Below are 57,421 nucleotides of genomic sequence, written 5' to 3'. Positions count from 1 at the left end.
GTGTTCGCGATCCGCGGCGGCGAGGTGTCGGGTCGGCCGGGCCAACCAGACCAGTCGGACCGGCCGGCTGAGCAGCGCGCCGAGCCAGGCGTCGGCCGCCGGGCCGGCGGGCAGCGCGGGCACCGGAAGCTTCCGGTTGCGGAAGGTGCGCACGTCCACCGGGTCACCGTCGGCCGGCTCGGGCACGTCGAGGTCGGGCTGACCGTCGGCGCGCAGCGTGAGACCCCCGGGGCGCACGGTGGCGCGCAGGCCGACCAGCCGGGTGGTCTCCCGCTGGGTGACGCCGACGCCGTCGGCGTCCACCACCATCCAGCGCCGGTCGCCGGCCAGGCCCCACGGCCGCACGAGGGCGTCGTCGTGGTCGAGCCGGTGGCAGCCCTTGACGGGGTACGTGTGGATCGAGGTCAGCCGCACGGGGCTACCATGCCACGCCGATGCCGTCGCCGGGGTACCAGTGGTTGGCGGGGCTCTCCCGGTAGGCGAGGAACCGCCGGCCGGTGCGCTCGGCGTGTTCGGCGAGCACATTGGTGCTGGTGACGTTGTCGGTGAGCAGGATCGCGCCGGGGGCGAGCTTCGGCTCCACCGCGTCGAACTCGCGCTTCTCGTGTGCCCGGCTGTGGTCGCTGTCGTGCAGGAAGAGGTCGACGGGGCGGTCCAGAGCGCCGATCGAGGCGATCGAGTCGCCGATCACCAGGTCGACCACCTTCGACCAGGGGGCGGTGCGGGCCAGGTAGCCGGCCTCGGGATTGATGTCCAGTGAGGTGACCCGGCCCGGGTGGCCCTCCTGCGCGTTGCGCAGCAGCGCCGCGGCCAGGACGCAGCTGCCCAGCCCTTTGTCGACGCCGGTCTCCACCACGTGTGCGGGGCGGGTGGCCCGGACCATCGCGTACCAGCCGATCCGGCGGGCGTAGCGGACCTGCCGGTCGGCCAGCCCCCGCCGGGCGGAGCCCGCCGTGGCCTGCTCGATGTGCTGTCGCAGGGGTTGGTCGGACTCGACCTCGTCGAACCAGCCGCGGACCTGCTCGACCGGGCGGTCGCAGATCACGCTGACGAACCAGGCCAGGTGGTGGCGGCTGAGTTTGGTCAGGTCGTAGGTGTAGTTGTGGTGTTCCCGCGAGGTGACCAGCCATCGGGCCGAGGTGCGCAGCACCTTGGCGTCGTGCCGGGCGACACGGGCCAGCCGTTTCGGGAAGGCGGCGACGGGCGCGAGCGGGGTGCGGGCGATGGCCCGTCGGAGCTTCGTTGCGTCCACCGGAGCTTCTTATCAGGCCGGCGGGCCTTGCGGCAGGGGTTGTTGCCATTGAGTTCGGTCGACAGTTCAACCCGTCGGCGGGCGGTGCCGGCCGGACGAGGGTACTCGGGCCGAAAGCCGAGTCAGTAGCATCGCGCCATGCCACGTCACAATGAGACCGCGCAGCCCGGCGCGTACTACTCGACCGGGACCGCCGGCCAGCCACTGCGAGTGGACGACGGCGAGCCGGTTGGCCCGCAGCCACCCCAACGACGCCGCTGGCGGCGGATTCTCCTGATCAGCCTGCTGGTGGTGACGCTGGTGGGGGGCGGAGGGGTGATCGCCGGCGGCCTTTACCTGCGTTCGGTCGAGGGTGACATCGATCGCGTGGACGCGTTCCAGGGTGTGCCGGAGGAGGGTCGCCCGCAGGCGGCGGTCGAGGGCGCGATGAACATCATGATCCTGGGCAGCGACTCTCGTGACCCGGAGAAGACCTCCGGCTCGCGGACCGACACGATCATCCTCGCCCACCTGCCGAAGGACCGGTCCAGCGCCCAGCTGATCTCGATTCCCCGGGACACCTGGGTGTCGGTGCCGCGATCCGCGGACGGCAACAACGGCGGCCGGGACGCCAAGATCAATGCCGCGTACGCCTGGGGCGGCGTGCCGCTCATGGTGCAGACCGTGGAGTCGTTCACCAAGGTACGGGTGGACCACGTGGCTCTGATCGACTTCGCCGGGTTCAAGGAAATCATCGACGCGCTGGGCGGCATCGAGGTCAACTCGGAGAAGCGGTTCACCTCGATCCACGCGCCGTTCCGCACGTTCGAGAAGGGAATGCAGCGGATGGACGGCGAGGCGGCGCTCGACTACGCACGCCAGCGCAAGCAGTTCGCGGACGGTGACTTCGCCCGGATCCGGCACCAGCAGCAGGTCATCAAGGCGATCATCGACAAGGCCTCCTCCGGTGGCCTCCTGACCAACCCCGGCAAGCTGAACTCGTTCCTCAAGGCCACCTCGAACTCGGTGTCGGTGGACAAGGAGCTGTCCCTGCTGGAGACGGCCAACCAGATGCGCGGCGTCCGCGGCAGCAACCTGACCTTCGTCACCAGCCCCACCAAGGGCACCGGCCGGATCGGTTCGGAGAGCGTCGTCCTGGCCGACACGAACCGGGTCAAGTCGTTCTACGACGCGGTGCGCCGGGACGCGGTCCCGGACATCCTCGCCGGCGCGAAGAAGCCGTAGGTCCCTCCGCCCGCCGGCGCTTTGCTGGTGGCGGGCGGCGGCACGAACACTGACGGGCGGTGGCCGGAAGGCCACCGCCCGTCGACGTCTCCGGAACTCCGGATCAGTACGCGCCCCGCCGGGCCAGCACCACGCTGACCGTCTTCCACAGGATGGCGAGGTCGTACACCAGCGACCAGTTGTCCACGTAGTGCAGGTCCAGCCGGACCGCGTCGTCCCAGGTCAGGTCGGAGCGGCCGGAGATCTGCCAGAGGCCGGTGATGCCCGGCCGCACCAGCAGCCGCCTGCGGACGTCACCGCGGTAGTCGTCGTCCTCGGTGGGCAGCGGGCGCGGGCCCACCAGTGACATCTGCCCCCGCAGCACGTTGATCAGCTGGGGCAGCTCGTCCAGCGAGAGCGCCCGCAGGTGCCGGCCGATGGGGGTGACCCGAGGGTCGTCCTTCATCTTGAACAGCAGGCCGTCGCTCTCGTTGCGATGCTGCAGGGCGGCCAGCCGCTGCTCGGCGTCGGTGTACATGGTCCGGAACTTCCAGACCTTGAAAGCGCGGCCCTCGTGACCGATCCGGGTCTGCCGGAACATCACCGGCCCCGGGTCACTGAACTTGATGGCCAGGGCGATGGCGAGCAGCACCGGGCTCAGCAGCACCAGCCCGAGCAGTGCGGTGACCCGGTCGAGCACGGTCTTGGCCAGCAGCGACAGGCCGGAGATGGTGGGCTCGTCCACATTGAGCAGGGGGAGGCCCTCGATCGGCCGGACGTGGATGCGCGGGCCGGTGACGTCGGTGACCTGGGGAACCACCACCAGGTTCAGGCCGGTGCCCTCCAACTGCCAGGCGAGCTTGCGCAGCTCGTACGACTCCAGGCTGGCGGGGCCGCAGACCGCGATGGTGTCCGCGCCGAGCTGCTGGACCAGCGGCACCAGGTCCCAGCCCACGTATACCGGCACCGGGGCGTTCACCCGCTCGCCCGGTCGGGGGTGATGTGGCAGGTGGATGGCGATCGGGTGGAGCCCGGCACCGTAGTTGCGGGTCACCACCTCGTGCAGCGCGAGCGCGTCGGAGAGCCGGCCGACCAGCAGCACCTTCTGCGACGCCCGCCCGGTGCGCCGGATCCGGCGCAGCACCACCCGAGCGGCGAAGCGAGCCACCAGGGTGTAGAGCAGCAGGCAGATGATGATGGCGGCGACCGTCGCCCGGGACAGGTCCTTCTTGAAGCCGAGGGCGAGGAACGAGACCGTGGCGGCCATCGCGAGGTTGGCCCGGGCCACCCGCTTGAGCTCCTCGGTGCCCAGCCCGAGCGCACGCTGGTCGTACGCCCCGGCGGCGACGAGCAGGAGCAACCAACCGAGGGGGACGCCGATGTTCGCCACGAGGGTGAAGGAGCTGACGTTCCCGAGCACCCGCTGATCCCAGAAGCCGGCGTCGGCCTCGGCCAGCAGGGCGACGACCGTCCGGCTGGCGGCCAGGGCCGCGAGCGCGTCGAGCAGGACCAGCCAGGCCACGTAGCGCCGTCGCCAGTTGGCCCGTGGTGCGACCGGGCGTGCGAACACGGACCGTGCCATGCCGTTGGAGGGAGGCGTGATCACCCCCAGATCCGGGTCGAACCTCGGTGTCTGCTGTGGCGTGACAGCCGTGAGGAACTGAGTGTGCGCGGACACGACCTTCCTTTCCCACATCGCCCCCGTCGGGAGATCGCGACGTGCACCCTATGCGGCAGAAAGGCGTCCTGCCTAGTGGCGGTTCGGGCGCTCCTGCTGTGATCCGATCAGTCCTTCGAGGTGTCGCGCCACGCCGACAGCTCCGGGATGTCAGAGCGTCATGAGTCGGCTTCTCGCGGTGCCGCTCGACCGGCGTGGAGCCATCGACGGCGGAGCCGATCCATGCGGTCGACGACGCCGTCCCGTGCGGGGGCGGATCACCGCCCGAGGGCCGTGACCAACCATTTGCCGATCTCACTCACCGCGCGCACCGTCACGACGGCCAGGGCGAGCCCCGGAACACGCGGACGGCTGTACATCTTGATCATCTTGCGCCAAGCGACGAGGCCGGCGATGCGCCGCCGGCTGATGCTGCCGCTGTGCCGATGGAATCGAACGATCGGCTCGTCGAGTCGCCGCAGGTGGACCCCGTTGCTGAGGGCGCGCAGGACCAGTTCGACATCCACCTTGATGGACATCTGCTCGTCGTACCCGCCGAGCTGTAGCAGCAGCTCACGGTCGATGGTCATGCCGGAGTGCTTGAAGGGCAGCCGGGGCCGGGTCAGCACGGACCGGAGCATGCGACGGGCATCCGGATAGGAGGGGAGCCTGATCACCTTCGCCGAACCGCCGACGATCTCCTCGTAGTCCGTGTAGACCCAGCGCGCACCCGTCCGGGCGATGAATTCCTGCATCCGGGCCAGACCGTCGGGGGCCAACTCGTCGTCCGAGTCGAGCACGGTGATGAACCTGCCGCGCGCGACGCGCAGGGCAGCGTTGCGCGCGGCGCTGATCCCCGTGGGCTGTTGCCGGACGAGGCGGATCCGCCGGTCGGCGAGCAGGCCCGCCTCGGCCAACCCGTCCTGAGCGGGTACGGCCGAACCGTCGTCGACCACGATGAGCTCGAAATCGTCGAAACTGCCGGCGAGCACGCTCTGGATGGACTTCACCAGGAGCTCGGGCCGGTCCCGGACGGCGATGCAGACCGAGATCGCCGGGGTCACCTGGTCCGCCACACGGGTGAGCGGGAGGGTCGAGGCGCCGACGGCCGGCATCGACGGCACCGTGGGCCCATCGATCATCGGCAGCGGAGGCCGGTCGCCGGAGGGGAGTGTGCTGCCAGCGGCGTCACGCAAGGAGGGGGGCGAGTATGCGGGGTGGTTCGTCACGGACGGACGCCGTTTCGCAGCCCGCCCGGACTGCCTTGACCGCTCAGCCGGCCAGCCCCGCCAGTCCACAAGACACGACGATCCGACACGCTCACCTTCGCCACCCCCATGAAAGCCACCATTCGCAGCGATTTTCAGCGACGCGTTCGCAGGACCGTTCCCTCGATCGACGACAATGAAGATCCATCGCGCAACAAGACGGAGTATAGCGATCGCCGCATCGGCACACCATCACCTGCCGGGCGTCGTGATGTCGAGCGGAAATCGCTTGCCCACCAAGGGATTTCGCTGGTCACCGCTCGGATCAGCCCACGTGCAGACCCTGGCAAGGGCCGGCCGGCCACGGCACACCGTCCGGTGGATTCGAGTTCACCCGAACATCTGACTTTTTGGGCGGCACGGTTTTTTCACTGCGGGAATGACCAATGAGAGTGATCGCCGAGACGGGACCATCAACGCTTATATTCCGATGTGTCCGATCCGGCGAAATTGTCCGGTCGTCGGTCGCTCAGTGGTGGCGACGACGGACGAGCATCACGACCAGGACGACAAGGGCGATGAGCAGCAGGGCCGCGGAGCCGACCAGCACGAGGACGAGGGTGTCCGACTGCGCCCGCGACGCGCTCTCCAACCGCTGACGCTCGGCGGCGTTCTGCCGGTAGGCCTGCGCGAGCAGGTTGGCGGGCGACGCGGCGGCAGCGCCCTCAAGCTGGGTGATGGCGCTCGACGAGTCGCCGCCGAAGTACGCGTCCAGGCCGCCGCGGTAGAGCTTGTCGGAGTCGCCGAGCGCGTTTCCGACCCCGGCCTCGGCCAGCAGCGCGGCGATCGTCGACGCCGGCAGCACCGCTCGGTTCGCGCGGTCCGGACTCGCCTGATCCTGGTAGATCAGGCCGGCCACCCGACCGGCGGGATCGAGGGCGATGCCCCCGTGTGACACCGTGCCGAGATCCTCGTTGATGAGGTAGAACGAGACAGGTCCGCGCTCGCTCGTACCGGTGATCGTCACCAGCTTGGACTGGGGACGGTAGGTGGCGTTGCGGAAGACGACGTCGGTGGTCGTGAAGGCGAGGATGCGCACCGAGGCGTCCGCCGCCAGGCTGGCGGACGGGTTGAGTTCCACCGCGGGCAGACCGCCCTGGGCGAGCTTGATCAGTGCGGTGTTGCCGCTGTCCTCGGGCAGGCTCCGGACGATCTCGGCCGGGATGGCCGGCGCCTCCGTCACGTTGCCCTTCGCGGTGTTGAGCTGGCCGTACACCGCGCTGGTCGGCTCGGTGGTCGGCTCCACGCCGGTGAACCGCACCTTGGCGAGGTTGGTCGCGATGTAGGTGGAGATCTGCGCGGCGGAAAGCTTCTTCTCCTGCACGAGCACCCTGGCCAGCGCGTCGACGGCGAGCCAGCGGGCGTGCCCCTCCGTCGGCTTGACGCAGGACCCGTTGGTGACGGCGTGGCCGTCCGGACTCACCACGAAGCCACTGCACCGACGGATGAAGGAGACGGGCCGCGGGTACACCAGGGCGTTCGTCCTGGTGTCGCGGACGTATCCGGTGAAGACCGCCTCGATGAAGACCAGCGACGGCGCGGCGACCGCGAGGGCGTGCTCCTCCGGGCTGTACAGGGTGGCCTGCGCCCACGGCTTCAGGGCCGGCTCGGCCGCGGCGTCACCGGAGGACGCCGTGGCGATCGCGGTCGGCGGAGTGTAGGGATCGGGCTGGTCCTTGCCGGCGATCGACCAGATGGCCACTCCACTGCCCACGGCCGCCACCAGCACCAGCGCGGCGAGCCCCGCCCAGAGCCCGGTACGGCGCGGCGGCGGCTCCGACGGCTTGATGCGCCGGGCCGAGGCGTTGAACGGGTCGTAGGGAGGCGGATCCGCCGGAGCGGCGGACACCGGCGCGGGTGACTGGGGCGCGTCGGTGGCGGGCGACGGGGTCGGTGCGGGCGGCACGGTCGGCAGCCCGCCGGCGTGCAGCGCCCACGGCGCGAACGGTGCTCCGGACGTCGGCAGCGGGGCGCCGGACACCGGCTGCGGTGGCGCGGAGACCTGTTGCGGAGGGCCGGACACCGACTGCGGCGGTCCGGAGACCTGCCGCGGCACCCCGGTGACCGGCTCCGTCGAGCCGCCGTCCTCGGGTGAGCCGCTGTTCTCCGTCGGCGCCGGGTGGTATTCCTGCCCCAGCGCGCGGAACAACTTCTCGGCGCCCTGGCCGGCCTCGGCCGGATAGGCAGCCCACGGCTCGGCGGCGAAGAAGTCGGCGTACGCGAAAGCCTGGCCGCCCGGCCTCTGCGACATGGCGTTGGCTGTCCCGGCGAAGGCTTCACGCCACCCCGGCGTGCTCGCGGCCACGGCGTCCAGCACCGCCACGGTGACGAAACGGCCCTGCTCGTCGATGGCAGCCCAGGCCTTGCCCACAGGGCAGGTGCCCAACATGTGGGTGAACCGGTACGGGCCAACCGACTGCATGCGCACTCCTCTGCTCGACCGCCGTGCGGATCCTACAGAGGGGACGCTCGCCCGGTCGCCCACCGGTCGGCCCACCGACCGGTCAGTGGAACGTGTGGCGAAGGAACGGTTGCCCTCTGAAAGTTTTCATGCATAGAGTCATGCCGTGAATGAAGGAGCTGTCGCCGCGCCCACCGAGCGGGTGCTCGACCTGTTCCACGGCGTGCGGCTCACCCCGACCCAGCGTCGGATCGCCCACTGCCTGGTGCAGCACGCCTCCGCCGTGGCGTACCTGTCCGCGGCCGAGGTGGCCGAGCTGGCCGGGGTCAGCCAGCCGTCGGTCACCCGGTTCGCCGTCGCGCTCGGCCACGACGGTTACCCGGCGCTGCGCCGCCGGCTGCGCGACCTCACCACCGCCACCCCCGGCGGCCCGGCGGACGCCGGCAACGAACTCCAGCAGGCGGTCCGCGCCGAGATGGGCAACCTGGACCGACTCGCCGGTCAGCTCGCCGACCGGGACCGGATCGCCGAGACCGGCCGGCTGCTCGCCGCCAGCCGCCCGCTACCGGTGCTCGGCCTGCGCGCCGCCGCGCCGCTGGCCGCGTACTTCGCCTACTTCGCCGCCAAGGTGCACCCGGACGTCCGGGTGCTCGACGACGGTGGCAGCCTGCTCGCCGACCGCTTGGAGCAGGCCGCCGAGGCCGGCGCCTCGGCGGTCCTGGCCTTCGTGCTGCCCCGCTATCCCCGGGAGACCCTGGACGCGCTGCGCGACGCGCGGGCCGCCGGGCTGACCGTGGTGGCGATCACCGACTCGCCGGTCAGCCCGGCCACCGAACACTCCGACGTGGTGCTCCCCGCAGCCGTCGGCGCCCAGCTCGTCTTCGACCTGCACACCGCCCCGATGACCCTGGCCATGGTGCTGTTGCAGGCGATCTGCGACGCCGCGCCGGCCGACACCCAGCGCCGCCTGGAGGCGTTCGAAGCCTCCGCGGCCCGCCGTCAGTTGTTCCTCGGTTGACCCGGAGGAGATCAGAGATGACCCAGCACGTCCGTGCCGCACGAGGCAGCCAGCTCACCGCCCGCGGGTGGCAGCAGGAGGCCGCCCTGCGGATGTTGATGAACAACCTCGACCCCGAGGTGGCCGAACGCCCCGAGGACCTGGTGGTCTACGGCGGCACCGGCAAGGCCGCGCGGGACTGGCCGTCGTACCACGCGCTGGTCCGCACGCTGACCGACCTGCGCGAGGACGAGACGATGCTGGTGCAGTCCGGCCGCCCGGTCGGTGTGCTGCGCACCCACGAGTGGGCGCCCCGGGTGCTCCTGGCCAACTCCAACCTGGTCGGCGACTGGGCGACCTGGCCGGAGTTCCGCCGCCTCGAACAGCTCGGCCTGACGATGTACGGGCAGATGACCGCCGGCTCGTGGATCTACATCGGCACCCAGGGCATCCTCCAGGGCACCTACGAGACGTTCGCGGCCGTCGCCGCCAAGCGGTTCCAGAGCACCCTCGCCGGCACGTTGACGCTGACCGCCGGCTGCGGCGGGATGGGCGGCGCGCAGCCGCTCGCCGTCACCATGAACGGCGGCGCCTGCCTGATCGTGGACGTCGACCGGACCCGCCTCGACCGCCGGGTGCACGATCGCTACCTGGACGAGGTGGCGGACTCGCTGGACGACGCGGTGCGGCGGGTGCTGGCCGCGAAGCGGGACCGGCGGGCGCTCTCCGTCGGCGTGGTCGGCAACGCCGCCGAGGTGTTCCCCGAGCTGCTCAGCCGGGGCGTCGCGATCGACATCGTGACCGACCAGACCAGCGCGCACGACCCGCTGTCGTACCTGCCGGTGGGGGTGGACCTGGCCGACGCCCGGGAGTACGCGGCGGCGAAGCCGGCCGAGTTCACCGACCGGGCCCGGGCGTCCATGGCCCGGCACGTGGAGGCGATGGTCGGCTTCCTCGACGCCGGCGCGGAGGTCTTCGACTACGGCAACTCGATCCGGGGCGAGGCGCAGCTCGCCGGCTACCAGCGGGCCTTCGACTTCCCCGGCTTCGTGCCGGCGTACATCCGGCCGCTGTTCTCCGAGGGCAAGGGCCCGTTCCGGTGGGCGGCGCTCTCCGGTGACCCGGCCGACATCGCCGCCACCGACCGGGCCATCCTGGAGTTGTTCCCCGAGAACGAGTCGCTGGCCCGGTGGATCCGGCTGGCCGGCGAGCGGGTCGCCTTCCAGGGCCTGCCGGCCCGGATCTGCTGGCTCGGTTACGGCGAACGGGACAGGGCGGGCGTGCGGTTCAACGAGATGGTCGCCTCCGGAGAACTCTCCGCGCCGGTCGTCATCGGCCGGGACCACCTGGACGCGGGCAGCGTGGCCAGCCCGTACCGGGAGACCGAGGCGATGGCCGACGGCTCCGACGCGATCGCGGACTGGCCGCTGCTCAACGCGCTGGTCAACACGGCCAGCGGCGCCTCCTGGGTGTCCATCCACCATGGCGGCGGGGTGGGCATCGGCCGGTCCATCCACGCCGGGCAGGTCTGCGTGGCCGACGGCACCGCCCTCGCCGGGCAGAAGATCGAGCGGGTGCTCACCAACGACCCGGCGATGGGCGTCATCCGGCACGTCGACGCCGGCTACGACATCGCCCGCGAGGTCGCGACCCGCACCGGCGTCCGTACCCCGATGGCAGAGGGCCCGGCGTGACCGACGACCTTGCCGCCCGGTTCCGGAAGCTGTGGGACGAGATCGCGCCGGTCGGGCGGGACGCCGGCAGCGGTGGCTACCTGCGCTACGCGTTGACCGAGCCCGAGTTCGAGCTGCGGACCTGGTTCCGGTCCCAGGCTGACCAGCGCGGCCTGCCGGTCACCGAGGACGGCAACGGCAACCTGTTCGCCCACTGGGGCGACCCGGAGGCCGGGGACGCGGTGCTGACCGGCAGCCACTTCGACTCGGTGCCGCACGGCGGGGCGTACGACGGGCCGCTCGGCATCGTCAGCGCGTTCCTCGCCGTGGACGAGCTGCGGGCCGCCGGCGTCACGCCGGGCCGACCGCTGGTGCTGGCCGCGTTCGTCGAGGAGGAGGGCGCGCGCTTCGGCGTACCGTGCCTGGGGTCGCGGCTGCTCACCGGGGCGCTGCCGGCCGACCGCGCGGCCGGGCTGCGCGACGCGGCCGGGGTGAGTTTCGCCGAGGCGCTCGGCGACCAGCCCGCGGGCGCCCGCCCGGACCTGCTGGGCCGGTTCGGCGCCTTCGTGGAGCTGCACGTCGAGCAGGGCCGCGCGCTGGTCGAGACCGACGCGCCCGTCGGGGTGGCCAGCGCGATCTGGCCGCACGGGCGGTGGCGCTTCGACGTCGTCGGCGAGGGCAACCACGCGGGTACGACCCGGATGGCCGACCGCCGCGACCCGATGCTCACCTACGCGTTCACCGTGCTGGCGGCCAACAAGGAGGCCCGGCTGCGCGGCGCGCACGCCACGGTGGGTCGGGTCGCCGTCGAGCCGAACGCCACCAACGCCATCCCGTCGAGGGTGACCGGCTGGCTGGACGCCCGCGCCGCCGACCCGGAGACCCTGACCGGGCTGGTCGACGCGGTGCGGGGCAAGCTCGCCGAGCGGGCGCGCCGCGACGGTACGGCGGTGACGGTGACCGAGGAGTCGGTGACGCCGCTGGTCGCCTTCGACGGCGGGCTGGCCGGCCGGCTGGCCACGCTGCTCGGGGCGCCGGTGCTGCCGACGGGCGCGGGGCACGACGCCGGGGTGCTGGCCGCGCACCTGCCCACCGCGATGCTCTTCGTGCGCAACCCGACCGGGGTGTCGCACTCCCCCGCCGAGGCGGCCACCGACGCGGACTGCGCCGCCGGCGTGGTGGCGCTGGCCCGGGTCCTTGAGGAGCTGACATGCCGGTGACCCGCTGGCTGGCCGAGTACGCCTGGCTGCCCGAGTACGCCGAGCCCACGCCGGACGTGCTGATCGAGGTCGAGGACGGCCGGATCACGGCGCGCACGCCACTCGTCGGGGCCGGAAGCCCGGCCGCCGGCGTCGAGGTGCTGCGGGACGCGACCCGACTGCCAGGCCTGACGCTGCCCGGCCTGGCCAATGTGCACTCGCACGCGTTCCACCGGGCGCTGCGCGGGCGTACCCACGGCGGCCGGGGCGACTTCTGGAGCTGGCGGAACCGGATGTACGCCGTCGCGGACCGCCTGGACCCGGACACGTACCTCGCCCTGGCCCGGGCGGTCTACGCCGAGATGGCGTTGGTCGGGATCACCTGCGTCGGGGAGTTCCACTACCTGCACCACCGGCCCGACGGCGGCGCCTACGACGACCCGAACGCGATGGGCGAGGCGCTGGTCGAGGCCGCCGCGCACGCCGGGATCCGGCTCACCCTGCTGGACACCTGCTACCTGACCGCCGGCGTGGACGGCCGGGCCCTGGCCGGGCCGCAGCGACGCTTCGGCGACGGCGACGCGGCCCGCTGGGCCGAACGGGCGACGGCGTTCCAGCCGACGGACGGGCACGCGCGGGTCGGCGCGGCCGTGCACTCGGTGCGGGCGGTCCCCGCCGACCAGCTCGGCGCGGTGGCCGACTGGGCGCGGGACCGGCGGGCGCCGCTGCACGTGCACCTCTCCGAGCAGCCCGCCGAGAACGACGAGTGCCGGGCGGTGCACGGGCGTACGCCCACCGCGCTGCTCGCCGAGCACGGCGTGCTCGGGCCGGACACCACGGCCGTGCACGCCACCCACCCGACCAGCGGTGACCTGGCGCTGCTCGGGGAGAGCCGGACCGGGGTGTGCCTCTGCCCGACCACCGAACGGGACCTCGCGGACGGCATCGGCCCGGCCCGGCTGATGGCCGACGCGGGGATCCGGCTGAGCCTGGGCAGCGACAGCCACGCCGTGATCGACCTCTTCGAGGAGGCCCGCGCGGTGGAGCTGGACGAGCGGCTGCGCACCCGGCGCCGCGGCCACTTCAGCCCGGCCGAGCTGCTGATCGCCGCCACCTCCGCCGGGCACGCCGCGCTGGGCTGGGCCGACGCCGGGCGGATCGCCGTCGGCGCCCGCGCCGACCTGGTCACGGTACGGCTGGACAGCGCCCGCACCGCCGGGGTGCCGCCGGTCGGCGCGTTCTTCGCGGCCGGGGCGGCGGACGTCGTACAGGTCGTGGTGGACGGCCGGGTGGTGGTGGCCAAGGGCCGGCACCTGACGGTGGACGTGCCGGCCGAACTGTCGGCCTCGATCGAGGCGGTGACTCCCTCATGAGCAGCCTGCTGGTGGACAACATCGGGGAGCTGGTCACCAACGGCGCCGGCGAGGGCCCGCTGGGCATCCGCCGGAACGCGGCCGTTCTCATCGAGGAGGGCCGGGTGGCCTGGGTCGGGCCCGCGGCCTACGCGCCCGCCGCCGACCGGCGGGTCGACGCCGGTGGGGCCGCCGTGCTGCCCGGCTTCGTGGACAGCCACGCGCACCTGGTCTTCGCCGGCGACCGGGCCGCCGAGTTCGCCGCCCGGATGGCCGGCGAGCCGTACACCGGGGGCGGCATCCGCACCACGGTCGGCGCGACCAGGGCCGCCTCCGACGACGAGCTGCGCGCCACCGTGCGCCGGCTGCGCGGGGAGGCGCTGCGGCAGGGCACCACCACCATGGAAATCAAGAGCGGGTACGGGCTGACCGTCGCCGACGAGGCCCGCTCGCTGCGGATCGCCGCCGAGGCCAGCGCCGAGACCACCTTCCTCGGCGCGCACGTGGTGCCCGCCGAGTACGCCGACCGTCCCGACGACTACGTGGGGCTGGTGTGCGGGCCGATGCTGGCCGCCGCCGCGCCGCACGCGAAGTGGATCGACGTGTTCTGCGAGCGGGGCGCGTTCGACGTCGACCACGCCCGGGCCATCCTGGCCTGCGGGCAGGCCGCCGGGCTGGGCGTGCGGGTGCACGCCAACCAGCTCGGCCCCGGCCCCGGCGTGCGGCTCGGCGTGGAGCTGGACGCGGCCAGCGTCGACCACTGCACCCACCTCAGCGACGCCGACGTGGCCGCGCTGGCCGGTACCGCCCACCCCGACGGGTCGGGGACCCGCACGGTGGCGACCCTGCTGCCCGGCGCCGAGTTCTCCACCCGCTCGCCGTACCCGGACGCCCGCCGCCTGCTCGACGCGGGTGTCACCGTCGCGCTCGCCACCGACTGCAATCCCGGCTCGTCGTACACCTCGTCGATGCCGTTCTGCGTGGCCCTCGCGGTCCGCGAGATGCGGATGACCCCGGCCGAGGCGGTCCGGGCCGCGACGCTGGGCGGCGCGCGGGCGCTGCGCCGCGACGACATCGGTGTGCTCACCCCCGGCGCCCGGGCCGACCTGGTCGTCCTGGAAGCGCCGTCGTACCTGCACCTGGCCTACCGGCCCGGTGTTCCACTGATCCGCCAGGTCCTGCTCAACGGAGTTCCGCAATGACGACCGTGACCATTCTGCCCACCGGGGTCTCCCCCGCCGACGTGCTCGCGGTGGCCCGCGGCACCGCCAAGGTCGTTCTCGACCCGGCCACCATCGACGCGATGGCGACCAGCCGGGCCATCGTGGACGGCATCGAGTCGTCCGGCCGCCCCGTCTACGGGGTGTCGACCGGGTTCGGGGCGCTCGCCAACACGTTCGTCGCCCCGGAGCGCCGGGCCGAGCTCCAGCACGCGCTGATCCGCTCGCACGCCGCCGGGGTGGGCGCGCCGATGCCGCGCGAGGTGGTCCGCGCGATGATGCTGCTACGGGTCCGCTCGCTCGCGCTCGGCCACTCCGGCGTCCGCCCGCTGGTCGCCGAGGCACTGCTCGACCTGCTCAACCACGACATCACGCCCTGGGTGCCGGAGCACGGTTCGCTGGGTGCCTCCGGCGACCTGGCGCCGCTGGCGCACTGCGCGCTGGTCCTGCTCGGTGAGGGCTGGGTGCTCGGCCCGACCGGCGAGCGTCAGGACGCGGCGGACGTGCTGACCGCCGCCGGGCTCAAGCCGATCGAGCTGGCCGCCAAGGAGGGGCTGGCGCTGATCAACGGCACCGACGGCATGCTCGGCATGCTGCTGATGGCCATCGACGACGCCGCGCACCTGTTCACCATGGCCGACGTCACCGCCGCGCTGGGCATCGAGGCGATGCTCGGCTCCGAGCGGCCCTTCCTGCCCGAGCTGCACGCCATCCGTCCGCACCCCGGACAGGCGGCCTCGGCGGCGAACATCCACCGGCTGCTCCAGGACTCCCGGGTGATGGACTCGCACCGGGACGACCTGGCGCACGCCGTGCAGGACGCGTACTCGATGCGCTGCGCGCCGCAGGTGGCCGGGGCCGCCCGGGACACGCTGGAGTTCGCGCGGACGGTGGCGGACCGGGAGCTGGTCTCGGTGGTGGACAACCCGGTGGTGCTGCCGGACGGCCGGGTCGAGTCGACCGGAAACTTCCACGGTGCTCCGCTCGGCTTCGCCGCCGACTTCCTGGCCATCGCCGCCGCCGAGGTGGGGGCGATCGCCGAGCGGCGGGTCGACCGGCTGCTGGACGTGGCCCGCAACCGGGAGCTGCCGGCGTTCCTCTCCCCCGACGCCGGGGTCAACTCCGGGCTGATGATCGCCCAGTACACGGCGGCCGGGATCGTGGCGGAGAACCGCCGGTTGGCCGCGCCCGCCTCGGTGGACTCCCTGCCCACCAGCGGGATGCAGGAGGACCACGTCTCGATGGGCTGGGCGGCGGCCAAGAAGCTGCGCACCGTGCTGGACAACCTGTCCAGCGTTCTCGCGGTCGAGCTGCTGGCCGCGGTGCGCGGCCTTCAGCTGCGCGCGCCGCTGGTGCCGTCGCCGGCCGGCCGTGCGGCGGTCGAGGCGGTACGGGCGTTCGCCGGCGAGCCGGGCCCGGACATCTTCCTCGCCCCGGCCATGGAGGCGGCCCGCCGTACGGTGTCCGACCGCGACCTGCGTACCGCAATCGAACGCGAGGTCGGTCCGCTGGCCTGACCCTTCGCGGCCCCGACGACCGACGTCGGGGCCGCTGGGTCACCCCGGCTCAGCTCCTGAGGACCGTCCGCCGGATCTCCGCCCAGGGGGGAAGTTCGGCGCCCGCCACGACGTCGCGCTTCGCTCGGGACCAGAACAGCACGAGAACGATCGCCTCGGACAGCACCGTCGCCCAGGCGGCGCCAGCCACCCCGAACAGCGGGATCGCGGTGGCCAGCGCGGCCAGGTAGGCGAGCGAGCCCAGCCCCTGATACAGCACCTTCTGCCGCACCAGGCCGCCGCTCATCAACAGCGACTCGACGCTCGCCGCACCGAAGCGCAGTGGGATCGCCAGCGCGAGGATGGCCATCACCGGTACGGAGGTCCGGTACTCCGCGCCGAAGATCAGCGGAATGGCGTAACGCCCGACCAGCGCGACGACGGCGCCGAGGAGCAACCCGAGACCGATCATCCCGACCGTGCCGGCGCGGTACGCGATGAGGACCGCGTTGCGGTTGGAGCGGGACCACCGGTGCAGCTTCGCCAGGAAGTACTGCTGGTAGACGATGCGCGGCAGCAGGTAGATCGCGGTCAACAGCGTCATGGGCACGGCGAGCACCGCGGCGGACTCCGAGCTCAGGAACTCGGCGGAGACGACGATGCCCAGTTGCATGCCGAGCTGGTAGAAGAGGCTGCCCAGCAGGAACAGCCACGTGGCGGCGACGAGGTGGCGGGCCCGGGGTGGCCGCGTCGGGCGACGGAGCGCCGGCGGGTGGCCCTCCAGCGTCGCCCGCCCGTACCAGAACGGCGCGATCATCAGGACACTCATGGCCACCGTGACGGCGGCCACGAGGGCGTAGCCCAGCGCCACCATGAGTGCCGACAGCCCGAAGGACAGGGTCAGAACGGCCACGACAAGTCGACCGACCTGCGGCGCCAGTTGCAGAGCCGCGAGCCGCCCGTAGGCGCCCTGCAGCTGGAGCGCCGACCCGGACAGCGCCATGGCGACGAGCGACAGGATGATCGGGGCGAGCCCGATCCGCAGGTCGCCGGTGCCGGGATCATGCCGGTCGAGCAGTCCCCAGCCGACGAGCGCGACGACCAGCAGCCCGGACGTGACCGTGACCAGCGCGATGGACGGCCGTACCCAACGGAACGCCCGCGACCCCTCGCGTCCGAACCGTTGCAGCCAGAACTCGGCGACGCCGAAGATGGCCAGTGGCCCGGCCAGCGTGACCAGGGACATGACCGACATGAAGGCACCGAAGTCCGCCTTGGGCAGGCTACGGGCGAGCAGCACCTGGGTGAGGAACGCGAGCACGGTGACGCCGGCCTGGCTGATCCCGAGCAGGCCCAGCTGGCGGAGGCGGCGCGCCATGCCGCTGCCAGACCGGCCGCCTGCCGCCGTGCCGGTCCGCACCTCGACTCCGGTCATCGTCCGACCGTCATGCGGTCACTCTGGCCGGCACGTGCGATCGCAACGTCTCCAGCTCCGCCTCCGTGCGACTCATCCACGCCTCGCGGGCCGCCGCGATCCGCCCGGCCGCGGCCGGATCCTCGGCGATGGCCTCCCGGACACCGGCGACCAGGGCGTCGCTCTGGTTGGCGACGAGCGTGGCGAAGCTCCCGAACAGAGCCTCGGTGGTCCGGGTGCGGGACAGGACCAACGGCCGACCCGCGCTGAGCGCCTCGCACGCGCCGCTGGGCTGCGTGGCGTCCCGGTCGGTCAGCACGACAACCGCGCGCGAGGCGGCGACGGCCGCCTCGTAGTCGGGGAGGTCGAGGAAGCCCAGGGTGGTGAAGTTGGGCAGGCGCTCCGCGCGCTCGCGAAGCGGCGGCGGCAGCCGGTGCAGTGGCGCGGTCGTCGCGAAGGTGACGTCCGGCATCGCCTCGATGGCGTCGATGAGGACGTCCATCGGCTCGTCCGGGGCGACGGTGGCCACGACGAACACCCAGTCCCGTGGTGCGGCCGGCGGGATCTCCCGAAGTGGGTCGTGCACGACGAGCGTGCGCAGGCCCGGGAACTCCGCACGGGCGATGGCGTCGGCCTCTTCGGTGTGGGTCAGGACCAGTTGAGCCCCACGCAGGATCGACGCGGTGCTGGGAACCCGGCGCCACCACGACTGGAACTGCCCGTTGTGGGCGTCGACGATGTACGGAACCCGGCCGAGATAGGGCGCCAGCGCGGACAGGTGGGGCTGTGCCTGCGCGACCACGAACGATGGCCGACGCGTACGGAGCAGTTTGAGGTCGTTCCACGTGTGGGCGACGTAGTCGAAGGGGCGCAGGATCTTCGGCGTCGCCTTGGACGGACGCCACGCCACCTCGGCGCCCAACGCCTCCGCGAGCACATCGGACCGACGCTGATAACGCTTCCACGAAATGAACAGGGGGGAGCTCATCTGTGATCACCACCAGCATCGGTCGGCGCGCCGACCGGCGTGCTCGAAAGAGGGAAGAACCGGACGAGAAGAATGAGGGAGAGGAAGAACAACCACATGAAGTACGAGTACGAGGTCGGCTTCTGCGTGAGAGCGGAGATGACGGTCAGGACGTAGAGGATGGTCAGCATCCACCTCGCCTCGACTGCGATGGCCCGCTTCGTCACCCGCCACAGGTTGACGAAGATAATCGTCATGAGAATGAGCCCGAGCAATCCCCACACCACGAAGACGCGCAACGGATCGGCGTGGGTGTTCCAGGGTTCGTAGCCCAGCCCGATGAGCCAGACGTCCCACGGCGCGTCCTGCCACACTTCCGCTACGCGGAACCAGATCTGCCCTCGACCGTGCAGGAACTCGTCGTTGGTCGGATTGAGTGAGCCGATCTGCGTGACGAGAAAGAGCGCACGATCCAACAGGTGGGCGCCCCAACGGATCGCCGCCAGGACCACGAGGACGACGAGGACGACCGCTCCCCAGACGGCGGTGCGGAACGGCAGGTCGGAGATCTGCCGGAGGAGCTCGGGGAGCCGGCGCAGCTCGAACGCGACGATCACCAACGCCACACAGAGGATGGTGATCCGGTGTGTGCTGACGACCGCGGTGGCGGCCAGGAGCGCGACGGCGGCGTAGCGGACCACCGGACTGAGCCGTAGCCGGTTACCGGCGGCGTAGAGGATGAACACCGCGAAAATCAGGAGTCGCCCGAGGGATGCCGGGTGGAAGTAACCGCCCGAGGCGCGTCCGACCTTGCCGCTCATGAGGTTGAAGAAGTAGGTGTACGGGACGACTCCGGCGACCTGCAGCCAGGCGATCACGGAATGCGCGACGGCGCCGAGGACCACGAGCAGCAGCACCCACCGCAGCCGTTCGGCGGAGAACCAGTCCGGCTTGAGGAACACGACCGCCAACAGCACGATCGGCGCGAACCCGACCGCGAGCTGGGCGCCCTGCGTGATGACCCCGCTCTTCGGCGCGACGTCCGGACCGAAGAGCGCGACCACGTCGGCCGTGGTGAAGATCTGGAGGAAGTCCTCCCGCGCGGATATCGCCAGCAGGCCGATGATGGAGAACAGGCCGAGAACCAGCAGCGCGACCATGGAGGGCGCCAGATCCGTCGGGAAACGCTTCATCGCCACGACGAGGGCGACAAAGGACCCCACCATGAAAACGGCGCCAATCACCGTCGCCACCATGCCGGCGTCCACGGTGTCCGCCGCTACCTTTTCGCCGAAAATGTCGAAGAACGATTTCACGCCGATCATTACCATGGCGAGTACGGCCATGATCTGGGCGGCGGCCCACGGATAACGCCCGAGTCGCCGGCCACTGCCCACGGTCGGGACAGTCGCCGCCTTTCGAGGCATTATGTCCATTTCATGATCCTCTCAGCGCTATCCCTCGGGGCACTATACGCGAGCGTCATAACTGTTTGAGGTGACCGCGGTCGCCGGTGCATTCCACGTGAACCGCCCCTACCGGTCGCGGTTCGCCCCTACAGCGCGAGGCGTGCCGCGACGCGCTCGACGAGGTGGGACCCCAGGGTGCGCGCGTAGGTCGCCGTTATGTGGTGCGCATCGCGGTAGACGATGACGTTGCCGATCACCAGCGGACACCGGGTCGCGGTGCAGAACAGGTCGGTGAGATCAACCATCCGCACCTTGCCGTCGGTCCGCTTCGCGGCCTCCTCCAGGGCGTCCCGGGTGCCGAGCGCGGCCCGCCGGTCGACGGCGCACCCCGTCGGGTCCCCGCCGTTCGCCGCGTCGTCGACCAGGCAGCCGAGGTCGGCCGCGCCGAGCCCCGGATTGTCCACCACCACGACGATCCTGGTTCCCCGCTCCAACACCGGACGCCACGCCTCGACGTACTTGCGGATCTGGCCGCCCGCCGCCCGGGGGTCGGCGCTCGCGTTCCGCCTCCCGCTGACGATGACGAGGTCGTACTTCGGGCCCTCACCAAGTCGCTGGGCCATCGCCTGCCGTCGCGCGTAGCACGCGTCGGACTGGTCTGCGGCCTCCACCTTCGCCCAGATGCACCCACGGGCGACGTAGGTGTCGACCGCCCAGTTCCGGGCGTCGAGCTGACCCTCGATCGCCGGAATGAGCATCGCCGCGTGCGAGTCTCCGACGAGTGCGACCCGGGTCGCGTCGGGCCGCTGCGATCCGATTCGACACGACGTGAGCCTGGAGCCCGGCTCCTGGTCGTAACACCGGTACGCGGAGCCGGTGTCCTTGGTGAGCATCGACATCTCCGGGAACAGCTCCCGGCCGAGAGCGCCGTCCGCGCAGCGCTGCGGCTCGACCCTGGCACCCGCCCCGAGGCACGGCGTGCCCGCCGCCAACAACTGATCGAGACGCGAGGTGTTCGCCTGGCTGCTCTGTTCGAGCAGCCGGTTTCCGGCGACGACGACGGACAGGACCAGTGCCATCGACATCGCCGCGGCCGCGTACTGCGGCCACAGCCGGCGCCCGCGGGTGAACAGACCGAACCGTACCGGGTCCTCGACGAGGCGCTTGGTCAGCGCGGCCAGCACCACCACACCGGCGATGACGACGAGCTTCACCGGCCAGGTCATCCGGTCGCCGGTGGTCAGCTCGAAGATCACGATGGGCGGCCAGTGCCAGAGGTAGACGGAGTACGACCAGTCGCCGAGCCTCTGCACCGGCGCCCAGGCCATCGGCCCGGAAGGAGACCAGCGCGGGCCGGGAGCGCCCGCCCAGATGGCGGCGAGCGTGCCGACCACCGGCAGCGCCGCGGCGTAGCCCGGGAAGGGTGTCCCGGAATGGAGCACGAAGGCGGCCACACCGATCAGGAGCAGACCCAGCCAGGAGACCGCCGCCCGGGTACGCTCCCCGGCCGACCGACCGAGTCCCGGCAGGGTCGCGAGCATCGCGCCGGCCCCGAACTCCCACGCCCGGGTGGGCGTGACGAAGTAGGCGGCGGCGCTGTTCGCGGACGTCTCGTAGACGGAGTAGGCGAAGGAGACCGCGACGATCAGGGCGAGCGTGACCCGGATCGCGCGCATCGGGTCCGTCCGCCGGAGCCGGCCGGCGATCACCACCGCGAGCACGATCAACAGAGGCCAGACCAGGTAGAACTGCTCCTCCACCGAGAGCGACCAGTAGTGCTGCACCGGCGACCGGACGTTCTCCGCAGCGAGGTAGTCCACGGCGTCGTGCGCCAGTTGCCAGTTCTCGACGTAGATGGTCGCCGCCGCGATCTCGCGGAGGATCTGCGGCCAGTAGAGCTGCGGCACCCAGATGAAGACGCCCACCGCCGTCGCGACGAGGACGAGCAGAGAGGCCGGCAGCAGACGCCGGATCCGGCGGGCCCAGAAGGCCCGGAGGCGGACCGAGCCGGACTGCTCCGCCTCCCGCACCAGGTGCGCGGTGATGAGGAAGCCGCTGATCACGAAGAAGGCGTCGACACCGACGTATCCGCCGGGGATCCGGTGCGGCCAGAAATGGAACAGCAGCACCAGGAGGACCGCGAGCGCCCGCAGTGCTTGGATCTCCGGCCGTAGCAGCCCACGAGTCGTCGGCTTCGAGTCGCTCACTGTGCCTCACCACGGCGGTAGGGGTAAGGGTGGCGCGTACCGGCCACACCGCCACGCACTGGCGGCGACGGCGAGGGTATACGGCCGTGACGCCCTTACTCCATCCGGGGACGGTCAACGGACCGCGCAGTGCGTGTCAGCCCGGAGGAGTTACGACACAGTGGACAGAGCCGGGCGCGGGGACGGGAGAGCCGCCGCGGGCTCAGTTCGGGTTACCGGCGTGGGTCAGCGTCTCCCAGGCGAAGAAGTAGGCCGGGGGCCCGGCCGGCCGTTCGGCCTCCACCACGCGCCGGGTGTTCGGCAGGTCGATCTTCATCCGGGTGACGTAGTGGTTGAGGGCGATCTCGGGTGGGGGCGCCAGCCCGGTGACGAGTTTGCCGCCGCACAGCCACGGCGGCACCGGCTTGCCCAGCTCGAAGCCGGTGTGGAACTCCAGCGCACGGGTGAGCCGCTCCCGTGCCTCGGCGTACAGGTCCCGCCCCTGGATCCACGCCGTCTCGGCGACATGCGCCGCCGCCGCGAGACCCCACCCGGTGTGCAGGAAGTCCCGGCAGGTCTCCTGGGCGAACCCGTCGACGAGCAAGGTCTGCCCGCCCCAGTACTGGACCAGCTGTGGCGTCGTGAGGGCATCACCGGGCGGCGCGTACGGCAGGGGTCCGTCGCCACTCAGATAGACGTACGCCCGCAGCCGCAGCCGCCACCTCTCGACGGCCTTCAGGAACGACGGGCGATCGTCGAGGAAGACCGAGATGCCGACCGCCGCGTCGAGCATGATCAGCTCCCAGTTGCCCGCCCTGGAGGCATTCGTGCCGGCGAGCACCGTCGGTAGGTAGACGGTGCGGAGCATTCGCTCCGTACGCGCCAACCAGTCCGGATGCCAGCCGGTGTAGGTGTGCTTGATCAGCTCCGCGGCTCGCGCGAACGTCGCCCCGCCCCACCCCGCCTGCAGCGGCGCATTGGAGTTGGTGTGCTTCTTGAGCACGCCGGACCACGCGTCCATGATGTCGATGGCCTTCTCCGCGTACCTGCGGTCACGCGTGAAGCACCACATCAACGCCTGGGTGTACGCGGCCACCGCGTCCTCGGCCTCGGCGGTGCATCCGCTGTCCGGCTGGGAGTAGAACCCGCAGTCCACAACGGGCACCGGCCGGGGGCGCCAGGACAGCTCGGCGTACTGGCTGCGCTGCATGGCGAGCCACGCCGAGCGCCAGGGCTCCTCACCAGCCCTGACCTTCCGGCTCACGAAGTTCAACTGCTCGCTGCGCACCAGCACGCCAGGGTGGACGAAACCACTGCGGGCATCGCGCGACTCGGTCAGCGGTGGCGCCGGCGGGATGGGCTCCACGACCCACGCGCCGGCCGCCTCGCCCTCCGGCGTCTTGGTCGAGAAGGCCAGGACACCACCGCTGGCGGCCAGCAGGGCAAGACCCATCAGTGCCGCCAGCACGCCGCGCCTACCGGCCCACGCCATCCCGTCTCCTCGCCCGCCTGCCGACCCGGATGCCCGGGCTCCCGGACTCAGTACATGCCATCGTCCGATCGCCCGGCCACCCCGTGGGCGCAGACCGGACCGTCCCGGCCTCAGGCCTGGCTGGGCGGCAGCACCTTCGCGACCAGCTTGGCCAGCTCGCGCAGCGCCTTGCCGCGGTGGCTGATCGCGTCCTTCTCATTCGGGGTCAGCTCGGCGTTGGTCCGGTCCTGCCCGTCGCCCAGGAAGATCGGGTCGTAGCCGAAGCCACCGTCGCCGCGCGGGGCACGCAGCACCCGCCCGGACTGCCGGCCGTCGACCAGGTGCTCCTTGCCACCGGGCAGCACCAACGCCACCGTGCAGACGAACGAGGCGGCCCGCTGCTCCTCGGGCACGTCGGAGATCTGGTCCAGGACCAGCTGAAGGTTGGCCTGGTCGTCGCCGTGCCGGCCGGACCAGCGGGCGCTGAACACCCCCGGCATCCCGTTGAGCGCGTCCACCGCGAGCCCGGAGTCGTCGGCGATGGTCGGCAACCCGGTACGCCGGAAGCCCTCCCGCGCCTTGATGAGCGCGTTCTCGCCGAAGGTCAGGCCGGTCTCCGGCAGCTCCTCGTACTGCTCGACGTCATCCAGCCCGAGCAGGGCGATCCGGTGCGCGCCGAGCGCAGCGTCCAGGATCCGCTGGAGTTCCACCAACTTCTTACGGTTGCGGGTCGCGAGCAGGACCTTGTTCATGACAGTGCCTTCCGCTGGGCTTCGGCCAACTCGGCGCAGCCGGCGACGGCCAGGTCGAGCAGGGTGTCGAGCTGCTCCCGGGCGAACACGCCCGCCTCACCGGTGCCCTGCACCTCGACGAAGTCGCCCGCGCCCGTGCAGACCACGTTCATGTCCACCTCGGCGGCGACGTCCTCCTCGTAGCAGAGGTCGAGCCGCGCCTCCCCGGCGATGATCCCCACGCTGACCGCGGCCACCGAACGGTGCATCACGTTCTCCGGCTTCCCGGCCAACGCCTTGCGGGCGGCCAACCAGCCCACCGCGTCGTGCAGCGCCACGTACGCGCCGGTGATCGCGGCCGTCCGGGTCCCGCCATCGGCCTGGAGCACGTCGCAGTCGAGCACCACCGAGTTCTCGCCGAGCGCCTTCAGGTCGATGCAGGCGCGCAGGCTGCGGCCGATCAGCCGGGAGATCTCGTGGGTCCGGCCACCGACCCGACCCTTGACGCTCTCCCGGTCGGAGCGGGTGTTGGTGGCCCGGGGCAGCATCGCGTACTCGGCGGTCACCCAGCCGAGCCCGGAGCCCTTGCGCCAGCGGGGCACCCCCTCGGTGACGCTCGCCGTGCAGAGCACCCGGGTGCCGCCGAACTCGACGAGCACCGAGCCCTCCGGATGGGTGCTCCAGCCCCGGGTCAGGGTCACCGGTCGAAGTTGATCGGGCCCTCGCCCGTCAGGTCGCGCCATGCCTGCACCCTATGCGGTACGGCGCCGCACCTGCCCTGGGGTGCCCCCGAACCTCGGGGACGAGCCGGGTCAGACGTCGTAGCTGGCGCCGGCCCGGACCACCTCGAGCGGCCCGGTGTACGCGGACGCCGCCGACTCCAGCGTGTGCGCCTCGCTGCCCCAGGCGGGCACCAGGTGGGTGAGCAGCAGCCGACCGACCTCTGCCTTGGTCGCCGCCTCACCGGCTTCCCGGCCGGTGAGGTGCAGATCCGGTGGATTGTCCACGCCGTCGAGGTAGCTGGCCTCGCAGAGGAAGACGTCGGCGTTCTGGGCCAGCCGCAGCAGCGCGTCGCAGGGCGCGGTGTCCGAGGAGTAGCAGAGCGACCGGCCGTCGTGCTCCAGCCGCACGCCGTACGTCTCGACGGGGTGGTTGACCCGGTCGACGGTGACCGAGAACGGGCCGATCGGGAAGGTGCCCGGTTCGAGGGCGTAAAACTGGTAGACGTCCTCCACGGTGCCGTCGTCGCCGTAGGCGGCGCTGAGCCGGTCCGGAGCGCCGGAGGGCGCGTACACCGGCAGCGCCGGATAGGGGCCGTCCGGGGCGTACCGACGGACCACCACGTACAGCACGGCGTCGAACATGTGGTCGCAGTGCAGGTGGGTCAGGAGGATCGCGTCCGGGGCGTGCAGCCCCGCGTACCGCTGGAGGCTGGACAGAGAACCTGAGCCGAAGTCGACCAGCAGTCGGAAGCCGTCGGCCTCGACGAGGTAGGCCGAACACGGCGACTCGGGGCCGGGAAAGCTGCCGGCGCTACCCAGGACAGTCAGTCGCATCGAGTTGTCTCGCTGTCACTGTCAGTAGCATCGGTGCCGGCCGTCGTCTCAGCCATGATCTCTACCGACGCGTACGCCACGCTGCGCAGCCTACGCTGGGGTACGCGGCAGCAAGAATCATCCAACGGAACTTGTCACGAACGTGACACCCGCTCACGGCGCTGCGAGCAGCCTACGGGCCGTCGACATGCGCGTCGACGGCCCGTACGCAAAGACCACATCGGGTCAGGCCCAGAGCTGCCCCTCCAGGGCATCCTCGGCGTCGGCCAGCGTGCCGCCGAACGCGCCGGTGGACAGGTACTTCCAGCCGCCGTCGCAGACCACGAAGGCCACGTCGGCGCGGCGGCCGTCGCGGACCGCCTCGTGCGCCACCGCGAGGGCGGCGTGCAGGATGGCGCCCGTGGAGAAGCCGGCGAAGATGCCCTCCACGTCGACGAGCTGCCGGGTACGCAGCACCGCGTCCCGCGTGCCGACCGAGAAGCGCCGGGAGAGCACCGACGCGTCGTACAGCTCCGGCACGTACCCCTCGTCGATGTTGCGCAGGCCGTAGACCACTTCGCCGTAGCGCGGCTCGGCGGCCACGACCTGGATGCCGTCGACCTTCTCCCGCAGGTAGCGCCCGGTGCCCATCAGGGTGCCGGTGGTGCCCAACCCGGCCACGAAGTGCGTGATCGTGGGCAGGTCGTGCAGCAACTCCGGCCCGGTCGTCTCGTAGTGCGCCCGGGCGTTGGCCTCGTTGCCGTACTGGTAGAGCATCACCCAGTCGGGGTGCTCGGCGGCGATCTGCTTGGCGGTGGCGACGGCCTGGTTGGAGCCACCCGCCGCCGGCGAGAAGATGATCTCGGCGCCGTACATCCGGAGCAGCTGGACCCGCTCGGTGGAGACGTTCTCGGGCATCACACAGACCAGCCGGTAGCCACGCAGCTTCGCCACCATGGCCAGCGAGATACCGGTGTTGCCGCTGGTCGGCTCCAGGATGGTGTCACCCGTCCGGAGTCGCCCGGCCTCCTCCGCCGCGCGGACCATGAACAGCGCCGCCCGGTCCTTGATGCTGCCGGTCGGGTTCCGATCCTCCAGCTTCGCCCAGAGCCGCACCGGCGGGGCGCCCTCGGGCACCGTCGGAGAGAGCCGGGGCAGGCCGACCAGCGGCGTGCCCCCGCAGGCGTCGAGCAGGCTGTCGTACCGCGCCATGGTGGCCGCCCTCAGAGGGCGGCGACGGCACCGCGACGGCCGTCGCCGTCAACCGCCGTCGCGCTCTGCCGGCGGACCGCCGCGGCACTGTGCTGGCTGATCGCCGCCGCCGCCGCGAAGCCGAACGCGCCGCCGGCCACGGCCGGCAGGATGGTGATGCTGTCGCCGTCGGAGAGCTTGGCGTCCAGCGCGCCGAGGAACCGCACGTCCTCGTCGTTGACGTAGACGTTGACGAAACGGTGCAGCGCGCCGGCCTCGGTGACCAGCCGGCCGCGGAGCCCCGCGTGCCGGGAGTCCAGGTCGGCGAGCAGGTCGCTCAGGGTGTCGCCGGAACCTTCGACGACCTTCGCGCCGCCGGTGTAGCTGCGCAGGATGGTGGGGATGCGAACCTCGATGGCCATGATGTCGTGCTCCTCATTCGGGTGTGCCAAGGGTGACGGGACGGAACGGGTGCGGACGCTGACGGATCAGCGGCCGGAACACTCGTAGTCGACCGTCGCCGGGCTCTGCCCGAACATGTAGGACTGGACGGCGTGCGGGTCGACCCCGGCCTCCACGATCCGAACCGGCTCCTCGGTCACCACGCCGTCGACGATCCGGAACGACCGGATCTCCTCGGAGTCGGGCTCGCGGGTCGAGACGAGCAGGTAGTGCGCGCCCGGCTCCCCGGCGAAGGAGACGTCCGTCCGCGACGGATACGCCTCGGTGGCGGTGTGCGAGTGGTAGATGACCACGGGCTCCTCGTCCCGGTCGTCCATCTCCCGCCACACCCGCAGGTGCTCCATCGAGTCGAACTCGTAGAACGTCATCGACCGCGCGGCGTTGTCCATCGGGATGTGCCGGGTCGGGGTGTCGCTGCCGACGGGACCGGCGACCACGCCGCACGCCTCGTCTGGATGGTCCCGGCGCGCGTGGGCGACGATCGCGTCGATGATCGACCGGTCGATGCTCAGCACGTGCACCAGCCTAACGCCTGCCGGGTACCGCCCTGAAGTGGTGCCGGTCACGCCCTAGTCGATCAGGGCGTTGAGCAGCGACTCCTGCAGATATCCGAGGTACGCGTAGACCGACAGCTGGAACACCCGACTGGAAGCCGGGTCCTCGGCGACCGCGTCGTCCAGCTCCTCACCCAGGTCCGTGCCGTCCTTGATCTCCAGCCGGACGCCCATCGCCAGCCGGGCGTCGTTCAGCGCCCGCAGCCACGCCTCGGCCGCCTCGGCGTCCAGCCGCACCTCGCCGCCCGCCTCGTCGGGCAGAGCCGCCAGGATGGCCCCCGCCTGATCGATCTTCGCGGTCTTCAGGTCGCCCTCGGTGTAGCGACGGAACTCGGCGGAGCCGGCCGCGTCCTCGGGGTAGACCGCCGGAAAGAGCCGGCCGACGACCGGGTCGGTGTGATCGAAGCCGTCGGTGAGCAGACCGACCACCTCGGAGGCGACCTTGCGCAGCACCCGCACCTCGTCGACGGCGAAGGTGGCGACGTAACGACCGGCCTGGCGGCGGAACATGCTCACGAGCGATCCACCGTCGCCCACAGCCCGTACGCGTGCAGCTGCGACGCGTCGTGCTCCATCCGCTCCCGTGCGCCCGTGGAGACCACGGCGCGGCCCTTGTGGTGCACGTCCAGCATGAGCTCCTCGGCCTTCTCCCGGCTGTAGCCGAAGAGCTTCTGGAAGACCCAGGTCACGTACGTCATCAGGTTGACCGGATCGTCCCACACGATCGTCACCCACTGCCGCTCGGACGCCGGCACCTCGTGGGTGGCCGGCGTCTCGACCGGTGCAACCTGCGGAGCCGCCATGCCCCCCATCGTGCCACCGGTTTCCCGGAACCGAGGAACCGGAACGCCGGCCCGGCGAGGATCACCCAACCCGGCCTCACCGGCCTCGCCCCGAACGCCGTCGGACGCGAGGTGCCGCACGAGGCCGAAGCAGGGCACAGCCACGCCGTCAGGCGAGCAGGATGCCGTGATCGACTGCATCGGAGAGCACCGCGCCGAGCGAGAGGCGGATCACCTCGAACCGTCGGGAAACCTCCCGGGACAGCCCCAGCTCGACCTCCCGCAACGCCCGCTGGGACCACGCCCGCGCGGCGTTGTGGTCGTCATTGCCGGGCGTACGCCACTGCTGCCAGCACCCGCCGGAGAGCGCCACCGCGACCGGCGGGAGCACCTCGTCGCGGAACGCCCGGGGATAGCCGTCGAGCGCGTCGATCGCCTCCGAGCCGGTCAGCGAGGCCACGCCGCCAGTGCTGGTGATCAACAGCACCTTGTCCAGGTCGCGGCCGGGCCGGTGATCGGTCAGGCCGTACTGCACGGCGGTGGCGATCCGGCGGCGCACACCCTCGGCGGGTGGCGCGCCGAGCACCCGGGCCGCGGCGTCCGCCACGATGCCCCGCACGGCGTGGTCGCACTGCGCGGTGGCCAACAGCGACAGCGCCGCCATCTCCCGGTCCAGCAACTCCGGCAGGCCGGCGCAGCCGACCCCGAAGACGATCTCCTGAACCACCCGCAGGTGGGCGTTCGCCAACTCCAGCGCGAGGTGCTGGCGGATCCGCTGTGCGCAGGAGCGGGTCTGGCGGTCGAGTTGCTCGGACCAGTCCCCCGGGTCGGACACCACGGACACCCGGTCGTGCTGACCCGGCAGCACCGGCGGATCCGCGCTGGCCCGCTGCAACCCCTCGTGCGCCGCCCAACCCACCAGCGCCCGACGCAGGTCGGCGGCGGACTCGGCGTCGTCGACCGGGAACCACCGCGCGCCGGCCAGCGAAGGCACCGCGGCCAGCAGCGCCGCGCGGTGCGCCGCCACGGTCACCGCGACCGGGTCCACGTTCCCCGGCACACCGCGTGCGGGCGGGACGGACGCCCCCGCGTCCTCCGTCGTCGCCGCGCCGTCGGGCAGCGGAGCCCAGCCCGCCGCGCCGGGGGTGACCGCGAAGACGACCTTCACCGGGGCCGGGGCCACCTCGGCGAGCAGGTTCAGCTCCGCGGCGGTGAACGCCTGATCGGCCGCGATCACGAAGAGCAGCGCGCCGGCCCGGCCCACGGCGTCGAGCAGCACCCGGCCGCCAGCGACGCCGAGCGTCCCGGTGTCCGGCGTGTCGACCAGCGTGAAGTGCCGCAGCAGCGGCTCGGGCACGCTCAGCTCGACCCGCCGGGGCGGGCGGGCCAGCGCCGGACCGGCGGCGTCCCGGTCCGCGCCGTAGGAGTGCGGTTGGCGATAGCCCGGCACGTACGCCGCACGGGTGGGCGCCTTGGCGTGTCGCACCACGAGCCAACTGCCGGCCGGCACGGTGAGCATGACCGGGTCGAGCCCGAGCAGGGTGGCGAGCACCCCGCGACGCTCGGCACCGGCGGGACCGACGGCGACCACGCCGAGCGGCTCCTCCGGAGCGGGGCCCGTCACCCCGATCCGGGTGGGTAGCGGGCCGCAGCGCGGCAGGTCAGCTGGGCCGGCCATGTCGCCCGGCGAGTCAACCGAGGGGAGAGGGCCCTGCTTCATCGGGTGGCCTCCCGGTGCAGGCGACCGGGTGTCCGGTCGCGTGGAAATTCCGGTGACGGTACCCGGATGCCGGAAGACTACGGGCGGCCCGGTGACCGGGCGGAACACTTCGAATACTCACCGGTAATCACGAGATTACTCAACTTCGGTGCGTGACGGTGCGGGCGCGGACAGGTTTCGATGGATATGCTGCGGACATGAGTCGATGGCAGTTCGTCGGCCGAACCGACGAGCTCAACCGCCTGCTGGCGGCAGTGACCGGGGAGGCCGGCCGAGGGCTCTTCTTCAGCGGCAGCGCGGGCATCGGCAAGAGCCGGCTGCTGCGCGAGGGCCTGAGCACGCTGCCCACCGACCGGTACGCGATCTGGACCATCGCGGCCAGCGCCACCACGGCGGCGCTGCCGTTCGGCGGGCTGGTGCAGGTCCTCCCCGCCGAGCAACCCCAGGGCCTCTCGCCCGCCGGCATCCTGCGCTGGGCGCTGGGCGTGCTGCAACAGCAGGCTGCCGGCCGGCGGATCGTGCTCGCCATCGACGACGCGCACCTGCTCGACCCGCCCTCCGCGGCGCTGGTGCACCTGGTCGCCCGTGCGGAGAACGCCACCGTGGTCGGCACCCTGCGCGACGGCGAGCAGATCCCGCTGCCGATCCGCGCACTCTGGACCGACGATCTGGTCGAGCACGTCGAGCTGACCCCTATGCCACCGGCGGAGACCGCCGGGCTGCTGGCGGCGATCCTGGGTGGTCCGGTCGACGCCGGCTCCGCCGACCGACTCGGCCGGCTGTCGGCCGGCAACCCGCTGCTGCTGCGCGAGCTGGTGCACGCCGCCAACGGCAGCGCGGAGCTCAAACGCACCTACGGCATCTGGAAGTGGACCGGGCGGCTGGAGCTGGCGCCCAACCTGACCGATCTGATCGACACCCGGGTCGGGCAGCTCACCGACGGCGTTCGCGCGGTCGTCGAGCTGGTCGCCTTCGGCGAGCCCCTGGGCCTGCACCTGCTCAACCAGGCCGCCGTCCCGGCCGACGTGGAGACCGCCGAGGAACGTGGGCTGATCAGCGTGGTGCAGCACGACCGGCGGACCAACGTCCGGCTGGCCCACCCGCTCTACGGCGAGGTGATGCGCCGCCGCTGCCCGGTCAGTCGCACCCGGCGGCTCCAGGCGAGCCTCGCGGAACTGCTCGAACGGGTCGGCAAGCGCCGCCGCGACGACCTGTTACGGGTGGCGGTGTGGCGGCTCGACTCGGGCACCGCCCAGGACCCGGCCCTGCTGGTGGACGCGGCGGTGCAGGCGTTCACCCGCTACGACGTGCCACTGGCGACCCGGCTGGCCCGCGCCGCGCTGGACGCCGACGGCGGCTCGGACGCGGCGGAGCTGCTGGCCACCATCCTGATGTTCGCCGACCGACCGGACGAGGCGATCGAGGTCCTGGACGCGGTGAGCCCCGACCCGAGCGACGAGCGGCGACTCTGCCGGTGGCTGACCGTGCGAGGGATGGTCAGCTACTGGGGGCTGAGCCGCGAGTCCACGGTGGAGGAGATCGCGTCCCGTGTCGAGCAGCTCAGCGATTCCGCCGACCGTGCTCGAGTGCACGCCTTCGAGGCAATCATGCGACTGCACCGGCTGGACACGTCCACCGCCGTCCGGCTCAGCCAGCGGGTGCTCGATCGGCCGGCAGCCAGCGTCGCCGCCCGCGAGCTGGCCCGCAGCACCATCGCGTACGTCCAGGCCGCGCAGGGCCAGCTGACCCGCAGCGGTACGGCGATCGCCCAGGTGCACTCCGCGGCGGCCAGTTGGCGTACCGACATGCCGTACCTGCAACTGGCCCTGGAGCTGGCCCGGGGCACCCGGCTCATGCTCACCGGCGACCTGGCCGGCATCGACGCGATCGTCGCCGACGAGTTCGCCGACCTCGCGGGTGCGGGAGACTTCCGGCTCGGCACCGGATACCTGGCCATCCTCCAGGCGTACGCGGCCCGACTGCGCGGGCAGAGCGACGCGGCGATGCGGACGTCGCTCGGCGCCTGCGCGGTGCTGGCCACCAGTCGCGTCTACGCCGGTCTGGCGCAGGCCGAACGGGCGCAGGCGGCGGCGCTGCGCGGCGACGCGGCGCAGGCCGTCGAGGCGATGGCCGAGGCGGACAGCACCCACGCACCGGGCATGGCGGTGCTCTACCCGTGGCTGGAGCAGGCCCGGGGCGCGGTGCTCGCCGCTTCGGGCGACCTGCCGGGCGCGATCAAACAGCTCAACGACCTGGTGGATCGGCTGCGCGGGGACGGCTTCGCCGGGCACGAGGTGCACGTCCTGCACGACCTGGTCCGGCTGGATCAGGCCGGCGCGCCGGTCGGGCCCACCTGCTCCGACGGCGGCCGGCGCACCGTCGCGCAGCGCCTCGCCGAGCTCTCCGAGCAGGTCGACGGTGTGCTTCCGCCGCTGCTGGCCCGGCACGCGCGGGCGGCGGTGACCGACTCCGCCACGGATCTGCTCGCGGTCGCCGACGACTACTCGGCGCTGGAGCTGCACGTGTACGCCGCCGAGGCCACCGCCCAGGCCCTGCACCGGCTGCGCCAGCAGCACTCGACGGCGGCCGGCGACGCCCGGGAACGCCTCGCCGGGCTGCTCAGCCGCTGCGACCTGATCCGCACGCCGGCGCTGCACGCCGGGGCGCCGGTGCTGACCGAGCGGGAGTGGCAGGTGGCGCGGCTCGCCGCGCACGGCGCGACCAGCCGGGCCATCGCCGAGCGGCTCTACCTCTCCGCGCGGACGGTGGAGAACCATCTCCAGCGGATCTACGCCAAGCTCGGCGTGACCGGCAGGGCCGAGCTGTGGGCGGCGCTGCGATCGATCCCGGGCCACGAGGGCGGCGACGGGAGCTGAACCTTAGGCTGGGGCGGTGAGCACCCTCCGCCCCGCGCTGCTGACCGATCACTACGAGCTGACCATGGTCAGCGCGGCCCTCAAGGACGGCACCGCCGACCGCCGCTGCGTCTTCGAGGTGTTCAGCCGCCGGCTGCCGACCGGACGCCGGTACGGCGTGGTCGCCGGCACGGCCCGGCTGATCGAGCTGATCCGCGACTTCCGGTTCGACCCGGAGGAGATCGACTTCCTGCGCCGGACGGGGGTGGTCGACGACGCGGCGGCTGCCTGGCTCGCCGACTACCGCTTCACCGGCGACATCGACGGGTACGCCGAGGGCGAGCTGTTCTTCCCCGGTTCACCGATCCTCACCGTCTCCGGCGGCTTCGCCGAGTGCGTGGTGCTGGAGACGCTGGCGCTCTCCGTGCTCAACCACGACAGCGCGGTGGCGGCCGCGGCGGCCCGGATGGTGACCGCGGCACGCGGCCGGACGCTCATCGAGATGGGGTCGCGCCGGGCGCACGAGGAGGCGGCGGTGGCCGCGGCGCGGTCCGCGTACCTGGCCGGTTTCCGGTTCACCTCCAACCTCGCCGCCGGTGCGCGTTACGGCATCCCCACGGCGGGCACGGCGGCGCACGCGTTCACGCTGCTCCACGACGACGAACGGGCCGCGTTCGCCTCGCAGGTGGCCACGCTGGGCAAGGACACGACGCTGCTGGTCGACACGTACGACATCAGCCAGGGCATCCGCAACGCGATCGCGGTGGCCGGGCCGGAGCTGCGGGCGGTACGAATCGACTCGGGCGACCTGGCGGTGATCGCCCAGCAGTCCCGGGAACTGCTGGACTCGCTGGGCGCCACCGAAACCAAGATCATCGTTTCGGGCGACCTGGACGAATACTCGATCGCCGCGCTGGCCGCCGAACCGGTGGACATGTACGGCGCCGGCACGGCCGTGGTCACCGGCTCCGGAGCGCCCACCGCCGGGCTGGTCTACAAGCTCGTCGAGGTCGAGGGACGGGCGGTGGTGAAGCGCTCCGAGCACAAGGCGACCATCGGCGGCCGGAAGGTCGCGGTCCGCCGGCACAAGCCGACCGGCACCGCCACCGAGGAGGTCATCTGCCCGCAGGGCGTGCCGGACCGGCAGCCCAACGACCGGTTGCTCCAGCGTTCGTACGTGGTCGACGGCGAACCGGTGGCGCTGCCCACCCTCGACGAGTCGCGGGAGCACCTGCGGGAGTGCCTGATCTCCATCCCGTGGGAGGGGCTGAAGCTCTCCGCCGGCGACCCGGCCGTGCCGGTCACCGTCGTACCCGCCGACTGAGCCCAGCAGGACCATCACCGCCCGACCATGAGAGGGAACCCCCGATGGCGAACGCGCTGATCATCGTGGACGTGCAGAACGACTTCTGCGAGGGCGGCTCCCTGGCCGTCGGAGGCGGGGCGGGGGTGGCCGCCGGTATCTCCCGAATGCTCGCCGCCGAGCCGGACCGGTGGGCGCACGTGGTCGCGACCAAGGACTACCACATCGACCCGGGCCCGCACTTCGGCGATCCGCCGGACTTCGTGGAGTCCTGGCCCCGGCACTGTGTGGTCGGCACCAGCGGCTCGGAGTTCCACCCCGACCTGGAGACCGAGCGGGTCGAGGCGATCTTCCACAAGGGCGAGCACGCGGCGGCGTACTCCGGTTTCGAGGGGCATGCCGACGACGGCGAGTGCCTGGCCGACTGGCTGCGCCGGCACGACGTGGACCGGGTCGACCTGGTCGGCATCGCCACCGACCACTGCGTCCGGGCGACCGCGCTGGACGCCGCCCGGGAGGGCTTCGCCACCACCGTGCTGCTCGAACTGACGGCGGCGGTCGCTCCGGACACCACCGACGTGGCGCTGCGGGCGATGGACGGCGCGGGGGTGACCCTGCACGGTCAACCTGTGATCAGGGCCGCATGAGGCGATAATTGGTTGGTCATCGGTCCGCCGCCGGTCGAGGATGTCGCCGGAGGTACGGACCCACGTGAACATGAAGCCTTACCGGGAAGCGCTTGCTCTGCCCGGCTTGCGGTCGCTGCTGCTCGTAGCCGTCCTCGCCCGGATCCCGCTCACCGCCACCGGGGTGACGCTGACTTTCCACGTGGTGCTCGACCTCGATCGGGGCTACGGGGCGGCCGGCCTGGTCGGCGCGGCCATCACGGTGGGCGCGGCGATCGGTGGCCCGTTGCTCGGCCGGCTGGTGGACCGGCGTGGCCTGCGCCCGGTCCTGGTGCTCACCGGGATCGCCGAGGCGGTGTTCTGGGTCACTGCGCCGTCGCTGCCGTACGCGCTGCTGCTGCCGGCCGCCTTCGTCGCCGGCTCGCTGGCCCTGCCGATCTTCTCGGTGGTCCGGCAGTCCATCGCCGCGCTGGTCCCGGAGGACCGGCGCCGCCCGGCGTACGCGCTGGACTCGATGTCGGTGGAGCTGTCCTTCATGGTCGGCCCGGCGCTGGCAGTGGCCCTGGTCACCGCGATCTCCGCGCGGACCACCCTCTACCTGGTCGGCGCCGGCATCGTCGCCGCCGGGATCGCGCTGTGGCTGCTCAATCCACCGACCCGCGGCGCCGCCGAGCCCACCGGCCCACGACGCAAGGTGCCCCGTCGGGAGTGGCTGACTCCCCGGCTGCTGGCTGTCCTGGCCGTCAGCGCCGCCGCGACCCTCGTGCTCGGCGGCACCGACGTGGCGGTGGTCGCCGTACTCCGGGAGAGTGGTGAGGTCGGCTGGACCGGCGCGGTCCTGGCCGGCTGGGCGGTCGCCTCGCTGATCGGTGGCTTCGCCTACGGTGCGGTGCACCGCTCGGTCTCCCCGCTGGTGCTGACGGCGGCGCTCGGCCTCTGCACCATTCCGGTCGGGCTGGGCGGTGCCCACTGGTGGCTGCTCTGCCTGGCGCTGATCCCGGCCGGGGCGCTCTGCGCGCCGACCATCGCGGCCTCCTCCGACGCGGTCAGCCGCCTGGCCCCGGCCGAGGTACGCGGGGAGGCGATGGGCCTGCACGGATCCGCGGTCACCGTGGGCATCGCGGTCGGCGCGCCGCTCGCCGGTGCGGTCATCGATGCCAGCGCCCCGCTCTGGGGCTTCGTGGTGACCGGTGCGCTGGGCGCGCTGGTGACCCTGGTGGTCCTCCCGATCGAGCTACGTCGACGCCGAACCGCGGACGCGGCCACCCTGCCCCCGCCCGTCGAGGCCGACCTCACTCCCGCTGCCCGCTGACTGCCGACTGCCGACTGCCGACACCTGACGGCCACCGGCCGCCGCCCTCGGCTCGAAGCTACGACTGCTCCGGCGCTGGGCCTGATGGCGGGCGCTGATCCTGGCGCAGTCGCTGGTCAACATGTCCCACGCCGACGTGGCGGTGATTCCTTCAGCCGTTCCGGCTTACGTCCGGGGCGGCATGCACTCAAGAGCGTGATACCTCTGAGTCATATTTATGCCTCAGAGGTATCACGCTCTACTGCGACAGGTGGCCGGACGAGCCGGGGAGGAACTCGAGTAGGGCGTGTCTAGCCGACCCCGAGCCGAGCAGGCCGAGCAGGGCCGAGCCGGGCCGAGCCAGGCAGGCAGGCAGGGAGGCAGGCAGGGAGGCCGAGCCAGGCAGGCCGAGCCAGGCGAGCCGAACCAGGTAGGCCGAGCCAGGCAGGCCGAGCCAGGCAGGCCGAGCCAGGCAGGCCGAGCCAGGCAGGCCGAGCCAGGCAGGCCGAGCCAGGCAGGCCGGGAGCCGGGCGCCGGGCTGGCGCCGGGTCCGGACGAGGCGAGGCCGAGTTGACCAGGGCCGTACATGGCGACGGGCGCCGCTCCCGATGATCCGGGGGCGGCGCCCGTCGTACTGCTGCTGTTTGAGCGTCAGTGCCGGTCGATGTCGCTGGCGGTGTCCTCGCGGTAGCTGGCACCGCCGTCGGACTCGCTGGTGAGCGGCTTGGACCCACCCTCCGGCGGGCCGGCCAGGCTCTGGCCGCCGGCGGCCAGCTCCGGGAACTTCGCGTCGAACGCCGGCCGCTCCGAGCGGATGCGGGGCATCCGGTCGAAGTTGCGCAGCGGCGGCGGGCTGCTCGTCGCCCACTCCAGCGAGTTGCCGTGACCCCACGGGTCGTTCACTTCGACCACGGGGCCGGTCTTGTACGACTTCCAGCAGTTGTAGATGAACGGCAGCGTGGAGATACCGGTGATGAACGCGCCGATGGTGGAGATCACGTTCAGCGTGGTGAAGCCGTCGCTGGGCAGGTAGTCGGCGTACCGGCGCGGCATTCCCTCGTTGCCCAGCCAGTGCTGCACCAGGAACGTGGTGTGGAAGCCGATCATGGTCAGCCAGAAGTGGACCTTGCCCAGGCGCTCGTCGAGCATCCGCCCGAACATCTTCGGGAACCAGAAGTAGATGCCGGCGAAGACGGCGAACACGATGGTGCCGAACAGCACGTAGTGGAAGTGCGCCACCACGAAGTACGAGTCCGACACGTGGAAGTCGATCGGCGGGCTGGCCAGCAGCACACCGGTGAGACCACCGAAGAGGAAGGTGACCAGGAAGCCGACCGCCCAGAGCATGGGCGTCTCGAAGCTGATCTGGCCCCGCCACATGGTGCCGATCCAGTTGAAGAACTTCATACCGGTGGGCACGGCGATCAGGTAGCTCAGGAAGCTGAAGAACGGCAGCAGCACCTGGCCGGTGGCGAACATGTGGTGCGCCCAGACGCTCATCGAGAGCGCGGCGATCGCGACGGTCGCGGCGACCAGACCCTTGTAGCCGAAGATCGGCTTGCGGGAGAAGACCGGAATGACCTCGCTGATGATGCCGAAGAACGGCAGCGCGACGATGTAGACCTCGGGGTGCCCGAAGAACCAGAACAGATGCTGCCAGAGCATCGGTCCGCCGGTCGCCGGGTCGTACACGTGGGCGCCGAGGATGCGGTCCGCGGCGAGCGCGAAGAGCGCGGCAGCCAGCAGCGGGAAGACCAGGATCACCAGAAGGCTGGTGACCAGGATGTTCCAGGTGAAGATCGGCATCCGGAACATCGTCATGCCGGGCGCGCGCAGCGTCAGCACCGTGGTGATCATGTTCACGGCGCCGAGGATGGTGCCCAGGCCGGAGATGGCCAGACCCATGATCCACATGTTGGCGCCGACGCCCGGCGAGTGCTCGACGCTGCTCAGCGGCGCGTACGCGAACCAGCCGAAGTCGGCGGCCCCACCCGGGGTGATGAAACCGGCGGTCGCCATCGTGCCGCCGAACAGGTACAGCCAGTAGGCGAAGCTGTTCAGCCGCGGGAAGGAGACGTCGGGCGCGCCGATCTGGATCGGCACGATGTAGTTCGCGAAGGCGAACACGATCGGCGTCGCGAAGAACAGCAGCATGATCGTGCCGTGCATCGTGAAGAGCTGGTTGTACTGCTCGGGCGACAGGAACTGCAGCCCGGGTTGGGCCAGCTCAGCCCGCATGATCAGGGCCATCAGGCCACCGATCATGAAGAACACGAACGCGGTGACCATGTACATGATCCCGATCTGCTTCGCGTCCGTGGTACGCAGCAGCCGCGCGATGGCCGACCCCTTGACCGGCTCCCGGACCGGCCAGGGCCGGGTCACGACCGGCTTGGGTGCGACGGTGGTCACGAGTGGCCTCCGGTTCTCGGTTGTCCCGCTCGGCACACGCTGGTTATCTGCGGGCCGTCATCCGCAAGGAGGATAGTCCCCGGCAGGTCGCAGCGCCGCGTGGGGTGGCGGGACACGATCTACAGCGGGCCGACCAGCAGCCGGTAGTGCTCCCCGAAGATCCGGTCGCCACGTCCGCGCAGCAGCGGATCGCGCAGCGCCGGCGGGACGTCCCGGGTCCGGTTGCGGTCCCGGGTCCGGTCCCGCACCCATCGGGTACGCGGGCGGCGGCGGCTCTCGTACGCGACGAGCGCCGCCTCCACGCTCCCCGCGGCGCGCAGCGACTCGGCCAGCACCACGGCGTCCTCCAGCGCCATCGCCGCACCCTGGGACAGCGTCGGCGCGGTGGCGTGCGCGGCGTCGCCCACCAGCAGCACCCGCCCCCGGTGCCAGCGGCCCAGCTCCACCTCGTCGGTGATCCCGACGTGCACCCGGTCGAGCGCCGCCAGCACCTCGGGCACCGGGCCGCGGTAGTCGGCGAAGAGTTCCCGCAGCCGGGCCAGCGGTTCGGCGGGCGCCTCGGCGCCGGCCTCGTCGGCGTACAGGTGCAGCCGACCGGCGCCGATCGGCACCATCAGGAACCCGCAGCGCTGGCCGAGCAGGGCGGTCCACTCGGTGACCGGAGGGCCGTCGCGGAGCACGGCGCGGTAGACCACCTGCCCGACCGGGCGGGGCGGCCCGCCGAGGGAGGCCAGGGCGCGGACCGAGGATCGCGGCCCGTCGGCGCCGATGACCAGGTCGTACTCAGTGCTGGTGCCGTCGGTGAAGGTGACCCCGACCCGTCCCGGCAGCAGGTCCAGGGTGCGGACCTCGGCACCGTGGCGGACGGCGCCGCCGGCTCCGCTGAGCAGCACGCGGTGCAGGTCTGCCCGGGGCAGCGCGCGACATTCGCCGACGCCGGCCCAGAGGGTGTCGAGGTCGACCTCGCAGAGCGGCGCGCCGGCGGCGTCGAAGAAGCGCTGCCGGTGGATCACCTGTCCGAGCGGGCGGACCGGGTCGTGCAGGCCCAGCCGGTGCAGCGCGCGGGCGGCGTTGCCCGGCAGGTAGAGGCCCGTCTCGGTGGACTCCCCCGTCGGCAGCTTGTCCGTGACGTCCGGCCGGAAGCCCGCCAGGCGCAGCGCCCGGGCCACGGCCAGGCCGGCAATGCCCGCGCCGACGACGAGGATGCGCAGGGGGGAGCCACCCATGGTGGTGTACGCCTCCGGAGGGGATGCGGCACGCGTTGGAGGCAACACGCTACTCGGCGCTATCGGCGCACACCAGGGCCCGATCGGCCCGGCCGGAGCCGGTCGTTGAGCGGCCCGGACCGGTTAGCTGGACGTCCGCTGACGGCCGTCCGGCGCGGGCGTGGCAATCCTCACATTTCACCAGTTTGACGCGTACGGTTGCGCAGCAGTTTCAGGCATGTAAATGTGTCATTGAGCGTGGGAGCGCTCCCGTCCTCGCCCCGACCCGTCCGGCGCCCGGCACGCGCCGCAGTCAAGGAGCGTCATGAAACGTCCACTTCGGGCATTGGTCGCCGCCGGCCTGCTGCTCGGCGGCTCGATCGTCGCCGTGGCACTCGGCGGCAACGCCTCCGCCGACACCCAGATCTGCGAGCAGTACGGCTCGACCGTCATCCAGGGCCGGTACGTGGTGCAGAACAACCGCTGGGGCACCACCGCCCAGCAGTGCATCAACGTCACCGACACCGGCTTCGAGATCACCACCCAGAACGGCAGCAGCCCCACCAACGGCGCGCCGACGGCGTACCCGTCGGTGTTCTTCGGTTGTCACTACACCAACTGCTCCCCCGGCACGAACCTGCCGATCCAGGTGAGCCAGATCAGCAGCGCCACCAGCAGCATCAACTACCGGTACGTCAGCGGCGCCACCTACAACGCCTCGTACGACATCTGGCTGGACCCGACGCCCCGACGGGACGGCGTGAACCAGATGGAGATCATGATCTGGCTCAACCGGCAGGGCTCGATCCAGCCCATCGGCTCGGTGGTTGGCACCACGACCCTGGCCGGCCGGACCTGGGAGGTCTGGCGGGGCAGCAACGGCTCCAACAACGTCATCTCGTACGTCGCGCCGTCGCCGATCACCAGCCTGAACTTCAGCGTGCTGGACTTCATCAACGACGTCCGTAACCGGGGCGCGATCACCAACTCCTGGTACCTGACCAGCATCCAGGCCGGCTTCGAGCCGTGGCAGGGCGGCGCGGGCCTGGCGGTGACCTCGTTCTCGGCCAACGTCAACGGCGGCGGCAACCCCACCACCCCGCCGCCGACGACTCCGCCGCCGACCACGCCGCCACCGACCACTCCTCCGCCGGGCGGCGCCGGGTGCGCGGTGAAGTACACGCCGAACTCGTGGAACAACGGCTTCACGGCCGACGTGCAGATCACCAACAGGGGGTCCAGCGCGCTGAACGGCTGGACGCTGACCTACAACCTGCCGAGCGGGCAGCAGGTCACCAACGCCTGGAACGCCACGGTGAGCCAGAGCGGATCCACGGTGACCGCCCGGAACGTGGGCCACAACGGATCAGTCGCACCTGGCGGCACGGCCAGCTTCGGGTATCAGGGCACGCTGAGCGGGGCCTACTCGTCGCCGACCAGCTTCACGCTCAACGGGGCGACCTGCTCGCGCTCCTGACCGGCCAACGGTGGGGCGTGGCCACCCGGTCACGCCCCACCGGTGATGTCCACTCGGGTTCCTTGAAGTCGGGGCATCCTCGCACCTGGGATACCCCGACTTCTTGGAAATCGAGTCGATCTGGCAGTGCGGGTCAGACCCGGGTGAGCCGGACGGCGTCGGCGATGACCAGGCCGGTCGAGTTGCTCCACCGGCTCACGCCCACCCGGTTGGCGTCGCCGGCGGGCAGCGTGAACGTGCCGAGGACCCGCCACTGCCCACCGGTGATCCGTTGGTCGACGCGGACCGTCTGGTTGCCGGTGGTGGTCGCGACGATGTACGGCGCGGCACTGTTGTAGCCGGAGTTCGCCGGCCACCAGGCCTCGACCCGGTAGCTGGCGGTGGCCGGGACGTTGAACCGGTACCAGGCGACGTCGCTGGCCGCGACCGGGTCCGCGTACCGGTAGTCGGTGCCGTACCGCTGGCCGGAGTACGACGACACACCCCAGTTGGCGCTGGCGGTGAAGCGGCCGGCGGTGGTGTTGTCCACCGTGGAGGACCACGCGGTGCCACCGCCGGTCATCTTGGCGGCCACGTCGGCCCGCATCACGTTCAGGTCGATGAAGGACGGGTCGATCTTGCCGGTGGTGCTGGTCTCCCGGTGCCCCCGGGCGTAGCTGCTGTTCCTGCCCAGTCTGGTGAGCACGGCGGCGGTGGCGGCGATCGACGCGTTGTACTGCGCGGCGGTCATCTCCTGGTTGACGCCGTTGTAGTCGATCTCCCACCCGATCATGAGCGTGTTGCCGTCCCCGGCCGGGATCGGCCCGCTGCCGCCACTGACTCCGGCGTGGTTGCACCGGCCGGCGGAGATGACGTGGAAGACGCCGTTGTAGTCGACGAGGGCCTGGCAGAGCGGGCCGGCCAGGTCCGGTCGGCCGTTGATGCAGATGCCGAGCGCGGGGTGGGGGTTGCTGGCGCTGGAGGTCGAGGCGGTGTGGTGCCAGAGCACCCCGATCGGGTCGAAGGAGCCGGGCCGCATCCGGTTGAGCCAGTCCCCCTCGACGACGACCTGGACCCCGGCGGCGCGCAGCACGTCCACCAGCCAGGGAATGGTGGCCATCAGGACCCACCGAGCAGGTCGGCCAGGCACTCGGGCTTGGGCGCGGCGCTCGCCGGGGCGGGCCGGACGACGGTGGTCAGCGCGGCGGCCACCAGGGCGGGGATGGCGAGCATCCCTCGGCGGCGCAGACGGATGGATGGTGACCGGGCCATGGCGATCCTCCAGCGACGGCGGGTTCGAAACGGATCGACGAACGTGATGACGGGCACGCTATACCGTCATGAGCGTCGATGTCGATACCCTTCATCATCGGGCCGGCCGCTGAAGGAATTTGGCAGAACGTGGCTTCGTCAGGCGCTGCCCAGGGCGTCGATCTCGCGCATCTCCTCCGCCGTCAGAGAGAAGTGGAAGACGTCGAAGTTGGCGCTGATCCGCTCCGGGGTCACCGACTTCGGGATCACCACGATCTCGTGATCGATGTGCCAGCGGAGCACCACCTGCGCCGGCGAGACGCCGTGCGCGCCGGCGATCCCGGTCAGTACGGGATTGCTCAGGTCGGTGGTCTTGAACGGGCTGTACCCCTCCAGCACCACGCCCCGGTCGCGGTGCTCGGCGTGCCGCTGCCGGTCGTACAACATCGGGCCCCACCGGATCTGGTTGACCGCCGGATTCTCCTCGGTCGACTGGATCAGCTCGTCCATCTGGGCCGTGCTGTAGTTGCTGACCCCCACCGCCCGGGTCAGGTTGTCGTCCCGGGCGGCCAGCAGTTCCCGCCACATCGGGATGCTGTCGGTGGCGGACGGCGGCCAGTGGATCAACCAGAGATCCACCTGGTCGACGCCGAGCGCCTCCAGACTGGCCTCCAGCGTCTCCCGCTCCCGACCCACCCGGTCCGGCGGGACCTTGGTGGTGATGAAGACGTCCTCCCGGCGCAGTCCGCTCTCCTGGACCGCCCGGCCGACCTCCCGCTCGTTGCCGTACAGGGTGGCGGTGTCGAGATGCCGGTAGCCGGTGTCGAGCGCGGCGAGCACCGAGTCGTAGCCGGCCTGGCCGGTGGCCTTCCAGGTGCCGAAACCGAGCAGGGGCATCCGCACGTCACCGGGGAGCAGTGCGGTGGGCTGGTCGCTGTGGTCCATGAGGACCGTTCTACCCCGCTGCGTACCCGCCATGCGACCGAACCGGACACGCGGGTGCCCAGCGCGCCGGTTCGGTTTGCCGGAGAATGCGGGTGTGGCGGACCGGCTGGAGGAGTACCGGCGCAAGCGGGACGCGGCCCGGACACCGGAGCCGGTGCCGGAGCGGGCCCCGGTCGGGGCCCCCGCGGGCGACGGCACGGGCCGCTTCGTGATCCAGCAGCACCATGCCCGCAGCCTGCACTGGGACCTGCGGCTCGAGCACGAGGGGGTGCTGGCGTCCTGGGCGGTGCCCCGCGGCCTGCCCCGCGACCCCAGCCGCAACCACCTCGCGGTGCACACCGAGGACCACCCGATGGAATACCTCGACTTCCACGGCGAGATCCCCGCCGGGGAGTACGGCGGCGGCCGGATGGTCATCCACGACCGGGGCACCTACCGCGCGGAGAAGTGGCGCGACGACGAGGTCATCGTGACCCTCGCCGGCGAGCGGACCGCCGGGAGGTACGTGCTGTTCGCCACCGGCGGCAAGGACTGGATGGTCCGGCGTACCGACCCGGCCCCGCCCGGCTGGACGCCGATGCCGGAGCTGGTCCGCCCGATGCACGCCACGCCGGCCGCGGGGCTCCCCCGGGACCGGTCCGAGTGGGGGTACGAGCTGCGCTGGGACGGGGTCCGGGCGATGGCGTACGTCTCCGGCGGCCGGCTGCGGCTGCTCTCGGAGACCGACGAGGAGATCACCGGCGGATACCCGTGGCTGCGCGCGCTGGCCGAGGCGCTGGCACCGACCGAGGCGGTGCTGGACGGTGTGCTGGTCCGCATCGACACCGCCGGCCGGGTCCGCCCCGCGCGCCCGTCCAGCGGCCGGGTCCCGGCCGGTGCCCAGTACCTGCTCGTCGACCTGCTCTGGCTGGAGGGCGTGAGCAGCGTGGACGTGCCGTACGCGCAACGCCGGGAGCTGCTCGACGGGCTGGCGCTGACCGGTACGCACTGGCAGACTCCGCCGTGGTTCCCCGGCGCCGGCGACGAGGCCCTGCGCACCGGGCGGGAGCAGGGCCTGCCCGGCGTGGTCGCCAAGCGGCTGGACTCGGTCTACGAGCCGGGCAGGCGCAGCCGGCGCTGGCTCAGCATCGACGCGGTCTGACGGCGAGGAGCGACGTGTACCTGACCCATCTGGACTGCCCGCGCTGCGGCCGGGAGTACGCCGCCGACCAGTTGCACAACCTGTGCGGGTGCGGCTCCCCGCTGCTGGCCCGCTACGACCTGGCGGCGGTGGCGAAGGCGGTCACCCCGGAGCACTTCCCACTGCGCCCGGCCGACCTGTGGCGCTACCGGGAGCTGCTCCCGGTCGCCGACCCCCGACACGTCACCACCCTCGGCGAGGGCTGGACGCCGCTGCTGCGCGCCCCGGCGTACGGCGCGGAGATCGGCATCGACGACCTGATGGTCAAGGACGAGGGGCTGATTCCGACCGGCTCGTTCAAGGCGCGCGGCGCCGCGGTGGGCGTGAGCCGGGCGCGCGAGCTGGGTGTCGAGCGGATCGCGATGCCCACCAACGGCAACGCCGGATCGGCGTGGGCGACGTACGCGGCGCGGGCCGGGATGGGGGCCACCATCGTCATGCCGTTGGCCGCGCCGAGCATCTGCCGGCGGGAGTGCGTGGCGGCCGGGGCCGACCTGCGCCTGGTCGACGGGCTGATCAGCGACGCGGGCCGGAAGGTGGCCGAGCTGATCGCGGAGTCCGCCGGGGCGATCTTCGACGCCGGCACGCTGCGTGAGCCGTACCGGCTGGAGGGCAAGAAGACGATGGGGTACGAGATCGTCGAGCAGCTCGGCTGGCAGACGCCCGATGTGATCATCTACCCGACGGGCGGCGGTGTCGGGCTGATCGGCATCCAGAAGGCGATGCACGAGCTGCGCGACCTGGGCTGGATCGGCGACAAGCTGCCGCGGCTGGTGGCGGTCCAGTCGACCGGCTGCGCGCCGATCGTGCGGGCCTTCGCCGCCGGCGAGGAGCGGGCCGAGCCGTGGGCCGACGCGCACACCGTGGCCTTCGGCATCACCGTGCCGGCGCCGCTGGGCGACGAGCTGATCCTGGCCGCGTTGCGGGCCTCGGCCGGCACCGCGGTCGCCGTCGACGACGCGGACATCCTGGCCGACCTGCGGGACTTCGCCACCCGGGAGGGGTTGCTGCTCTGCCCGGAGGGGGCCGCCTGCCTGACCGCGGCGCGCCAGTTGCGCGCCGGTGGTTGGATCCGGGCAGGTGAGCGGGTGGTGGTGCTCAACACCGGCGCCGGACTGAAGTATCCGGAGACCGTCGACGTCTCCGGCGTACCCGTGCTGGCCTGAGCCGGCGGGCGCCCCGCGGGCCGTGCGGTCCGCGGGGCGCCGTCGTGCCGGCCTACTGGTAGGTGATGTCGGACGGTGCGTAGAGGCAGTTGACGCCGTCGGCGCCCTCCCCGATCTCGACCGGTTCGCTGCCCTTCGGCACGCCGCGGTACTTGACGCAGATCGAGGTGTCCCGGTCCGGGTCATCGACGATGGTGATCCGGCTGAACCGGGCGGTGTCGCCCCAGTTGGTGTTGATGCCGGCGATCGCGTCGGTGTCCCGGACGATCACGTTGTCGATCACCACGTGCCGCTGGTACGAGGTGGAGCAGTTGCCGCAGGCCCGGTAGAGCTTGCCGGCGTTCTCCACCCGGAAGTTCTTGATGTACACGGTGCCGGAGCCGTTGTGCTGGAAGACCTTGTCGCTGGCCGAGCGGGCGCCGCCGCCGTCGACCGTGTACGTGGTGCCGCCGCGGAAGGTGGCGGCGTCCTCGCCCACGTCCTCCCACCAGACGTTGATCAGGGTGCAGTTGCCCTCGCAGTGCACGCCGTCGCCGGCCGGCGCACCGATGATCACGTTCCGCAGGGTGGCCCCGGCGGCCAGCTCGAACATCGGGTCCTGGCTCTCGCTCTGGCCCCCGTCGCCGATGCCGTAGTAACGCTTGAGCCCGCCGTCGAGGGTGCCGGAGACCGGGATCGTCGCGTCCACCTTCTGGCTGCCGGTGGGCGTGGGCCAGCCCGCTGGCGGCGGGTTGGTCGGTCCCGGCGTGGTGGGCGGCGGCGTGGTCGGGGTGCCGCCGCCGGCCGAGTCGACCGCGACGTCGTCGAAGCTGCCGCTGGCGTACGCGGTGACCAGGCCGATCCGGCCGGCGCCGACCAGGCTGTTGCTGCCGGCCGCGATCTGGGCGCCGTTGACGAACCCGCGGATGGTGCTGCCGCTGGTTTCGATGCGCAGCGTGTACCAACTGCCGGTGCCGATGCCCAGTGACGCGGAGCCGATGGACGTGATGCTGCTGCCGTTGACGGCCTGGAGTTCGGCCCGGCCGGAGCCGAGCAGGGCCAGCCGGTACATCTTGGTGCTGCTGCTGGACCGGGCCGCCAGCCCGACCAGGGAGCTGGACGAGCCGAAGCTGACCGGCCGGACCCGGGCCTGCACGGAGTAGTTGGTCCAGCTGGTCTGGCCGGCGAACTGCCGGGCCAGCGAACTGCCGGCGTTGGACTGGTTGAGCACGCCGGAGCCGTCGACGGTCCAGGTGCCGCCGGACTTGGACCAGCCGGAGGTGTTGCCGTCGTTGAAGTCGTCGGTGAAGACGGTGGCCGCGAAGGCCGAGGTCATGCCGACCGCGAGGGCGGCCACGGTCGCGCCGGCGCCCACCGTGAGCAGCAGTGGTCGTCGGCCGGGGAGTCGTCTCTTCTGCACAGTTGTCCTCCTTGACGCGTGTGGTGGCGATCCCACGGCCGTCCCGTACGGGGACGTGCCGGCACGGCGTGCTGCCCTGACCTGGGATCGGTGCGCCCCCGTCGGATGCCCGGTTCCGGAGCGGGGTGAAGCGGGATCAAAGCCGTGGGAAAGGGCTTTCCCGTCTCTTCGAGGCTAGGACTGTGCATGCATTAGCGTCAATGCCTGACGCTTGCAGGTCTGTTGCAGGATTCACCGGTCGGCGCAGTCGGGGTCAGAAGCTGTACGGCTCGGTGAGCCGCCAGGCCGCGTTGATCAGGCCGATGTGCGACAGCGCCTGCGGGGTGTTGCCGAGCTGCGCCCCGGTGCTCAGGTCGATCTGCTCGCTGAACAGACCCACGTCGTTGGCCTGCCCGACCACCCGCTCGAACAGCGCCTCGGCCCGGGTCCGCTCGCCGGCCATGGCGAGGCACTCCACCAGCCAGAACGAGCAGAGCACGAAGCCGGCCGGGTCGGTCGACCAGCGACGCACCAGCCCGTCGTCGGTGCCCAACTCCCGCTCCACCACCTCGATGGTGGAACGCATCCGCGGGTCGTCGGCCGGTAGGAAGTGCACCACCGGCAGAAAGAGCGCCGAGGCGTCCAGCTCGACTGAACCGAACGCGCCGGTGAACGCGCCGAGCCGCTCGTTCCAGCCCTGGCGGAGCACCTCGCCGCGGATCTCGTCGCGGATCCGGGCCCAGCGGTCCGGTTCGGCCCGCTCGCCGAGCCGGTCGGCGAGGCGCACCGCCCGGTCCATGGTCAGCCAGCAGAGCACCTTGGAGGAGAGGTAGTGCTTGTCCCCGTCGCGGGCCTCCCACATTCCCCGGTCGGGCAGATGCCAGGTGCTCGCGACCTGCTCGGTGAGCCCGAGCACCATCTCGCGCAGCTCCCCGTCGAACGTCCCACCCAGGTAGTCGCGCAGCCGCCAGACCGCCGACATCACCTCGCCCGGCACGTCGAGCTGCCGCTGTTTCCAGGCGTCGTTGCCGAGCCGGACCGGCCGGCTGCCGGCGTAGCCGCTCAGCTGCCCGCAGTCGTGCTCGGTGAGGTCACGCTCCCCCTCCAGCCCGAACAGCACCGGCACCGGCTCGTCACCGATGCGGCCGATCGATCGGGACACCCAGGCGAACAGGCGGGACGCCTCGTGCGGACAGGCTGCAACCCAGAGCGCGCGCATGGTCATCGAGAAGTCGCGCAGCCAGGCGAAGCGGTAGTCGTAGTTCCGGTCGCCGCCGATCTGCTCCGGCAGGGACGTCGTCAGCGCGGCGGTGATCGCGCCGCTGCGGGCGTACGTGAGACCGGTCAGCACGGTCGCGCTGGGCCGGACCAGCTCGGGGTACCGGCCCGGATACTGGTGCGGCTCCCGGTACGCCTCCCACGCCAGTGCCGTGTCGGCGAGCGCGGCCACCGGGTCCAGTCGGGCCGGTGGGGCGCCGTACGTCGTGCCGTACGCCACGTCCATCCCGATCACCTGGCCGGCGGAGACCTCGAACTCGTGGGTCACCCGGTCCCGGCCGGCCACTAGCGGAAGTTCCGCACAACGCAGCAACAGTGTCACCGGGCCCGCCGCGGCCACGATCCCACCGTCCGGCTGCTCGTGCAGGTACGGGGTGAGCAGGCCGTACTCCGGGCGGGGTGCGAAGTCCAGCGCCATCCGAACCCGCCCCGACAGCCCCTCGACCACCCGGATCAGGACGGCGGGTGATCTGATGCCGAGCTCGTGGGCGCGGGCGCCGAATTCGGCGGCGAGCGCGTCGGTGACCGCCACGCTGCCGTGCGGGGTGTGGTGCACCGTGCGCAACACCAGCGTGTCCGGCCGGTACGAGCGCTCCACGCGGTAGCCCTGCCCGCCCACGCCCACCGGGGCCAACCGGAAGTGTCCGCCGCGCGGGTCGAGCAGCCGCCCGAACACGGAGGCGCCGTCGAATCGGGGCGGACACCACCAGTCGATCGAACCGTCCTTGCCGACCAGCGCACCGGAGCGGGAGTCGGACAGGAATCCGTAGTCGGAGATCGCCGGCTGCTGCTCCACCCGCCGCGGGTACCCGGATCAGCCCGGAACAGACCGTCGTCGCGTCAGGCGGCGGCGGGTGGCTCGTCCTCGCCGGCCTCCTCTGCCGCGTCGGCCTCCTCCTTGGTCCGGTGCACGGCCTGGTCGGCGTGCTCCGGCGGGCCGTAGACGGTGTAGAGGACCAACGGGTTGGGGCCGGTGTTGACGAAGTTGTGCCTGGTGCCGGCCGGCACCACGACGAGGTCACCCGAGACGACCTCCCGCTTCTCGCCGGCGACCCGGGCCTCGCCGGTGCCGCTGACGAAGGTCAGGATCTGGTCGATGCCCTCGTGCACCTCCTCGCCGATCTCGCCGCCCGGCGGAATGGTCATGATGACCAACTGGGTGTGCTCACCCGTCCACAGCACCCGCCGGAAGTCCGGGCTCTTCTCGGCGACGGTCGCGATCGTGAAATGCTCCATGCCGGGCTCATACCCCGTTCGGCGGCGCGTCACGCCGGGACTCGCAGATGGTGGAATTCCCCACGTTCGGCAGGTTTGGATTTGTGCCGGCCGGGGATCGACATCCCTGACCGGTGCGAGCGGCCGGTCGAGCCAGGTCCCCGCTGGCGTACCGCCGAACGGCTGCGGTGGTGGGAGACGGCCAGAGCGCGGCGACGTTCCGACCACGGTCGAAGCGGCGCCGTGCGCTCGTTTGCGCACCCCGCCGCTCTTCGACATCGAGGTCAGCCGCTGCGGTGCAACCAGGCGAGCAGGTCGGGTGGCGCGAGCGCCGCGGTTCGCGCCCGGTAACGGGCCCGCGCGGCCGCGTCCAACAGGTCCCGTCCCTGCCCGGAGCCGCCAGAACGGAAGAAGGCCCGGCGGTCGTGCAGCACACCGAGCGTGTCCGGTGCGAGCCGGTCGGCGCGCTCCCGCATCCGGCCGAAGGTCGCCGCCTCGACCAGATCGGGCCAGCGCTCGGAAGGCACCTCAAGGCCCCACCGGTCGGCGAGCCGGCGCATCTGGCCGCCCAAATCGGCCCGCAGATCGTCGTAGTGCACCAGCTCGACGTTCGGCTCATGCCGGCGGGCCCAGGCGTCGCTCAGATGCAGGAGCACCCCAGGCAGCGCGTCCAGCTCGGCGCGCGGATCCGCCTCCCGGTCGACCCAGGTCGACAGCCACTGCCCCACCGGCACGCGCGCTCGCGGCGGTCCCGCCGGGGCGGGACGGCCGGTCAGCTCGCTGAGCCGCATCCGGTCCAGGTTGCCGGCCTGGTGGTAGAGCGAGACCGCCATGTCCAGCGGGTGCCGGGCCACCACCACGTAGTGCACCCGAGGGTCGAGCGGCACCCCGTCCAGCGGCGTGTGCGTCTTGATGAACCGCCGGTGCGACTGGGCGGCCAGCCGGCGGTACACCTCGTCCCGCGGCTCGACCAGCCAGTCCAGCCACGGTGACAAGTCGGTCAGCGGCGCCGGCAGGTCCGGCGTACCGAGCACGAGCAGCGCGCAGATCATCTGCATCCAGGTGGTGCCGCTCTTGGATCGGGTGCTGATCACGATGTCGCCGCCCCGGAACGGGAAGCCGGCCCAGCGGCCGCTGTCCTCGTCGTCGGACCGGTAGCGGTGAGCTGGCGCGAGCATCGGAAGAGCGTAGTCGCCGAGCCGACAGCCGGGCAGCCGAATTCCGGCTCGACGGCCTGTGACACATGCGCATGCCTGGCTAGATTGAAGTATGGTGCCCGCCCACGAGGGCCGGGCGGCGGAACCGGTCTACCGCCCCATCCTCGCCAGCCGTCGCGGCGAACTGGACGCCCTGACTCACCTCGACCCCGCGGCCGCCCCGATGGTCGCCCCGATCCTGGAGGTCGGTGCGGCCGATCGCGCCACGGTGGATGTTCTGCGCCGGCTACCGGTCGGGATGCTGCCCGCCGTCGACGTCAGCGCCCTGCCCGATGCGCCCGACACGGAACTGGCCCGCTGGGGCGTACCGCTGGTGCCGGTGATCGGGCTCGCGGAGAGCGACCGCCGGCTGGTCGCGCACGGCGCGGCGGCGCGGGCGTACGCCCGGCGGGCGCTGGTCCGGCTGCGCGCCGGTCAGGACCGTGCCGGGCCGGACGAGAGCACCGCCGCCGTCGAGCGGATCTGGCGGTTCACCCGCCTGGCCCCGGAGGAGTGCGACCTGCTGGTCGACGCGGGGGACGTGTGCTGCGCGGCGGACGTACGGCTGGCCGAGCCCCGGGTACGCCGACTGCTGGACTGGGCCCGTCGGCACGCCTGGCGGTCGGTGACGGTGGCCGCCGGCGGCATGCCGTCGACGCTGTCCCGGCTACCGACCGACGAGCCGGTTCGGCTGGACCGCTGGGACTGGCGGCTCTGGCAGCGGCTGGCCGACGCCGGGATCGACTATGGCGACTACGGCGTCGGTCCGGCCGTACCCGGCACCGGTGACCCGGGCGACCGGTTGCCCACCGTGCGATACACGGCCGACGGCAGTTGGTGGGTCTACCGCTGGTCGCGGCGGGGCGGGCGGGGCGACGACCGGTTCGCCGACCTGTGCCGCACGTTGGTCTCGGCGCCGCACTGGCCGCGCACCGGCGCGGCCTTCTCCTGGGGTGACCATGAGCTGCTGCGCCGGGCCCGCCGGGGCGCCGGCGCCGGCTCGGCCGCCAACTGGGCGGCCTGGAGCACGTCGCACCATCTGGCGCACGTGCTGACCGCGCTGCTGCACCCGCGCGGCGATGCCGCCCCGGGTTGGCATTCGGGGCCGGAGCCGCCACAGCGGGGGCGGTCGCTGCGGCAGTCGCGCGGCGGTGCGAGCCGCCGGGCCGGCTGAGCCTCGCTACGCCTTCTCGGTGAAGCCGAACTGGATGATGCCCTCGTCGTCGACGGTGGCGTCCACCGAGGCGTCGCCGAGCAGCTCGACGGCGTCCTCGTCGAGGAAGATCCGGGCGCCCTGGTTGTCGACCACGTGGTCGCCCTCCACCGGCTCGGGCACCAGTTCCACGGTGAGCGATCCGGCCTCGGCGTCGGCGGCGATACGCACCCCGCCGTCCTCGGCGACGTCCTGTTGGTTGGCGAGGTCGCGGATGACGAGCACGGCATTGTCGGTCATGGTGAGCATTGGCGGTACTCCTCGTGGATTCTCGGCTCGCGGTCGGTTACCGCACAGACCGGACAATCGGTCCGCGTACGAGCACACGTGGGAGGCGACAGGAGGGGCGAACGGTCGTCGCCGTCGCATCGCGTCGGGGCAGCTGACGGGCCCCGTCACCGCCTACGTTGCCCCGTGCCCGGCGATCCGTCAAATAGAGGCGGATCAGTTGAGAGCGTGGGTCGGTGCGAGCAACGCGCGGATCTCGTTGACCGCCGCGCGGCCGGCCCGGTTCGCTCCGATCGTGCTCGCCGACGGGCCGTACCCGACCAGGTGAATCCGCTCGTCAGCGACCACGCGGGTGCCGTCCATCGTGATACCGCCGCCCGGCCCGCGCAGCCCCAGCGGGGCGAGATGGTCGAGCGCCGCGCGGAAGCCGGTGCACCAGAGAATCACGTCCGCCGGCACGAACCGCCCGTCCGCCCAGGCCACCCCGTCGGGCGTGATCCGGTCGAAGACGGGTAGCCGGTCGAGGACGCCGCGCTCGCGCAGCCGTCGTGTCTCCGGCGTGACCGGCAGCCCGGTCACGCCCACCACGCTGCCCGGCGGACGTCCGGCCCGTACCGCCTCGTCCACCCGGGCGACCGCGGCCCGGCCCAGCTCGGTGTCGAACTTCTCGTCGCGGAACTCCGGCGGCCGTCGGGTGACCCAGGTGGTGGCGGCCGCGACGGTGGAGACCTCGGCGAGCAGCTGCACCGCGGAGGTGCCGCCGCCGACCACCACCACCCGGCGGCCGGCGAACTCGTCCGGGCCCCGGTAGTCGGCGGTGTGCAGCTGCCGGCCACGGAAGGAGGACCGACCCGGGTAGTGCGGCCAGAACGGCCGGGTCCAGGTGCCGGTCGCGTTGATGAGGGCCCGCGCGGTCCACTGGTCGCCGTCGGTGCGCACGTCCAACCGCCCGTCCGGACGGGAGCGCACGGCGCGGACCCGCACCGGCCGTCGTACCGGCAGCTCGAACGCTCGCTCGTACCCCGCGAAGTACGCGCTGACCTGCTCAGCCGCCGGCCGCTGCGGGTCGCCGGGAGGGAAGGGCCAGCCGGGCAGGTCGTGGATGCCGTGCACCCGGTCCAGCAGCAGGGTCGGCCAGCGGTGCTGCCAGGCCCCGCCGGGGCCGTCGTCACCGTCAAGGATGACGAAGCCGGCGCCCGGGGTGAAGCCGGTACGACGCAGGTGGTAGCCCGCGCTCAGGCCGGCCTGGCCGGCCCCGATCACCACGACGTCGACGGAGTGGATGTCCACGACGAGCACAACGCCGCACGGGTCGCCCCTCTGCCCGCCCCGGACCGTCGCACCGGTCACAGGCCACGATTCGCGCACCGAGCCGACCGAATTGTCCCGGACCTCTTCTCGGCGCCCGTCCCTGGCGGTGGCCAGCCGCAGCGGAAATCCAGGTCCAGCGCAACGCGTTCGGTAATAACCTTCGCGCGAGGCCCTTTTCTGGCGAATATCTTCGTGGCAGCATCAGCGCATGCATCGCCGTCTCTTTCCCCGGGTCCTCGCGTTGGTCGCGCTCGTCGCCACCGCGGCCGCGGCCGGCGCGCCAGCCACCGCCGAGTCGCCCACCCCCGCGACGACCCGCCTGCGCGCGGCCATCGACACAATCCTCGCCGACCCACGGCTGAATGGCGCGCAGGCGTCGGTGGTCGTGGTCGACACCAGCACGGGACAGACCCTCTACGACCGCAACGGGGACCGGCGGCTGATCCCGGCCTCCAACACCAAGCTGCTGACCTCCACCGCCGCTTTGGAGCTGCTCGGCGAGGGGCACCGCTTCGGCACCGACGTACGCACCACCGGCAAGCGTCGCGGCGGGCTGCTCTCCGGCAATCTCTACCTGCGCGGCGGCGGGGACCCGACAATGCTCGCGGCCGACTACGACGCGCTCGCCGCGCAGGTCGCGGCCGACGGCGTCCGGGTGGTGACCGGCAACCTGATCGCCGACGACACCCGTTACGACCGGACCCGGCTCGGCCCCGACTGGACCTGGGACGACGAGCCCTACTACTACGCCGCCCAGGTCTCCGCGCTGACCGTCGCGCCGGACACCGACTACGACGCGGGCACCGTGATCGTGCACGCCGCACCGGCGGACCGGGCCGGCGCTCCTGCGGTGGTCAACACCACCCCACCAACCGGGTACGTCCGGATCGACAACCGCGCCGAGACGGTCGCCACGGGTGAGACCTCGATCTCGATCGAACGCGAGCACGGCAGCAACACCATCGTGGTGAGCGGCCAGATCGCGGTCGGCGACGAGCCGGCCAGCGACTGGGTGACGGTCTGGGAGCCCACCGGCTACGCGGCCGACGTGTTCCGGGCGGCACTGCGCCGGCACGGCGTGCGGGTGCTCGGTCGAACCGTGCTCGGCCAACCCACCCCGGAGGCCGCCCACCAGGTGGCCCGGCACGACTCGATGAGCCTCGGCGAGCTGATGACGCCGTTCCTCAAGCTCTCCAACAACGGGCACGCCGAGGTGTTGACCAAGGAGATCGGGCGGGTGCTCTCCGGTTCGGGCACCTGGTCGGCCGGGCTGACCGCGATCAGCGAGTACGTGGCCGACACCGGGATGGACACCGGCACGCTGCGCCAGCGCGACGGCTCCGGGCTGTCCCGGCGCAACCTGGTACCGGCGACAGAGTTCGTCGACCTGCTGGCCGCCGTCCGGGCCGAACCCTGGTTCGCCACCTGGTACGCGGCGCTGCCGATCGCCGGGCAACCCGACCGGTTCGTCGGCGGCACGCTGCGCAGCCGGATGGCCGGCACGCCGGCGGCGGGCAACGTGCACGCCAAGACCGGCAGCCTGACCGGGGTCTCCGGACTGTCCGGCTATGTGACCAGCGCCGACGGCCGGCTGCTGGCGTTCTCCATCCTGCTGAACAACTACCTGACCGCGTCCGTCAAGACGCTGGAGGACCAGATCGCCGTGGCGTTGGCCGGCTACGACGCGAACGGTACGGCCGCCGCGCGGGTGGCGCCGCAGGAGGTGCCGGACACGCCACGCACGCCGGAGGGCGTGGAGTGCTCCTGGGTCAAGCCGATCACCTGCTGACCGGTGGCCGGGGGCGCACCGCGCCCCCGGCCGCGTCAGGCCGGACGGTCCGGTGGGGGAACCACGGCGGTCGGGTCACCACGCTCGATCAGCGCGGCGATCTCGGCGGCCCGCAGCCCGCGCAGTGCCAGCACCCGGGTGCCCCAGCGGTGCAGTCGGCACGGGTGCGGGCTGGCGTCGTTTCGGCAGACCACGCCGCCGGACCACCGCCGGGGCGCGTGCACCACCACCGCCCGCACCGCGAACTGGGTGTCCTCGCCTGTCACGTACGGCGGCAGGGGAATGTCGCGGAGCACCTCCCCCGGGGAGTCACCGGCACCGGACGTAGCGGCCGGGCGGACGCGGTGGGCGGTACTGCTACTCATCTGCGGTGCCTCCACACTGGATGGTCAGACGGGGACAGCAGAAAGTTACGTCGCCACCGACCACCCGCGACGGACAAACTGTCCCGCCGTCCCGTGCGCCGTGGCGGACGCCAGGTCAGCCCCGCTCCAGCACCACCACCGGGATCTCCCGGTCGGTCCGGGCCTGGTAGTCGTCGTACGCCGGCCAGATGGCGGTCATCGCCGACCACATCCGCTGCTTCTCCCCGGGCGTCGCGAGGCGCGCCCGCGCGGGAAACGTCTCCGCGCCGACCTGCACCTCGACCTGCGGCTCGGCCAACAGGTTGAGGACCCACGCCGGATGTTTCGGGGCGCCGCCCTGCGAGCCGACCACCAGGTAGTCGTCGCCGTCCCGCCCGTAGATCAGGGCGGTGCGGCGTCGCTTGCCGCTGTGCCGGCCCCGGGTGGTCAGCAGGAGCGTGTAGACCCCCGGCCGCCACTCGTGCCCCTCGGCGCCGCCGGTCTCGACGTACCGCTGGATGTGCTCGGCGACCCAGCCCTCGGGGCTGTCCACCACCTGCTCGCTGGACGTCATCGGCACTCCTCACGGGTCGGTGGCCCTCGCGCCCAGGCTACTGCCGCCACCCGTGCCGGGCAGGCCGAACAGCGTGGCGACGACGACCGGTCAGCGCACCGCCAGGGCCTGGATGCCGACGTTGCCGCAGCGCTCGGTGAAGACCTTCTCGACCGTCCAGGTCAGCACCAGGCGGGCGCCCTTGGGCAGCTGGAACCGGATGGTGAACTGGGCGCTCCGGCTGGTGTACGGATCCTCGAGCCGCGCGGTCCTGACCGGCCCGCCGGTGGACAGCCGGGCCTCCAGCCGGCCGCGGGCCATCCAGGTCCCGGCGTAGAGCTGGACGACGCGCGGCTCACCGCTGCCGGCGACGGCGAGGCTGAACCCGTTGCCGGCGCCGCAGGTGTAGACGCCGTTCGGGCTGCCACGCACCGAGCGCTCCGACGTGCCGTCCCGCCAGCTGACGACCTCCTGGTTGCCGTCCCAGCCGACCCGGGTGCCGGCGCCGCCCCCGTCGATGATCTCTCCGGAGCCGGCGCGCTTACGGACCGTCGAGTTACCACCGTGCAGCCCCCAGTGCATCCAGTCCCGGCTGCCCACGGCGGTGAGGTCGACCTCGGCGGGCACCTCCGCCCGGCTCACCGACAGCACCGGCGTCGACCCGGACGGGGACGGCGGCGGCGCGGCCGGCACGCTGACCGACGGCGTCGGGTCGGGCGAGGGCGGACGCTGCCGGGGACGGAGATTGGGTGCCGCCAGCCCAGCCTCGGTGGTGCGTCCCTCCGCACCCGGGAAGCCGGTGGGCCGGGTGGCCCCGGCGGGCACACCGCCCGGCCGGCCCGCCTGATCGTCGCCGGGCTCCGGGCCGGACCGTGTGCCGAGGTACGAGACGAGGCCCACCAGGCAGACGAGCACGGCGAGCCCTTGCACGGTCCAGCGCCGCTTTCGGGCGCTGGTGAGTCGGCGCAGTGCGCCGCGGGTGCGCCCGGTGACGCCGGCGGTAGTCCGGTGCCTCGCCGGTCCGTCGGGCGGCACGCCCCCGGCCCCCGGATCCGCCCGACGGACCGGCGAGGCACCGGACTACCG

At 72.1% G+C, this 57,421-nt stretch carries 49 protein-coding genes (1 of these 49 cut by a window edge); 16 read left to right on the top strand and 33 right to left on the bottom strand.

The window, feature by feature from the left end:
* Positions 1–414, bottom strand: partial view of an MOSC domain-containing protein gene (locus tag EAD89_RS07700; protein ID WP_121675232.1) — the 5' portion only. It extends 405 nt beyond the left edge of the window; 414 of the gene's 819 nt are visible here — the first part of the coding sequence; its start codon is at positions 412–414; its stop codon lies beyond the left edge, outside the window.
* Positions 415–418: 4 nt separating this feature from the next.
* On the bottom strand, positions 419–1,252 hold the full coding sequence (locus tag EAD89_RS07695) for a class I SAM-dependent methyltransferase (protein WP_121675231.1): 834 nt from the start codon (positions 1,250–1,252) through the stop codon (positions 419–421).
* A gap of 138 nt (positions 1,253–1,390) precedes the next feature.
* Here EAD89_RS07695 and EAD89_RS07690 point away from each other — a divergent pair, with 138 nt between their 5' ends.
* On the top strand, positions 1,391–2,476 hold the full coding sequence (locus EAD89_RS07690) for an LCP family protein (RefSeq protein WP_121652367.1): 1,086 nt from the start codon (positions 1,391–1,393) through the stop codon (positions 2,474–2,476).
* Positions 2,477–2,579: 103 nt separating this feature from the next.
* On the opposite strand, the gene EAD89_RS07685 is transcribed toward EAD89_RS07690, so the two are convergent.
* From EAD89_RS07685 to EAD89_RS07675, 3 genes are all read right to left on the bottom strand, one after another.
* Complete coding sequence (locus EAD89_RS07685) at positions 2,580–4,037, bottom strand: sugar transferase (protein WP_233578306.1); 1,458 nt, start codon at positions 4,035–4,037, stop codon at positions 2,580–2,582.
* Between the two features lie 353 nt (positions 4,038–4,390).
* On the bottom strand, positions 4,391–5,410 hold the full coding sequence (locus EAD89_RS07680) for a glycosyltransferase (protein ID WP_147458774.1): 1,020 nt from the start codon (positions 5,408–5,410) through the stop codon (positions 4,391–4,393).
* 439 nt (positions 5,411–5,849) lie between these two features.
* On the bottom strand, positions 5,850–7,802 hold the full coding sequence (locus EAD89_RS07675) for a trypsin-like peptidase domain-containing protein (protein ID WP_121675228.1): 1,953 nt from the start codon (positions 7,800–7,802) through the stop codon (positions 5,850–5,852).
* A gap of 145 nt (positions 7,803–7,947) precedes the next feature.
* Between EAD89_RS07675 and EAD89_RS07670 the strand changes: the two genes are divergently transcribed.
* Genes EAD89_RS07670 through hutH form a run of 6 tightly spaced genes read left to right on the top strand, consistent with a single transcriptional unit; the run spans position 7,948 to position 15,739 of the window.
* Entirely contained in the window at positions 7,948–8,799 is an 852-nt protein-coding gene (locus EAD89_RS07670; protein ID WP_121675227.1) for a MurR/RpiR family transcriptional regulator, read from the top strand.
* Between the two features lie 17 nt (positions 8,800–8,816).
* Positions 8,817–10,472: a urocanate hydratase gene (gene hutU / locus EAD89_RS07665; protein ID WP_121675226.1), complete on the top strand. Its 1,656-nt coding sequence runs from the start codon at positions 8,817–8,819 to the stop codon at positions 10,470–10,472.
* Entirely contained in the window at positions 10,469–11,671 is a 1,203-nt protein-coding gene (locus EAD89_RS07660) for an allantoate amidohydrolase (protein WP_121675225.1), read from the top strand. The genes hutU and EAD89_RS07660 overlap by 4 nt, the downstream gene beginning before the upstream one ends.
* Positions 11,668–13,023 (top strand): formimidoylglutamate deiminase, encoded by a 1,356-nt coding sequence (locus EAD89_RS07655; RefSeq protein WP_199733438.1) that lies wholly within the window; start codon positions 11,668–11,670, stop codon positions 13,021–13,023. Before EAD89_RS07660 ends, EAD89_RS07655 begins: the two co-directional genes overlap by 4 nt.
* Positions 13,020–14,204: an imidazolonepropionase gene (hutI, locus tag EAD89_RS07650; RefSeq protein WP_121675223.1), complete on the top strand. Its 1,185-nt coding sequence runs from the start codon at positions 13,020–13,022 to the stop codon at positions 14,202–14,204. Before EAD89_RS07655 ends, hutI begins: the two co-directional genes overlap by 4 nt.
* Positions 14,201–15,739: a histidine ammonia-lyase gene (gene hutH / locus EAD89_RS07645; RefSeq protein WP_121675222.1), complete on the top strand. Its 1,539-nt coding sequence runs from the start codon at positions 14,201–14,203 to the stop codon at positions 15,737–15,739. The genes hutI and hutH overlap by 4 nt, the downstream gene beginning before the upstream one ends.
* Before the next feature lie 49 nt (positions 15,740–15,788).
* Here hutH and EAD89_RS07640 read toward each other — a convergent pair whose 3' ends face one another.
* From EAD89_RS07640 to EAD89_RS07575, 14 genes are all read right to left on the bottom strand, one after another.
* Positions 15,789–17,153 (bottom strand): lipopolysaccharide biosynthesis protein, encoded by a 1,365-nt coding sequence (locus EAD89_RS07640; protein ID WP_121652357.1) that lies wholly within the window; start codon positions 17,151–17,153, stop codon positions 15,789–15,791.
* Positions 17,154–17,163: 10 nt separating this feature from the next.
* Positions 17,164–18,120: a glycosyltransferase gene (locus tag EAD89_RS07635; protein WP_121675221.1), complete on the bottom strand. Its 957-nt coding sequence runs from the start codon at positions 18,118–18,120 to the stop codon at positions 17,164–17,166.
* On the bottom strand, positions 18,117–19,496 hold the full coding sequence (locus tag EAD89_RS07630; protein WP_147458772.1) for a hypothetical protein: 1,380 nt from the start codon (positions 19,494–19,496) through the stop codon (positions 18,117–18,119). The genes EAD89_RS07635 and EAD89_RS07630 overlap by 4 nt, the downstream gene beginning before the upstream one ends.
* A gap of 158 nt (positions 19,497–19,654) precedes the next feature.
* Entirely contained in the window at positions 19,655–21,715 is a 2,061-nt protein-coding gene (locus tag EAD89_RS07625; protein WP_121675219.1) for an acyltransferase family protein, read from the bottom strand.
* A 202-nt stretch (positions 21,716–21,917) separates the two neighbouring features.
* Complete coding sequence (locus EAD89_RS07620; RefSeq protein WP_121675218.1) at positions 21,918–23,186, bottom strand: alginate lyase family protein; 1,269 nt, start codon at positions 23,184–23,186, stop codon at positions 21,918–21,920.
* A gap of 110 nt (positions 23,187–23,296) precedes the next feature.
* Positions 23,297–23,917, bottom strand: coding sequence for an RdgB/HAM1 family non-canonical purine NTP pyrophosphatase (gene rdgB, locus EAD89_RS07615; protein ID WP_121675217.1), 621 nt, complete (start codon positions 23,915–23,917; stop codon positions 23,297–23,299).
* Entirely contained in the window at positions 23,914–24,639 is a 726-nt protein-coding gene (rph, locus tag EAD89_RS07610) for a ribonuclease PH (protein WP_121675216.1), read from the bottom strand. The genes rdgB and rph overlap by 4 nt, the downstream gene beginning before the upstream one ends.
* Positions 24,640–24,708: 69 nt before the next feature.
* Positions 24,709–25,452 (bottom strand): MBL fold metallo-hydrolase, encoded by a 744-nt coding sequence (locus EAD89_RS07605; protein WP_121652350.1) that lies wholly within the window; start codon positions 25,450–25,452, stop codon positions 24,709–24,711.
* Between the two features lie 225 nt (positions 25,453–25,677).
* Positions 25,678–26,643, bottom strand: a complete 966-nt coding sequence (locus tag EAD89_RS07600) for a PLP-dependent cysteine synthase family protein (RefSeq protein ID WP_121652349.1) — start codon at positions 26,641–26,643, stop codon at positions 25,678–25,680.
* A gap of 11 nt (positions 26,644–26,654) precedes the next feature.
* Entirely contained in the window at positions 26,655–27,044 is a 390-nt protein-coding gene (locus EAD89_RS07595) for a MoaD/ThiS family protein (protein WP_121675215.1), read from the bottom strand.
* 66 nt (positions 27,045–27,110) lie between these two features.
* Complete coding sequence (locus EAD89_RS07590) at positions 27,111–27,599, bottom strand: Mov34/MPN/PAD-1 family protein (protein WP_121675279.1); 489 nt, start codon at positions 27,597–27,599, stop codon at positions 27,111–27,113.
* 54 nt (positions 27,600–27,653) lie between these two features.
* On the bottom strand, positions 27,654–28,148 hold the full coding sequence (locus tag EAD89_RS07585; RefSeq protein WP_172899170.1) for a DUF2017 domain-containing protein: 495 nt from the start codon (positions 28,146–28,148) through the stop codon (positions 27,654–27,656).
* 2 nt (positions 28,149–28,150) lie between these two features.
* The gene (gene clpS, locus EAD89_RS07580) at positions 28,151–28,441 is read right to left on the bottom strand and encodes an ATP-dependent Clp protease adapter ClpS (protein ID WP_121652347.1); all 291 of its coding nucleotides are present in this window, start codon (positions 28,439–28,441) and stop codon (positions 28,151–28,153) included.
* Between the two features lie 148 nt (positions 28,442–28,589).
* A complete protein-coding gene (locus tag EAD89_RS07575; RefSeq protein ID WP_233578300.1) occupies positions 28,590–30,098 on the bottom strand; it encodes a hypothetical protein in 1,509 nt (502 codons plus the stop codon).
* Positions 30,099–30,337: 239 nt separating this feature from the next.
* On the opposite strand from EAD89_RS07575, the gene EAD89_RS07570 reads away from it, so the two are divergent.
* Genes EAD89_RS07570 through EAD89_RS07555 form a run of 4 tightly spaced genes read left to right on the top strand, consistent with a single transcriptional unit; the run spans position 30,338 to position 36,236 of the window.
* Complete coding sequence (locus EAD89_RS07570; protein ID WP_121675214.1) at positions 30,338–33,016, top strand: LuxR C-terminal-related transcriptional regulator; 2,679 nt, start codon at positions 30,338–30,340, stop codon at positions 33,014–33,016.
* 16 nt (positions 33,017–33,032) lie between these two features.
* On the top strand, positions 33,033–34,319 hold the full coding sequence (locus EAD89_RS07565) for a nicotinate phosphoribosyltransferase (RefSeq protein WP_121652344.1): 1,287 nt from the start codon (positions 33,033–33,035) through the stop codon (positions 34,317–34,319).
* Positions 34,320–34,363: 44 nt separating this feature from the next.
* Complete coding sequence (locus tag EAD89_RS07560) at positions 34,364–34,945, top strand: isochorismatase family protein (RefSeq protein ID WP_121652343.1); 582 nt, start codon at positions 34,364–34,366, stop codon at positions 34,943–34,945.
* A 40-nt stretch (positions 34,946–34,985) separates the two neighbouring features.
* Positions 34,986–36,236: an MFS transporter gene (locus EAD89_RS07555; RefSeq protein ID WP_121652342.1), complete on the top strand. Its 1,251-nt coding sequence runs from the start codon at positions 34,986–34,988 to the stop codon at positions 36,234–36,236.
* Between the two features lie 630 nt (positions 36,237–36,866).
* Here the strand turns inward: EAD89_RS07555 and ctaD are convergent.
* Both ctaD and EAD89_RS07545 read right to left on the bottom strand, forming a co-directional pair.
* A complete protein-coding gene (gene ctaD, locus EAD89_RS07550; protein ID WP_121652341.1) occupies positions 36,867–38,627 on the bottom strand; it encodes a cytochrome c oxidase subunit I in 1,761 nt (586 codons plus the stop codon).
* Between the two features lie 119 nt (positions 38,628–38,746).
* Positions 38,747–39,853 (bottom strand): FAD-dependent monooxygenase, encoded by a 1,107-nt coding sequence (locus EAD89_RS07545; RefSeq protein ID WP_121675213.1) that lies wholly within the window; start codon positions 39,851–39,853, stop codon positions 38,747–38,749.
* A 304-nt stretch (positions 39,854–40,157) separates the two neighbouring features.
* Between EAD89_RS07545 and EAD89_RS07540 the strand changes: the two genes are divergently transcribed.
* Positions 40,158–41,309 carry a cellulose binding domain-containing protein gene (locus tag EAD89_RS07540; protein ID WP_121675212.1) on the top strand — a complete coding sequence of 384 codons (1,152 nt, stop codon included), beginning with the start codon at positions 40,158–40,160 and terminating at the stop codon, positions 41,307–41,309.
* A gap of 133 nt (positions 41,310–41,442) precedes the next feature.
* Here EAD89_RS07540 and EAD89_RS07535 read toward each other — a convergent pair whose 3' ends face one another.
* The 3 genes from EAD89_RS07535 to EAD89_RS07530 all read right to left on the bottom strand — a co-directional run bounded on the left by EAD89_RS07535 (position 41,443) and on the right by EAD89_RS07530 (position 43,484).
* Positions 41,443–42,408, bottom strand: coding sequence for an N-acetylmuramoyl-L-alanine amidase (locus tag EAD89_RS07535; RefSeq protein WP_121675211.1), 966 nt, complete (start codon positions 42,406–42,408; stop codon positions 41,443–41,445).
* Complete coding sequence (locus EAD89_RS30685) at positions 42,408–42,560, bottom strand: hypothetical protein (protein ID WP_172898999.1); 153 nt, start codon at positions 42,558–42,560, stop codon at positions 42,408–42,410. Before EAD89_RS30685 ends, EAD89_RS07535 begins: the two co-directional genes overlap by 1 nt.
* 138 nt (positions 42,561–42,698) lie before the next feature.
* Positions 42,699–43,484: an aldo/keto reductase gene (locus EAD89_RS07530; RefSeq protein WP_121675210.1), complete on the bottom strand. Its 786-nt coding sequence runs from the start codon at positions 43,482–43,484 to the stop codon at positions 42,699–42,701.
* 94 nt (positions 43,485–43,578) lie between these two features.
* Here EAD89_RS07530 and EAD89_RS07525 point away from each other — a divergent pair, with 94 nt between their 5' ends.
* Together EAD89_RS07525 and EAD89_RS07520 are read left to right on the top strand one after the other, a co-directional pair.
* Positions 43,579–44,625 carry a DNA polymerase ligase N-terminal domain-containing protein gene (locus EAD89_RS07525; protein WP_121675209.1) on the top strand — a complete coding sequence of 349 codons (1,047 nt, stop codon included), beginning with the start codon at positions 43,579–43,581 and terminating at the stop codon, positions 44,623–44,625.
* A gap of 14 nt (positions 44,626–44,639) precedes the next feature.
* Complete coding sequence (locus EAD89_RS07520; RefSeq protein WP_121675208.1) at positions 44,640–45,830, top strand: threonine synthase; 1,191 nt, start codon at positions 44,640–44,642, stop codon at positions 45,828–45,830.
* A gap of 52 nt (positions 45,831–45,882) precedes the next feature.
* On the opposite strand, the gene EAD89_RS07515 is transcribed toward EAD89_RS07520, so the two are convergent.
* From EAD89_RS07515 to EAD89_RS07500, 4 genes are all read right to left on the bottom strand, one after another.
* Positions 45,883–47,229, bottom strand: a complete 1,347-nt coding sequence (locus EAD89_RS07515) for a pectate lyase (protein ID WP_121675207.1) — start codon at positions 47,227–47,229, stop codon at positions 45,883–45,885.
* A gap of 253 nt (positions 47,230–47,482) precedes the next feature.
* A complete protein-coding gene (locus tag EAD89_RS07510; protein ID WP_121675206.1) occupies positions 47,483–49,282 on the bottom strand; it encodes a glycoside hydrolase family 15 protein in 1,800 nt (599 codons plus the stop codon).
* A gap of 44 nt (positions 49,283–49,326) precedes the next feature.
* A complete protein-coding gene (locus EAD89_RS07505) occupies positions 49,327–49,722 on the bottom strand; it encodes a cupin domain-containing protein (RefSeq protein WP_121652332.1) in 396 nt (131 codons plus the stop codon).
* Between the two features lie 263 nt (positions 49,723–49,985).
* Positions 49,986–50,879: a sulfotransferase domain-containing protein gene (locus EAD89_RS07500; protein WP_121675205.1), complete on the bottom strand. Its 894-nt coding sequence runs from the start codon at positions 50,877–50,879 to the stop codon at positions 49,986–49,988.
* A 91-nt stretch (positions 50,880–50,970) separates the two neighbouring features.
* Between EAD89_RS07500 and EAD89_RS07495 the strand changes: the two genes are divergently transcribed.
* Positions 50,971–52,071 carry a beta family protein gene (locus EAD89_RS07495; protein ID WP_199733433.1) on the top strand — a complete coding sequence of 367 codons (1,101 nt, stop codon included), beginning with the start codon at positions 50,971–50,973 and terminating at the stop codon, positions 52,069–52,071.
* A gap of 6 nt (positions 52,072–52,077) precedes the next feature.
* On the opposite strand, the gene EAD89_RS07490 is transcribed toward EAD89_RS07495, so the two are convergent.
* A complete protein-coding gene (locus EAD89_RS07490) occupies positions 52,078–52,359 on the bottom strand; it encodes an adhesin (RefSeq protein ID WP_121652330.1) in 282 nt (93 codons plus the stop codon).
* Positions 52,360–52,554: 195 nt separating this feature from the next.
* Positions 52,555–53,628 carry an NAD(P)-binding domain-containing protein gene (locus EAD89_RS07485; RefSeq protein WP_233578298.1) on the bottom strand — a complete coding sequence of 358 codons (1,074 nt, stop codon included), beginning with the start codon at positions 53,626–53,628 and terminating at the stop codon, positions 52,555–52,557.
* A gap of 229 nt (positions 53,629–53,857) precedes the next feature.
* On the opposite strand from EAD89_RS07485, the gene dacB reads away from it, so the two are divergent.
* Positions 53,858–55,438, top strand: a complete 1,581-nt coding sequence (gene dacB, locus EAD89_RS07480; protein ID WP_121675204.1) for a D-alanyl-D-alanine carboxypeptidase/D-alanyl-D-alanine-endopeptidase — start codon at positions 53,858–53,860, stop codon at positions 55,436–55,438.
* Between the two features lie 35 nt (positions 55,439–55,473).
* Here the strand turns inward: dacB and EAD89_RS07475 are convergent, their stop codons facing one another.
* The 3 genes from EAD89_RS07475 to EAD89_RS07465 all read right to left on the bottom strand — a co-directional run bounded on the left by EAD89_RS07475 (position 55,474) and on the right by EAD89_RS07465 (position 57,265).
* Positions 55,474–55,803, bottom strand: a complete 330-nt coding sequence (locus EAD89_RS07475; RefSeq protein WP_199723227.1) for a hypothetical protein — start codon at positions 55,801–55,803, stop codon at positions 55,474–55,476.
* 115 nt (positions 55,804–55,918) lie between these two features.
* Positions 55,919–56,356, bottom strand: a complete 438-nt coding sequence (locus EAD89_RS07470) for a nitroreductase family deazaflavin-dependent oxidoreductase (protein ID WP_121675203.1) — start codon at positions 56,354–56,356, stop codon at positions 55,919–55,921.
* Positions 56,357–56,446: 90 nt separating this feature from the next.
* Positions 56,447–57,265, bottom strand: a complete 819-nt coding sequence (locus EAD89_RS07465; RefSeq protein ID WP_121675276.1) for a hypothetical protein — start codon at positions 57,263–57,265, stop codon at positions 56,447–56,449.
* Between the last annotated feature and the right edge of the window lie 156 nt (positions 57,266–57,421).

It is taken from the genome of Micromonospora sp. BL4 (genome assembly GCF_003667505.1).
Classification (GTDB): Bacteria; Actinomycetota; Actinomycetes; order Mycobacteriales; family Micromonosporaceae; genus Micromonospora.
Note: the sequence above shows the minus strand (reverse complement) of the source record. Positions and strands in the feature narration are given on the sequence as shown.

Bases quoted from the DNA above. Each gene is read 5' to 3' on its own strand.
- EAD89_RS07595 (WP_121675215.1), bottom strand. From the start codon at position 27,044: ATGGCCATCGAGGTTCGCATCCCCACCATCCTGCGCAGCTACACCGGC.
- EAD89_RS07675 (WP_121675228.1), bottom strand. From the start codon at position 7,802: ATGCAGTCGGTTGGCCCGTACCGGTTCACCCACATGTTGGGCACCTGC.
- EAD89_RS07535 (WP_121675211.1), bottom strand. From the start codon at position 42,408: ATGGCCACCATTCCCTGGCTGGTGGACGTGCTGCGCGCCGCCGGGGTC.
- EAD89_RS07600 (WP_121652349.1), bottom strand. From the start codon at position 26,643: ATGGCGCGGTACGACAGCCTGCTCGACGCCTGCGGGGGCACGCCGCTG.
- EAD89_RS07500 (WP_121675205.1), bottom strand. From the start codon at position 50,879: ATGCTCGCGCCAGCTCACCGCTACCGGTCCGACGACGAGGACAGCGGC.
- clpS (WP_121652347.1), bottom strand. From the start codon at position 28,441: ATGGCGGCTCCGCAGGTTGCACCGGTCGAGACGCCGGCCACCCACGAG.
- EAD89_RS07570 (WP_121675214.1), top strand. From the start codon at position 30,338: ATGAGTCGATGGCAGTTCGTCGGCCGAACCGACGAGCTCAACCGCCTG.
- EAD89_RS07540 (WP_121675212.1), top strand. From the start codon at position 40,158: ATGAAACGTCCACTTCGGGCATTGGTCGCCGCCGGCCTGCTGCTCGGC.
- hutH (WP_121675222.1), top strand. From the start codon at position 14,201: ATGACGACCGTGACCATTCTGCCCACCGGGGTCTCCCCCGCCGACGTG.
- EAD89_RS07560 (WP_121652343.1), top strand. From the start codon at position 34,364: ATGGCGAACGCGCTGATCATCGTGGACGTGCAGAACGACTTCTGCGAG.
- rdgB (WP_121675217.1), bottom strand. From the start codon at position 23,917: ATGAACAAGGTCCTGCTCGCGACCCGCAACCGTAAGAAGTTGGTGGAA.
- EAD89_RS07620 (WP_121675218.1), bottom strand. From the start codon at position 23,186: ATGGCGTGGGCCGGTAGGCGCGGCGTGCTGGCGGCACTGATGGGTCTT.
- hutU (WP_121675226.1), top strand. From the start codon at position 8,817: ATGACCCAGCACGTCCGTGCCGCACGAGGCAGCCAGCTCACCGCCCGC.
- EAD89_RS07555 (WP_121652342.1), top strand. From the start codon at position 34,986: ATGTCGCCGGAGGTACGGACCCACGTGAACATGAAGCCTTACCGGGAA.
- EAD89_RS07690 (WP_121652367.1), top strand. From the start codon at position 1,391: ATGCCACGTCACAATGAGACCGCGCAGCCCGGCGCGTACTACTCGACC.
- EAD89_RS07575 (WP_233578300.1), bottom strand. From the start codon at position 30,098: ATGGCCGGCCCAGCTGACCTGCCGCGCTGCGGCCCGCTACCCACCCGG.
- EAD89_RS07545 (WP_121675213.1), bottom strand. From the start codon at position 39,853: ATGGGTGGCTCCCCCCTGCGCATCCTCGTCGTCGGCGCGGGCATTGCC.
- EAD89_RS07470 (WP_121675203.1), bottom strand. From the start codon at position 56,356: ATGACGTCCAGCGAGCAGGTGGTGGACAGCCCCGAGGGCTGGGTCGCC.
- EAD89_RS07635 (WP_121675221.1), bottom strand. From the start codon at position 18,120: ATGAGCTCCCCCCTGTTCATTTCGTGGAAGCGTTATCAGCGTCGGTCC.
- EAD89_RS07495 (WP_199733433.1), top strand. From the start codon at position 50,971: ATGGTGCCCGCCCACGAGGGCCGGGCGGCGGAACCGGTCTACCGCCCC.
- rph (WP_121675216.1), bottom strand. From the start codon at position 24,639: ATGGCGCGACCTGACGGGCGAGGGCCCGATCAACTTCGACCGGTGACC.
- EAD89_RS07685 (WP_233578306.1), bottom strand. From the start codon at position 4,037: ATGGCACGGTCCGTGTTCGCACGCCCGGTCGCACCACGGGCCAACTGG.
- EAD89_RS07605 (WP_121652350.1), bottom strand. From the start codon at position 25,452: ATGCGACTGACTGTCCTGGGTAGCGCCGGCAGCTTTCCCGGCCCCGAG.
- EAD89_RS30685 (WP_172898999.1), bottom strand. From the start codon at position 42,560: ATGGCCCGGTCACCATCCATCCGTCTGCGCCGCCGAGGGATGCTCGCC.
- dacB (WP_121675204.1), top strand. From the start codon at position 53,858: ATGCATCGCCGTCTCTTTCCCCGGGTCCTCGCGTTGGTCGCGCTCGTC.
- hutI (WP_121675223.1), top strand. From the start codon at position 13,020: ATGAGCAGCCTGCTGGTGGACAACATCGGGGAGCTGGTCACCAACGGC.
- EAD89_RS07585 (WP_172899170.1), bottom strand. From the start codon at position 28,148: ATGTTCCGCCGCCAGGCCGGTCGTTACGTCGCCACCTTCGCCGTCGAC.
- EAD89_RS07640 (WP_121652357.1), bottom strand. From the start codon at position 17,153: ATGACCGGAGTCGAGGTGCGGACCGGCACGGCGGCAGGCGGCCGGTCT.
- EAD89_RS07505 (WP_121652332.1), bottom strand. From the start codon at position 49,722: ATGGAGCATTTCACGATCGCGACCGTCGCCGAGAAGAGCCCGGACTTC.
- EAD89_RS07530 (WP_121675210.1), bottom strand. From the start codon at position 43,484: ATGGACCACAGCGACCAGCCCACCGCACTGCTCCCCGGTGACGTGCGG.
- EAD89_RS07475 (WP_199723227.1), bottom strand. From the start codon at position 55,803: ATGAGTAGCAGTACCGCCCACCGCGTCCGCCCGGCCGCTACGTCCGGT.
- EAD89_RS07490 (WP_121652330.1), bottom strand. From the start codon at position 52,359: ATGCTCACCATGACCGACAATGCCGTGCTCGTCATCCGCGACCTCGCC.